At 63.7% G+C, this 52,700-nt stretch carries 31 protein-coding genes and 1 pseudogene (1 of these 32 only partly in view); 16 read left to right on the top strand and 16 right to left on the bottom strand.

The genetic code is table 11. The annotated features are described in order from the left end of the window. Positions 1-564 precede the first annotated feature (564 nt). On the bottom strand, positions 565-711 hold the full coding sequence (locus GA615_RS27635) for a hypothetical protein (protein ID WP_161602517.1): 147 nt from the start codon (positions 709-711) through the stop codon (positions 565-567). A gap of 446 nt (positions 712-1,157) precedes the next feature. Here GA615_RS27635 and GA615_RS23735 point away from each other — a divergent pair, with 446 nt between their 5' ends. From GA615_RS23735 to GA615_RS23720, 4 genes are all read left to right on the top strand, one after another. Next, a complete protein-coding gene (locus tag GA615_RS23735; RefSeq protein ID WP_152053818.1) occupies positions 1,158-3,689 on the top strand; it encodes a DUF1592 domain-containing protein in 2,532 nt (843 codons plus the stop codon). Between the two features lie 138 nt (positions 3,690-3,827). Beyond that, the gene (locus GA615_RS23730; RefSeq protein WP_152053817.1) at positions 3,828-5,090 is read left to right on the top strand and encodes a DUF1552 domain-containing protein; all 1,263 of its coding nucleotides are present in this window, start codon (positions 3,828-3,830) and stop codon (positions 5,088-5,090) included. Positions 5,091-5,558: 468 nt separating this feature from the next. Then, positions 5,559-7,574, top strand: coding sequence for a DUF1592 domain-containing protein (locus GA615_RS23725; RefSeq protein WP_152053816.1), 2,016 nt, complete (start codon positions 5,559-5,561; stop codon positions 7,572-7,574). Between the two features lie 3 nt (positions 7,575-7,577). Next, a complete protein-coding gene (locus tag GA615_RS23720; protein WP_152053815.1) occupies positions 7,578-8,888 on the top strand; it encodes a DUF1552 domain-containing protein in 1,311 nt (436 codons plus the stop codon). Between the two features lie 31 nt (positions 8,889-8,919). Here the strand turns inward: GA615_RS23720 and GA615_RS23715 are convergent, their stop codons facing one another. The 3 genes from GA615_RS23715 to GA615_RS23705 form a co-directional block, all read right to left on the bottom strand. Then, on the bottom strand, positions 8,920-10,020 hold the full coding sequence (locus tag GA615_RS23715; RefSeq protein ID WP_152053814.1) for a leucine-rich repeat domain-containing protein: 1,101 nt from the start codon (positions 10,018-10,020) through the stop codon (positions 8,920-8,922). Between the two features lie 86 nt (positions 10,021-10,106). Then, positions 10,107-12,158, bottom strand: coding sequence for a leucine-rich repeat domain-containing protein (locus GA615_RS23710; RefSeq protein ID WP_152053813.1), 2,052 nt, complete (start codon positions 12,156-12,158; stop codon positions 10,107-10,109). 281 nt (positions 12,159-12,439) lie between these two features. Then, on the bottom strand, positions 12,440-15,418 hold the full coding sequence (locus GA615_RS23705; protein WP_152053812.1) for a PQQ-dependent sugar dehydrogenase: 2,979 nt from the start codon (positions 15,416-15,418) through the stop codon (positions 12,440-12,442). A 1,732-nt stretch (positions 15,419-17,150) separates the two neighbouring features. On the opposite strand from GA615_RS23705, the gene GA615_RS23700 reads away from it, so the two are divergent. Together GA615_RS23700 and GA615_RS23695 are read left to right on the top strand one after the other, a co-directional pair. Further along, positions 17,151-19,112: a DUF1549 and DUF1553 domain-containing protein gene (locus GA615_RS23700; RefSeq protein WP_201750298.1), complete on the top strand. Its 1,962-nt coding sequence runs from the start codon at positions 17,151-17,153 to the stop codon at positions 19,110-19,112. Positions 19,113-19,257: 145 nt separating this feature from the next. After that, positions 19,258-20,628, top strand: coding sequence for a DUF1501 domain-containing protein (locus GA615_RS23695; RefSeq protein ID WP_235905643.1), 1,371 nt, complete (start codon positions 19,258-19,260; stop codon positions 20,626-20,628). A gap of 17 nt (positions 20,629-20,645) precedes the next feature. On the opposite strand, the gene GA615_RS23690 is transcribed toward GA615_RS23695, so the two are convergent. The 6 genes from GA615_RS23690 to GA615_RS23665 form a co-directional block, all read right to left on the bottom strand. Continuing rightward, positions 20,646-21,425: an SDR family NAD(P)-dependent oxidoreductase gene (locus GA615_RS23690; protein ID WP_152053810.1), complete on the bottom strand. Its 780-nt coding sequence runs from the start codon at positions 21,423-21,425 to the stop codon at positions 20,646-20,648. Positions 21,426-21,508: 83 nt separating this feature from the next. Then, on the bottom strand, positions 21,509-23,647 hold the full coding sequence (locus GA615_RS23685; RefSeq protein ID WP_152053809.1) for a DUF1501 domain-containing protein: 2,139 nt from the start codon (positions 23,645-23,647) through the stop codon (positions 21,509-21,511). Positions 23,648-23,803: 156 nt separating this feature from the next. Then, on the bottom strand, positions 23,804-25,141 hold the full coding sequence (locus tag GA615_RS23680) for a DUF1552 domain-containing protein (protein ID WP_161602515.1): 1,338 nt from the start codon (positions 25,139-25,141) through the stop codon (positions 23,804-23,806). A 35-nt stretch (positions 25,142-25,176) separates the two neighbouring features. Further along, a complete protein-coding gene (locus tag GA615_RS23675; protein ID WP_161602514.1) occupies positions 25,177-28,449 on the bottom strand; it encodes a DUF1592 domain-containing protein in 3,273 nt (1,090 codons plus the stop codon). 210 nt (positions 28,450-28,659) lie between these two features. Beyond that, positions 28,660-29,700, bottom strand: coding sequence for a sugar phosphate isomerase/epimerase family protein (locus tag GA615_RS23670; protein ID WP_152053806.1), 1,041 nt, complete (start codon positions 29,698-29,700; stop codon positions 28,660-28,662). Positions 29,701-29,833: 133 nt separating this feature from the next. Beyond that, on the bottom strand, positions 29,834-30,886 hold the full coding sequence (locus tag GA615_RS23665) for an amidohydrolase family protein (RefSeq protein ID WP_152053805.1): 1,053 nt from the start codon (positions 30,884-30,886) through the stop codon (positions 29,834-29,836). 458 nt (positions 30,887-31,344) lie between these two features. Here GA615_RS23665 and GA615_RS23660 point away from each other — a divergent pair, with 458 nt between their 5' ends. After that, positions 31,345-32,751: a DUF1501 domain-containing protein gene (locus tag GA615_RS23660; protein WP_152053804.1), complete on the top strand. Its 1,407-nt coding sequence runs from the start codon at positions 31,345-31,347 to the stop codon at positions 32,749-32,751. Between the two features lie 115 nt (positions 32,752-32,866). On the opposite strand, the gene GA615_RS23655 is transcribed toward GA615_RS23660, so the two are convergent. The 6 genes from GA615_RS23655 to GA615_RS23630 all read right to left on the bottom strand — a co-directional run bounded on the left by GA615_RS23655 (position 32,867) and on the right by GA615_RS23630 (position 43,709). Next, positions 32,867-34,294 carry a DUF1501 domain-containing protein gene (locus GA615_RS23655; RefSeq protein ID WP_152053803.1) on the bottom strand — a complete coding sequence of 476 codons (1,428 nt, stop codon included), beginning with the start codon at positions 34,292-34,294 and terminating at the stop codon, positions 32,867-32,869. 3 nt (positions 34,295-34,297) lie between these two features. Then, on the bottom strand, positions 34,298-37,432 hold the full coding sequence (locus GA615_RS23650) for a PSD1 and planctomycete cytochrome C domain-containing protein (RefSeq protein ID WP_152053802.1): 3,135 nt from the start codon (positions 37,430-37,432) through the stop codon (positions 34,298-34,300). 544 nt (positions 37,433-37,976) lie between these two features. Continuing rightward, complete coding sequence (locus GA615_RS23645) at positions 37,977-39,182, bottom strand: methionine adenosyltransferase (protein ID WP_152053801.1); 1,206 nt, start codon at positions 39,180-39,182, stop codon at positions 37,977-37,979. Between the two features lie 151 nt (positions 39,183-39,333). Further along, complete coding sequence (gene ppsA, locus GA615_RS23640; protein WP_152053800.1) at positions 39,334-41,787, bottom strand: phosphoenolpyruvate synthase; 2,454 nt, start codon at positions 41,785-41,787, stop codon at positions 39,334-39,336. A gap of 241 nt (positions 41,788-42,028) precedes the next feature. After that, the gene (locus GA615_RS23635) at positions 42,029-42,259 is read right to left on the bottom strand and encodes a hypothetical protein (protein ID WP_152053799.1); all 231 of its coding nucleotides are present in this window, start codon (positions 42,257-42,259) and stop codon (positions 42,029-42,031) included. A gap of 421 nt (positions 42,260-42,680) precedes the next feature. Beyond that, the gene (locus GA615_RS23630; RefSeq protein WP_152053798.1) at positions 42,681-43,709 is read right to left on the bottom strand and encodes a zinc-dependent alcohol dehydrogenase family protein; all 1,029 of its coding nucleotides are present in this window, start codon (positions 43,707-43,709) and stop codon (positions 42,681-42,683) included. A gap of 455 nt (positions 43,710-44,164) precedes the next feature. Here GA615_RS23630 and GA615_RS28600 point away from each other — a divergent pair. The 9 genes and pseudogenes from GA615_RS28600 to GA615_RS23580 form a co-directional block, all read left to right on the top strand. Next, positions 44,165-44,758, top strand: a pseudogene (locus tag GA615_RS28600) (Hsp20/alpha crystallin family protein). A 268-nt stretch (positions 44,759-45,026) separates the two neighbouring features. Next, entirely contained in the window at positions 45,027-45,590 is a 564-nt protein-coding gene (locus GA615_RS23615; RefSeq protein WP_152053796.1) for an HPF/RaiA family ribosome-associated protein, read from the top strand. A 94-nt stretch (positions 45,591-45,684) separates the two neighbouring features. Then, complete coding sequence (locus tag GA615_RS23610; protein WP_152053795.1) at positions 45,685-46,152, top strand: Hsp20/alpha crystallin family protein; 468 nt, start codon at positions 45,685-45,687, stop codon at positions 46,150-46,152. Positions 46,153-46,204: 52 nt separating this feature from the next. After that, on the top strand, positions 46,205-48,676 hold the full coding sequence (locus tag GA615_RS23605; protein WP_152053794.1) for a Lon protease family protein: 2,472 nt from the start codon (positions 46,205-46,207) through the stop codon (positions 48,674-48,676). Positions 48,677-48,967: 291 nt separating this feature from the next. Next, a complete protein-coding gene (locus GA615_RS23600; RefSeq protein WP_152053793.1) occupies positions 48,968-49,279 on the top strand; it encodes a hypothetical protein in 312 nt (103 codons plus the stop codon). 50 nt (positions 49,280-49,329) lie between these two features. After that, on the top strand, positions 49,330-49,548 hold the full coding sequence (locus tag GA615_RS23595; protein WP_152053792.1) for a hypothetical protein: 219 nt from the start codon (positions 49,330-49,332) through the stop codon (positions 49,546-49,548). 179 nt (positions 49,549-49,727) lie between these two features. After that, positions 49,728-50,150, top strand: a complete 423-nt coding sequence (locus GA615_RS23590; protein ID WP_161602513.1) for a CBS domain-containing protein — start codon at positions 49,728-49,730, stop codon at positions 50,148-50,150. A gap of 127 nt (positions 50,151-50,277) precedes the next feature. Then, positions 50,278-51,645: an NAD(P)-dependent malic enzyme gene (locus GA615_RS23585; RefSeq protein WP_152053790.1), complete on the top strand. Its 1,368-nt coding sequence runs from the start codon at positions 50,278-50,280 to the stop codon at positions 51,643-51,645. Positions 51,646-51,818: 173 nt separating this feature from the next. After that, positions 51,819-52,700, top strand: partial view of a hydroxymethylglutaryl-CoA reductase gene (locus GA615_RS23580; RefSeq protein WP_152053789.1) — the 5' portion only. The gene runs 390 nt beyond the window's last position; only the first 882 of its 1,272 coding nucleotides appear in the window; the start codon lies at positions 51,819-51,821; its stop codon lies beyond the right edge, outside the window.

Raw genomic sequence — 52,700 nt, 5'->3', positions numbered from 1 at the left:
TGCCGCGTGGTCGCCTCTCCGTCGAAAGGAGGTCGGGAGAACGGCGTGCGTTGACGGCGCCCGGGGCGAGCGGGCCGATTCGAGGACCGCTCGAGCGGTCTGAGCCGGCGAGCGGCGCCGCATCCATGCCCCACGAAGTACGACTTTCCATCGGCATGTCCCTCCAGTAATCGGGGCAATTCGTCCCGGAGCCTCGCCGGCGCCATGGGCGATTCTCGCGAACGGCCCTGGCGTTGGCAAGCGTGCCACGCCGGGCGCGCTTCGCCTGAGCCCTGGAGGAGCCGATTCCTGCGTTCCTCAGAGCAGATCACACCTCAGTTGGCATGTCTGTCCGGCTCAATGACAGATTGAGGCGTGGCAAAGGGCAATCGGAAAGGGGCCACTTTGCTTCACGAGCCCACCGCGGGACCGACCTCAGACGAACTCTGGCAGGCCGCGGATTGCCTCCAGCGAGGCCGGCAGCGAGAGCTCCCAATCGTACCGCGTCGGGGAGAGCTCCTCCTCGGAACCCTGGGCCTGCTCCCAAGTGATCACCTCGTCCGTATACCAGGCCAGAGGTCGAGATCAGGTCTTCCCCGAAATTACCCCTCGGAGCAACGGGTCGATCGTCTCGCTTGCGTTGTTCGTGATCTGGATTGTCTTGGCCGCGCCGACCTTGTCCGGAGCCGGATTAGTGCCCTCTCCGCTCGGGCCGATCGGGACCGCTGGCATCCTTGTTGTTGCTGTCAAATAAATTATGAGTTGAATGATTATTATGGTTTTTTATGAGATTTATGTATTTCTTTCTGCCATCGTGATTCCGTCAGCCTGTTCAATCCTACAGACCTAGAGCGTTCACAAACCTGCTCCTCCCCAGCAATCAACAGCAGGGCTCGTTCGTCGGATCACTCCAGGCTTCACACGGAGCGGCTCCTGCCTGGGGACCCTGGTGGCTCTTGACCTTTCAGGCTTGCGCGCTTCCCGCTTCATCCCCAGAATCACTCTCGGTAGAATACGAATCTTAAGAGAAGCCACATCTAAGGTCACGAGTATCAGGATCGGCCTCTTGCTCTCAAGCTCCCGCGACGCCGCAATCCACCCGGAACCAGGACAGCCCCTCTCTTTGGCTTACTGATTCCCAATCAAGTTTGCTCCGAATGCAAAGGCCAGGCTGAAACATGACTGCCCAGCCCCGATCATCGAGACCGATCCTACCGACTTGCCTGATCCCTCCGCACCCCAGCCGATTGGCTGGCATCCCCCTCCTGATCGCGGCGCTGGTCTTTGTCGGAGGGGGATGGAGCGGGCCCACGACCCTGACATCCGCCGCCCCGACCGACTTTCAGTCGACCGAGCAGCTTCCCGCACAATTCTTCGGGCAATACTGCCAGTCCTGCCACTCTGGCTCGGACTCCAAGGGAGACTTCCGCGTGGAGTCCCTCTCGCTCGACTTTGCCGACAATCAAAACCGCGAGCACTGGCTGAACGTTCTCGACCAGCTCGAAACTGGCACCATGCCACCTCCCGGTAAGCCCCGTCCCGACGCCAACGAGCTGAAAGCCCTGATCGCCTGGATCGACGGTCAGGTTGCCGAGGCGGAAGCCACCCGCCAGGCCCAGCAAGGCCGAGCGATCCTGCGACGGCTGAACCAGGTCCAGTACCAGAACACCGTGCGCGACCTGCTCCACGTCGACCTCGACCTCTCCGACCTGCTCCCTGCCGATTCCGTCGCGGGGGGCTTCGATACCAGTGCCGAAATTCTGAACATGTCCTCCTATCAACTGATGAGCTACCTCTCCGCGGCGGACAGGGTACTCGACGCCGCTATCGCCGGTCATCGCCGACCCGCCCACTTCCAGCGTCGGATCAATCTTCTCGAAGACTCCTCGACTCGCCGCCATGGCGTCTATCGCCACCTCGACGACGGCGTCGCCATTTTCAGCTCCGATCTCGCATCGAACATTCAGATTGTCTTCTGGAACCTCTTCACCCGAGCCCCAGGAAAATACCGAATCCGCCTCTCCGCCTACGCCTATCAGAGCGAGAAGCCCGTCCTCTTCCACATCAACGGCGGGACCGACAACCTCGGAGACCCTCCCTCCCTCATCGGCTACTTCGACGTTCCCCCCGGCGAACCCACCCTCATCGAGTTCGTCGAACAGATGGAGGCGGGTCGAAACATCCGTTTGCTTGTCGATACGAACGTCCGGCCGCGCGACCTCCAGCGCATGGGCGGGGCCGAGCAGTACCAGGGCCCCGGCCTGGTCGTGCAATGGGTCGAAATGGAAGGGCCGCTCCTCGATTCCTGGCCGCCGCCTAGCTATCGCCTCCTCTTCGGCGACAGACCCCAGGCGCGGGTGCCCGACCAGCCTGATCGCCTCGAAGTCGTCTCGGAGCAACCCCTCGCCGATGCCGAGGCGATCCTCCGGGCGTTCCTGCCCCGAGCCTTCCGGCGGGCAGTCACCGAGGACGAGATTCAGCCCTTTCTCAACCGCGTCCGAGCCAGGTTAGACGAGGGCGATTCCTTCGAGCGAGCCCTGCGGGTTGGTCTCAAGGCCGTCCTTGTTTCCCCTCATTTCCTTTTTCACCGCGAGCGCGTGCGGCCCCCGAGCCCTTCCCCATCAAATGACCTCCCTGCCCAGCCGGCTCCGCTCGATGAGTACTCCCTGGCCAATCGCCTCTCCTATTTCCTCTGGAGCTCGATGCCCGACGACGAACTGTTCCAGCTCGCCGAACAGGGGCTCCTCAGCCAGCCAGACACCCTTCGCGAGCAGGTTGAGCGCATGCTGATCGACCCCCGGGCACAGGCCTTCACCGAGAACTTCGCCGGCCAGTGGCTTGGCCTCACGGACATCGACGCCACCCTCCCCGACCGCCAGCTCTATCCCGAGTACGACGACATCCTCCGATCCTCCATGATCAAGGAGGTCTACCTCTTTTTTGACGAAGTCCTCCGCCAGAATCTCAGCATTGCAAACTTCGTCTCCGCCGACTTTACCTTCCTCAACGGCCGACTCGCCGACCATTACGGCATTCCCGGCGTCGAGGGGCTCGCCTTCCGCAAGGTTGACATCCCGCCCGGCAGCCCCCGAGGCGGTGTCATGACCATGGCCGCCATCATGAAGGTGACTGCCAACGGAACGACCACCTCGCCCATCGTCCGGGGCGCCTGGGTCCTCGACAGCATCCTTGGCACTCCTCCTCCCCGGCCCCCTGCCAACATCGAAGCCGTCGAGCCCGACATCCGGGGTGCGACGACCATCCGCGAGCAACTGGCCAAACACCGCGAAGTGGTTTCCTGTGCCTCCTGCCACGTCTCCATCGATCCTCCCGGCTTCGCCCTGGAGAACTTCGACGTCATCGGCGGCTGGCGAGACTCTTACCGCAGCATCGGCGCCGGTGAGCCCGTCACCGTCGCCGGTCGACTCATGCCCTACCGCAACGGCCCTCCCGTCGATCCTTCCGACGTTTTGCCCGATGGCCGCAGCTTTCGCAACATCAACGAATATAAAAAACTCCTCCTCTCCGACTCCGATCAACTGGCCCGTGCTGTGGCCAGCAAACTCCTCACCTACGCGACCGGCGTTCCCCCTACCGTGGCCGACCGCCCCCACCTCGACGCCATCGTCGCCTCTGTCTGTAACCAGAATTACGGCTTCCGCTCCCTCGTACACGAAGTCGTTCAGAGCCCAGTCTTTCGGAACAAATAACCAGAGAGCCTTTGCTCAATAGGGTTGGCCTGTCCCGGCGTGCCGCACACAATCTGCTGCTCCAGCCGAATCATTCCCATGACCATCGCTCGGCACGGCTCCTGAACCCCTCATTCCTCCCTTTCGGGTCCTCGTCCCATGCATCATTCCCGCCGCCAGTTCCTTCGAGCCACTGGGATCTCCGTGGCCCTTCCCTGGCTCGACGCCTTCCTTCCTACCCAGGCTCGGGGCGCCGGCCTCGCCGAGGCCCCTCGGCGAATGATTTGCATCTGTGCCCCCTTGGGCTTCTACCCTGAGAGTTTTTTCCCCAAGCAGGCGGGCCAGCTCGATGAGCTATCCCCCTACCTCGACGTCCTGGGTGAATACCGGAACGAGTTCACCGTCATCTCTGGCCTGACCGGCATCAGTGGCGGCCACCAGGCGATTGACGGCTTCCTCACTGGCATCCCTGGCGCCGGCCAGCCTGGCATCCGCAACGGCATCTCCGTCGATCAGTTCGCTGCCGAGCAGATCGGCGCTCAGACCCGGTTCCCCAGCCTGGCCCTCTCCGGCGAAGGGCTCGGTCTCTCCTGGACCCGCACCGGGGCCCGAGTCCCCGCACATCATTCCCCCTCGAAGCTCTTCGCCGAGATGTTCCTTGAAGGGCAGGAGCACGAGGTCCGGGCCCAGATGCGAAACCTTGAAGACGGCCGCAGCATCCTCGACGACGTTCGCGATCAGGCCCGATCCCTGCTCACCGAACTCGGCTCCGACGATCGCCACAAGCTCGACGACTATCTCACCAGTGTCCGAGAGCTGGAGCAGCGCCTTCTCATCGATGAAAAGTGGTTACGCACTCCCAAGCCCAGGGTCGATGTCGAGCCCCCCCGGGACATCACCGATCGCAGCGACCTCATCGGCCGGACCCGCCTCCTGTTCGACCTCGCCCACTTGGCCGTTCAAACCGATTCCACCCGCCTGATCACCATCATGCTCGCAGGCGCCACCAGCGTTCCTCCCATCCCGGGAGTCACCCAGGGGCATCACGATCTCTCCCACCACGGCAAGGACCCCGGCAAACTTGCTCAGCTCGAACTCATCGAGGTCGAATGCATGAAGGTCCTCTCCGAGCTGGTTGCCAAGCTGAAGCACTCCCAGGAAGGGGGCGATTCCCTCCTCGACCGCACCATGGTCTACCTCGGCAGCAACCTGGGAGACGCCAGCAGCCACTCGAACAAGAACCTGCCCATTCTCCTCGCCGGCGGCGGCTTCCGCCACGGACAGCACCTCGCGTTCGATTCCCAGAACCCCCCTCCCCTCTGCAACCTCTATGTCAGCATGCTCCAGCGCCTCGGCATTGAGGTCGACTCCTTCAACACCGGTCATGGAACCCTCACCGGCCTGGACGTCTCCCGAAGCTAACGCCCTTCTCCATCCCCTCCGCAATCCGGGGACTGACTCTTCAGGAGCCGTCCCCGTATTTTCTGCGCTGAATACAGACTTTGCACCCCAGCTAACACGAACAGTCGAGAAGCACTCATGGCCAGTTGAGGGAAGCGATTCCGGGCTTCAAGCCACATTCCACAAGGTCAATTCTGTCAACAACAAAGTGTATGATGGCCCTTTCGGGATCACGATCGGTCACGAGGACCGAGGTGTTATGCCCGGTCGTGCGGATCGTCGGGAAACATCGAGTGATTTCATGCATGTTTTCCTCTCGAGAATCTTCCAGAAGTCCTGTCAGATGGGGCCGATTGGTGATAGGATGACGCTTCTGAAAGACGGGAGCGCCGGAGCCTCAGGACAAGTGTCCCTTTGGGGATCTGCCGAAGAATTGCCCTCCCTGTTCCCTGTGAGGACGGGGCTCGGGCGAGAGCCGGGAGTCATTCCATGGGAAGGCGGGAGCCGGGGTGGGGAGTGCTTGCCGCGTTCGTAATCGCCGTGGCAGCCACGGGATGCGGCCGGGTTGCCGCGGCAGAGGACACGGTGGTGCGGGATGAGTCGTTCTTCGTCGAGCAGGTCTATCCCATGCTGCACACCGTGCAGTGCGAGCGATGCCACACCGATAATGGTGTGGCCTCCGACACGCTCCTCGAATTTCCGGGCGAGGATCCGAACGAGCTGCAGATTGTGGCGTTTGGGCTCTCGATGATCGATCTGGTTGATCGGGGCGATCCCCGGCAATCGTTGTTGCTGACAAAGCCCACGAGGCGGACGGAACACACCGGTGGCCGGCGGATCAGGCCAGACAGCGAAGACGAGCAACTCTTGCTGAGCTGGGTCAATTACCTGGCTGGGCTCTCAGACGATCAGGTGCGCAAGGCACGCGAGACCATCGCCCGGGCCGAGGTGCGAGAGCTGGAGACGTTGACCGTCCGGCGTCTGACGCATAGTCAGTACAACCACACGGTGCGAGACCTCCTCGGCGACCAGTCTCAACCGGCCAACCGTTTTCCCAAGGAAGACTTCATCAACGGATTCAAGAACCAGCTCGAAGCTCAGGGGATCTCTCCGCTGCAAGCAGAGGCGTATGGCAAGGCGGCAGAGCGTCTGGCCCAGGCGGCCTTTCGGGGAGGGGATCACCAGGGGTTGATCCCTCGCAATCCCGAATCGCCGACCGATGCCGAGGCCGCAGGCGAGTTCGTCCGGCAGTTCGGGCTCAAGGCCTTCCGCCGCCCCCTGACGGCGGACGAAGTGGCCCGCTATTGCGATCTGTTCCTGGAGGAGGCCGGCCGGGTCCAGGAGTTCGAACGGGGCGCCTCGATGGTGATCGAGATCATGCTGCAGTCGCCCTACTTCCTGTTTCGGGTGGAGCGGGGTGCGGACGGCCCGGACGCGGATTACGAGATGGCCAGCCGGCTTTCGTACCTCCTCTGGGATACGATGCCCAGCGATGAGCTGTTCCGGGCCGCCGCAGCGGGCGAGCTGTCGACGCCAGGGCAGGTCGAAGCGGCGGCCCGTCGGATGCTCGACGACCCCCGAGCCCGCAGTGCGCTGGACGAGTTCCTGGCCCAGTGGCTCCGATTCGATCGGGTGCTCGATGCCACGAAGGACCGTCGCCGGTTCCGGCAGTACAACGCCGAGGTCGCCGCGGCGATGGTGGAAGAAACGCGGCGCCTCTTCAACGACCTGGTCTGGAATGATCGGGATTTCCGTGCGATCTTCACGGCCGATTACACCTTCATCAACGCGGACCTCGCCCAGCTCTATGAGCTTCCGATGCCGGAGGAGGAATTCGGCAAGGTGGCCTATCCTGCCGAGTCTGGGCGTTCCGGGGTGCTGGGCCACGGCTCCTTCCTGGTGGCGACGAGCAATCCGGCCGAGACCTCGCCGACGGCCCGAGGCCTGTTCGTCCGCAACCACTTCCTCGGGCAGGAGGTCCCTCCGCCTCCGGCGGGCGTCAGCACGGATTTGCCGGTCGTCACCGAGGCCGCTCCCATGACGAACCGCGAGCGGCTTGCGATTCACCTGAACAGCGAGTCGTGCGCCTCGTGTCATCGCCTGATCGATCCGATCGGCCTGGGTTTCGAGAATTATGACGCGATCGGTGCCTACGAGGAGACCATGAGGCTCCAATTCGGGAGGGGGAGGGGAAACGCCTCCCGGGAGGGTGGTCCGACGTCGATCGAGCTGGAGATTGATCCCTCGGGGTACATCCAGGGGATCGAGAACTCTGAGTTCTCGACGCCGAAGGAGCTGGGGCGGCTGCTCGCCGAGAGCGAGACGAGCCAGCGGGCCATCGTCAAGCAGTTTTTCCGGTACGCGTTCGGTCGGCAGGAGACCGTCAACGATGAGCCGGTCCTCGATGGTCTCTATGAGGCGTTTCGTGACTCCGGGTTCCGTTTCCGAGAGTTGATCGTTGCCTTGATCACCTCAGAACTTTTCCTCCAGAAAGGAACGGAATAGATCATGGCCACGCGAGATCCCCTGTCCCGTCGTGCGTTTTTGAGGGGCGTGGGCCTGTCGGGCGCCGCGATCCACATCGGGTTGCCGACCTTCGAGGCGATGCTGAACTCCAGCGGGACGGCGTATGCCGCCGAGGCGGGCGTGCCGGCCGATCCGATCGAGACGCGGTTCGTCTACTGGTTCAATGGCAACGGCATCATCGAGAAATACTGGATTCCGCGCGAGGATGGGCCGGGCTATGCGATGACCCCCTGCCTCCAGCCGCTCTCGCGGTTCCGGCAGGACATTCATGTGATCAGCGGCGTCGACAACCCGGCCGCCCGCCTGCCCGGGCCGGGCAATGGCCATCACAACTCGATGAGCGGGCTGGTCTCGGGCGAGATGTTCTCGGGGCGAGGGGCAGGCGGACCCTCGATCGATCAGGTCATCGCGCAGGAGATCGGCTCGCAGAGCCGCTTCCGCTCGCTGCAGATCGGAGTCTGTCAGGAATCGTTCGGCGAGAGCATTCAGCGGAACATGAGCTGGGCCGGTCGCGATCGGCCGTTGCCGCCCGAGATGTTGCCGCACCGGCTCTTCGACCGTCTGTTCGGCTCCAAGGAACCGTACTGGATCGAGCGCAAAAAGAGCATCCTGGACGCGGTGAGCGATGAGGCGAAGACGCTGAAAGCGGGCCTCGGGTACAGCGACCAGCAGCGGCTGGACGAGTACCTGACCTCGGTGCGTAGCCTGGAACGCTCGGTGGCGAGCCTCCCGCCGGAATACGCACAGGTCGTCGAGCAGCCGCCGGAGGGGGGAGACCTGAAGGACTGGCCCCGGATCGCGAAGCTGCAGACCGATCTGCTGGTCCACGCCCTGGCGTCGCGACAGACTCGAGTGGCCTCCTACATGCTGTCCAAGTGCCAGGGGCTTTCGCGGTTCCCTTGGCTGGGATACACGTACGAGCGGCACCACGAGTACACGCACGGTCGGGTCGAGTCTCCCGAAGGCCAGCGCATCATGCGCGACATCTGCCGCTGGCACGTCGAGGAGTTCGCCTACTTCCTCGCCAAGCTCAAGTCGATTCCGGAAGGGGACGGCACTTTGCTCGATCACACCTGCGCACTGTTCGTGCACGAGCACGCCGAGGCCAACTCCCACAAGAACGCCGGCCTGGCCATGATCCTCGCCGGCCACGCCGGGAATCTGAAGACCGGGAGGCATACCCGGGTGACGGGTACGGTCGGCGACCTGTACCTGACCCTGGCCGAAGAGGTCGTCGGGGCTCGGATCGGCGACTTCCCGACGGGTGAAACGAAGCTGTCCGAGATTGTCTGAGCGGTCGCTCGGGGATCGAGGGCTTTGGGGCTCAGTCGCCGCGGCGTTCTGGCTCGGGCTGCTCGATCCTCGGCGTCTCCCACCAGCTCACCTGGCATTCGGGCATGGCCTCGCGCAGGGCCTCGACCTGCTCCGGGGCGAGGTCGAGGCCGCCGAGGAAGAGCTGCTTGAGGCTCGTCATCTCGGCCAGTTGCGACACGGCCCGGGCCGAGAGGCGTGTCTCCTGCAATTCGAGGATCTCCAGGCCCTTCAACTGGAGGAGGGCCGGCACGGCGTCGTCGTCGATGCCCGGGGCGTTCCAGAGCTTCAGGTGCCGCAGATTCGGCAGTTCGGCCAGCGCCTCGATTCCCCGGGCGGTGACGCGTGTGCCGCTCAGGTCAAGCGTGCGCAGGTCGCGCAGGCGAGCCAGCTCCGCGACGCCGCGATCCGAGAGGCTCGTCTGCCCGAGGTCGAGCACTTCGAGCGAACCGAGCTCGGCGATGTGGACGATGTTGAAGTCCGTCACCGCGACGCTCCAGAGGCCCGAGTCGGTCCGCTGCCGGCCTGAAACGCTCAGCTCACGGAGCCTGGGAAGGGTTTTGAGGAGAGGGAGAGAGGCGCCACTCATCTTGTTGCCACCAAAGGCGAGGTGTTCGAGCTGATCGAGGCTCACCAGGACGTCGAACAGGTCGTCGTTGACGCGACTCTGGCCGATGTCGAGCCATCGGAGCTCCGTCATGCCGGAAATGTGCTCGAAGACCTCGCTGGTCACCTTCGTCCCGCGGACGTTCAGCGATCGAAGGTTCGTCCAGTGCTTCAGATGCGCGATGCCGACGTCGGTGACGTACTCGGCATAGTACAGATTGAGGTGTTTGACATGCTCCAGCGGAGCCAGGAGTTCGAGGCCAAGGTCGGTGACCTTCGTGTAGGACAGGTCGATGCGCTCGAGTTCCGGCAGGAGGGCGAGCGCCTTTAGGTCGGAGTCGGTGAGCCAGGCGTGGCTCAGATCGACGCTGATGATCGCGCCATCGGCATTGCGGGAACAGCGGGCCCCGAGGTCAGCAAGCTGGACGGCGAGATCGTCGTCGGCCGGGGAGGTCGATGCCCAGAACAAGGGGGCGATGAGGCAAAGGGAATTCAGGAGAATCGTCATCGTTGTGTGCTCTTGGTCCGTTCCCGAGGCGCAAGCGTTGTGAGCATCACCGAACGTTGAGGGAGCCGAGGGGATTCCTGAGGCGGTCAGCTCCGGCGACGTTTGGGGTCGCTTGATCGGGGGTCGAAGATGATCTCGCACTGCGGCACCGCCTCGCGGATCTGCCGGTGCCCGTCCTCGGTGATAAAGGTGTGATAGAGATTTAACGTGATGAGGTCGAGGAACCGGGTCAGGAGCGGGACGCTGGCGTCGGTGACGTGGGTGCTGTCGAGGCTCAGTCGTCGAAGATTCGCCAGGCTGCCGAGGGATTGCAGGCCTTCGTCGCCGACGTCGGTGTAGTCGAGGTTCAGGTCTTCGAGCTGGGAGAGGCCGCCGACGACGGGCATGCTGGCGTCGCCGATCCGGGTCCGGATCAGGCCCAGCTCTCGGAGCTTCAGGAGAGGTTTCAGGTGAGTCATGCCGGCGTCGGTGATCCTCGTGTAGCCGAGTCCCAGGGCGGTGAGTTCCTCCAGGTTTGCCAGGTGACGAAGGCCCCGGTTGCCGATGTCGGTCCCGGCCAGGTCGAGCCGCCGAAGTTCCTGAAGCGTCTCCAGGAGGGCCAGGCCGTCGTCGGTCACATCGGTGAAGGCCAGGACGAGTTCCCGGAGGGTACCAATCTCCGAGAGATTGGCAATTCCTTGATCATCGATGGGGGCGTCGGAGAGGCGCACCTGTACCAGGGCGAGGTCCGTCAGGTCGGCAAACCCACGGCCGGAAAGCTGCGTGTGGGACAGGTCGAGCGTCCGCAAGCGCTTGAGCCCGGCGAGGTGGACGAGGCCCGAGTCGGAGACCATCGTGCCGTTCAGGTCCAGCTCCGCCAGGCCGACCAATCCCGCCAGGTGACGCATGCCCAGGTCGCCGATCTCGGTCGACCGGAGCCGCAGGGTCCGCAGGTGATCCAGACCGTTCAGGTTTTCGAGCAGCTCGTCGGTCACGCTCGTTCCTTCAAGCGAGACCTCGACGAGCCTGTCATCCTCGACGACCGCCCGGCCGCCGATCGAGCGGACCCAGTCGGCCACCGCCGCGTCTCCCGCGCCGGCCACGAGGCGATCGGCACCTTCGGGCAGCTCGGGGCGAATCGTGGAGTCGAAGAACATCGGGGTGCAGCCCGGAATCGCATCGCGGAGCCGTTCGACGCCGGTGCGAGACATCCGGGTGTACCGCAGGTCGACCGTTCGGAGGTTCTCCAGATCCTTGAGCACGTCAACCGCCGCGTTGCTCACGCGGGTGCCGTACAGGTTCAGTTCCTCCAGGCCGATCATCCCTGCCAGGTGGCCGATGCCTTCGTCGGTGAGGTCGCTCCCCTGAAGGTTCAACGTCTTCAGTCGGGTCAATCCACTGAGGTGGGCGATTCCGGCGTCGGTGATCTTCGTCCCGCCCAGGTCGAGCTGCTCGAGGTTGACCAGGCCCGCGAGATTCTGAAGGCCCTCGTCGCTGATGAGGGCGTCTCGCAACAGGAGCGTCCGCAGCCTGGTCATGCCGCGCATTTGCTCCAGGCCCTCATCATCCACGGGACAGTAGACCAGATCGAGCGCCTCAAGGTTCGTGAACGGCGCCAGGTGGCGGCCTCGGACCTGGGTGTCTTCGATGCTCAGGCGCCGGAGGCTGGGGCCGAGGGGGGCGATCTCTTCGATTCCGTCATCGTTGAACTTGATCGATTCGAGATAGGTATAGCTGAAGGTGAGTTCTTCAAGGCTTGAAAGAGCCGCGATGTGGCGCGTTTCTCGGCTGTAATCCATGCGAGCCCCCGCGCTGGGGTTCCACATCGGCCCGGGTAGGTGCAGCGCTTTGAGGCGGGTCAGGCCGGACAGCCGCTGCAAGTCGGGCGGGTCGATATTTGTCCCCACGAGGTCCACCCGCTCCAGGTGGAACGTGTCCGCCGGGAGTTGGATCACCTCCCTGATGCGGCCGGGCCTGCCCTCCAGTTCCACCGAGCCGCCCAGCAGGATCACCCATTCGGCGACCTGCCGGTCCGGGGATTCATCCTGTGCTGGAGAGGCCACGACGGCGGCGGACGGGAAGGACCATACGAGGATTCCCAGGATCGCGCGTCGGATCAAGGAATTGCGAAGACGATCGCTTGCATCTCGCCTCTTCATAGTATGATCGCAGTATGGATATGAGTAAATAAGATTTCGATGAGTTTGCCGGCCGCCTACACCCCCGGTCGATGGGGGGCGGAGGAATATGGACGACTGGCGGGGGGGCTGATCCAGGGCGAGGGTGCCAATTCGTCCGGGTCGTCTCGCATCGTAGCGCCTCGGGATCGTCCAGGCAAGAAAATCTCAGGACATCGGGACATGGGGCTCGTGCCTCGGAGATTGGACGACGCAAGGTTCGAGATGACCGGCTCGCGGCTCTGGGGTGGCGACCGCTTGAATCAAGGGTTTGCGGATTTGAGCGATTCGAGATACGAGAGCAGGTCGGCGGCCTGCTGGGCGGTCAGGTCGGCGATCTGGCCCTCGGGCATCAACGACGTTCGAGACGGCCGGAGTTCGTCCACGTTGTCGGCCGCGAGGACGATCTCGGTGCCCTGGACATCGCGGAGGACGACAGACTCCTCGTCGCGCCTGACCAGGAGCCCGCTCAGCAATCGGCCGTCGGCCGTGGCGACGGCATAGGTGGCGTACTTCGGCTCGATCCGGCGCGAGGGTTCCAGCAAGCTCTCAAGCAGGTCTTCGCGTGATCGAAGCCCCCCGATGCCGGACAGATCCGGGCCGACTGCCGTGCCGCGCTGACCGACGCGGTGACAGGTCCCGCACTGGACCGATTCCGACCAGAAGAGCCCCGCTCCACGACCGGGATCCCCCTCCATCGCCAGGATGGATCGGGGCCGGGGATTGGAGCCGAGAGTCCGAGCACCCCGGACATGGGACGGGAGATAGCCCTCGAACAGTTCGCGGATCGGCCCGCTGGGGATCGTCGCGGCCTCGGCCAGCAAGGCGTCACGATCGGAGGGGGGGAGCGCTCCCTGGCCGAGCTTCCGCGCCAGACGCATCGCAGATTGGGGGGAGGAAATCCACGGGGCTGACGGCTCGACCACGGCGCTCCGGTCCGTTGGATCGGCGTCGGCGCGCATTGAGGTGATCCATCGTGCGACGAGTTCCAGTCCCTCCTCGTCCGGCTGTTCGGAGCCGATGTGCGGCATGCGGTCGCGGCCGAACTTGGCCATGCGGAAGTAAAGGGTGCTGGAGTACGGATCGCCTGGTGTGATGATGCGAGCATCCGGCAACGTCAGATCGCCACGGGTGGGGGGGACATCGACGGCGTTCAGGGCGTTGAGAGGGAGATTGAACTGGAGGCGGAGGGGGACCGACCCCCCTCCGTGATCGGAATGGCAGTGGCCGCAATTGGTGTGCAGGTAGGAGCGGGCCCTCGCTTCGATCGGCTGCCTGTCGTCGACCGGGTCGGCTAACCTTCGTTCGAGTGCGGCCGATGCGTCGTCGAAGGGAGGGAGCGGATCACCTTCGTCGTCGGCCCGGTGGAGGAATCCCGCCTCGGTCAGGGAGACGAGCTGGTTCTTCCCGTCGGGCCCAGGCCGGTTCAACTGCTCGGGGAGGAAGGCCAACGCGTATTCCGATTGATTGCTGTGGCAGGACATGCACTGACCGCGGCTCTGGAACTGCCAGACGCGATCGGGGCCGAGGTCGGGCAATGCGATCTCGGCCCCCTCGGTAGGGACCAGGTCGGCGTCGAGCTGGTCCTCTCGCCAGGCGAAGGTGTAGGCCCGCCATTCCAGGCCATCGTAATGCAGGAGCTGGGTTTCCAGGCGCCTCTCGGCCAGCGAGAGTGTGCGCATCAAGACCGCGTCTTTGGGGAAGTGCATGCGGAAAGCATGCCAGTCGACCAGGCCGGGGATGGGCTTTCCGTTGGCGTAATACGTGGCCGAGGATTGGCCCGGGAAGGCGGCCCAGTGCTCGGCCGTGGCGCCATCGAGCCATTGGCGGCTGTTGACCTCGAAGGGAATGACCCCGTCGGCTGGCTCGTGATGCTCGACCGAGGCGAACAGGCCGGTATCGGACAGGGTGGTTGGGAACGCGACGTTCCGCTCGCCGCCCTGGCTCCGTTCCAACGTGTGGATGGTGCCGGCCTCGTGGTCGAGGAAATAGAGCTCGCCGTCGCGGTTCTCGCAGAAGGCGACGAAGCGGATCGAGGGGCGGGCCAGTTCGGGCATCTCGACGGTGCGTCCCCCCTCGAAGCGGGCGGCCCAGAGGCGGCGGGTCTCCCAGTCGCCGAAGATGTACGCCCCGAACAGCTCGGGGAACTTCTTGCCTCGGTAAACCAGGCCGCCGGTGACGCTACAGGCGATCGCGTGCGGTAGCTCGATCAGCGGGGGGTGGATCGGTGTGGGGCCGACCTGATCCGACTTGATCGGCTGCGGGCCCTCCATCGCGGCCCAGCCGTAGTTGCCCCCTTTCTCGACCCGATACACCATCTCCCAGAGTTCCCAGCCGACGTCTCCGACGAACAGCTCGCCGGTCTGGCGATCGAAGCTCATGCGCCAGGGATTGCGGAAGCCGTAGGCCCAGACCTCGGGGCGGGCCCCCTCGAACGAGACGAACGGGTTGTCGTCGGGGATGGCGTAGTTTCGGCCCTCGTCCTTGCGATCGACGTCGATTCGGAGGATGGAGGAGAGCAGGTCGGAGATATCCTGGCCCGTGTTGAGCGGGTCCGGCGGGTTCGGGCTGGCCGCGTCTCCGGTGGAGATGTAGAGGAAGCCATCGGGTCCGAAGTGGAGGTCGCCCCCGTTGTGTCCGCCTTGGAGGAAGGAGATGACGATCTCCTCGGAAGATGGGTCGATCCTCGGCGGGTCCGTCTGGGAGACCGTGAACCGCGACACGCGGGTTCCGTCCTTGAGATTCGGCTGGCTGCGATCCGACCCCCGCAGGGTGTAGCAGATGAAGCACTGCCGATTGCGCTCGAAGTCTGGGTGGAAGGCCAGGCCGTAGACCGCTTCGACCCCCTCCGCGCCTTCGAGCCGATCGAGGGTTTCCAGTTCCCGAGGGAGGTCGAAGAAGAGTTCGGCCTGGGCGTTCTGGTCATCGGCAAACGAATAGAGAACGCCAGACTGCTCGCCGACGATGAGGCGGCCTGACCGGGGCACTCGGGCGATGAGCAAGGGGTTGGTGAACTTCAAGTTCGGGAACACTCGGACGACGTCGAACGGGGGAGGCGGATCGGGAGATCCGACAACCCGGGAGGAGGTCCAGGGAGTGCGGTCGGGGAGCGGAGACGCGGCGGTCCCGGGCGTGCTTCCCTTGATTCCGGCCGGGCCCGACCACGCCACGAAGATCCCCAGCAGCAGCAGGATCAGAATCATCGGAACGGGACGGTTGGCGGTGATCGCGGATGATGACATGAGCGGCACTCCGAACGGCGGACCCGGCGAACAAAGCCATGAGAAGGGCGCATGATATCCTATTGTCTTCCAGCTCTGTGATGGCTGGCGAAAATAATGTAGCACTGGCCGGTGACCGTCGGTTGGTCAGAAAACGAAGCCCCCACGGTTTGCTTCGTAGCGACTGGGTCGGGATTGAGGCTGGCTCCACCCCATCTCCGATCCGACGCCGCGAGCTCTATGGGTGTTCACCGACTATGGGGCGGGCCACGTAATCCCAACAGACTTCGCTGGGCACCCGACCGAAGAACTCGAAGGCGATTTGCCGGGCGATCTGCCGGATGGACATGCCATCGCGTCGCGCCCGCCGAATCGAACCAGACTCATCCACCGTGAGCACGTCCTCAGCCTCCGGCTGGTGACGCGATTCCTGTGGCTCGATCCGTTCGTGAGGACGGGGAAGTCAATCCGGCTGGGAGGTCTGGTCGATCGGCGGTGCTGGGGTGTCCTCGTTCGATCGACCCATCTTTTTCGCTGGGATCGGCCGGGCAAGCCACCACCCAAATGAGCCCATGTCGTGACATGCTTTGACACGCGATCCCACGGAAACAGGACGAATACTCGTTGTGTTTCGCCCCGATCTGGAATGGGAAAGATCGCTGTAATGTGTGTTCTTTAGGGGGTTACGTTGATTTTGGTGTCAGAATTGATAATCCTGGTGTCGCCGGTTCGATCCCGGCTCTGCCCACTCCCGACGCAATGCGACCCGGGGCGTTTCAACACGTCTCGGGTTTCTCTTTGCGCTCATCCAACGCGGCGGACAGTTCATCAGTCATTCCGCTCGTTTTCGGCGTGATTCGACCTGGCACGACTCCTGGGCGCTGCCCATGCGCTCCCAGGATGGGGCCGTTGGTCCCCGTTGCAGCGAAGCCCGGAGATTGCATGCCCAGCTTTCCTTCGGAAACACGCGATGGCTATACGATTTTGTCGGGTTTGAGGTCGCATGATCCGAACTCTTCAAGTGCAAGGTTCCCGCTGTGACAGGGCGACCCAGGCATGCAATTTCCGGGTCAGTAGGCCCTTCGTCTTGGCGACTGGAAGAGGGTTCGCACTGGGTTGATTCACGCGGCAATTCTCTGAGCGTCGAACAGTGCAATCCTGGGTCCGCCCCTGGCGAATGGCACGAGAGTCTCCGGCGAACACCCCGAACTCGTCAGCCGGATCGATCGATTCATGTTCGAGGCTCGAGACCGGTCGGCACGCTTTCCGATCACGGTCCTCGATGCTCTGGAGATCGATCCCCATCTCCAGTGACCCGCGGGTGGGTTGCCCCGTCCGGTGGGGGAATTCGTCAAGGCGATCGAATCGGCCGGGGAATTGTCCGAGATCGCCGAGTCTCCGGAGCTTCTCCGACGGAAGAATTCAGTTCCTGGACGGCCTGTCTCCTCATTGCTAGAATCTTTGTTTAACCTCCAGAGGGCATGACCATCGTATCAAAGCAACCCGATTCTGTTGAACCAACGCGGGGCGAGCTAGGCCAACGGAAGGCCTTGAGGTGAGCCCGCCAACTCCCGCGAGGTCTTCCCCGGGCGAGAGGATCATGGTCTTCGTATTCCCTGGCCAGCGTCGTTCCTTGCGGATGATTCGGGGCATCCCCGTCGTCCTCGGGTTGGTTCTGTTGGCGGCCGTTCCATCGCTGGTCGCGGGAGAGGACAGCGCGGATTGGCCTTGGTTACCTCCTGAGCGGCCTGCCGTGCCCGAGCCGGTCAGGGCCGACTGGATTGAGAATCCGATCGATGCCTTTGTCCTGAGGGGGATGGAGGAGTTCGGACTGGAGCCTGCACCGCCCGCTGATCGAGCAACGCTTTTGCGTCGCGTGACGTTTGATCTGACAGGGCTGCCCCCGTCCCCCGAAGACGTTGAGGCGTTCCTGGCCGACACGGAACCGGGGGCGTTCGAACGGGTTGTCGACCGCCTTCTTGACTCTCCGCATTACGGAGAGCGATGGGGCAGGCACTGGCTTGATGTGGTCCGATACGCGGACAGTGATGGATACGAGTATGATGATGCTCGCCCCCATGCCTGGCGATACCGCGACTGGGTGATCGACGCCCTGAACGCTGACATGCCCTACGACCGTTTCGTCCGTGAGCAAGTTGCCGGCGATGAGCTTTCGCCAGACGATCCGGAGGCGCTTGTTGCCACCGGCTTGCATCGGCTCGGGCCGCTCCGCCTGAACGCCGGTAATCAGGACGAGGAAAAGAACCGTCAGGAAGTTCTGACCGAGATGACCGACATGATCGGTTCGGCCTTCCTCGGCCTGACGATCGGCTGCGCCCGCTGCCACGACCACAAGTTCGACCCCATCCCTCAGGCCGACTACTTCCGGCTCCAGGCGTTCTTCGCCGGCACCGAGTCTCGCGACCTGTCGATCGCATCGGAGCCGGAGCAGCGGGAATACGAAGAGAGAATGGACCGCTGGAAGGCGACGAGCGATCGGCTTCGGAAAGAACTGCGGGCGCTGGATGAATCGGGATCTGGAGAAGACCCGGCTCGCCGCGATCTCCTGGTCGCCGAGATCGACGCCCACAATGCGATCAAGCCCGAGCCTCCAGCGGGAATCATGACCGTCTCGGAAGTCGAATCGCCGGCCCCGGCCACGTTTATCCTGTTTCAGGGCGAACCGGGCCGTCATCTCGACGAGGTTGCTCCTCAGTTTCCGGGAGCGATTCATGGTCCGGCTCTTGTTCCGATTTCAGCGACTTCGGAGCGGCCGGGGACTGCCGGGCGGCGCGCCTCGCTGGCAAGGTGGCTGGGCGACCCGTCACACCCGCTGACGGCTCGCGTCATGGTCAACCGCCTCTGGCAGCACCACTTCGGCCGGGGACTGGTGGCCACCCCCAATAATTTCGGCATCATGGGCGACCCGCCGACTCATCCGGAATTGCTCGACTGGCTCGCCGTCGAGTTCGCAGAGGGCGGCTTCCGATTGAAGGCAATGCACCGGTTGATGGTCACCTCAGCGACCTATCGCCAGTCATCGAGGGCTTCGGATCAAAGCCTGGAGGAAGACCCGGACAATCTCTTGCTCAGCCGGATGCCTCGGCGACGGTTGGAGGCGGAGGTCTTGCGAGACGGGGTTCTCGCAGTGGCCGGCACCCTGAACCGGACCCGCGGAGGGCCGGGCGTCCGGTTGCCCCTGGAACCCGAGGTCGCGAGCCAGGTCTACAAGGGGAACTGGGAGCCGACCCCGGACCCGGACGAATACACCAGACGAAGCATCTACCTCTTCGTCAAGCGCAACATTCCGCTGCCCTTCATGGAAGCGTTTGATGCGCCGGATACCCTGGTCTCGTGCGGTGAGAGGAACATCAGCATCCACGCCGGCCAGGCGCTGGCCTTGTTGAACAGTGCGCTCCTGGACGAACAGTCGCGGAACTTCGCGGGGCGATTGCTCGCCGAGGTCGGGCCCGACCCGGACCGTCTGGCCGGCAGAGCGATAGAGGTCGCACTGTCCCGCCCGCCTCGGCCGGAGGAACGGGAGCGAGCCCATCTGTTCCTTGAAGGCCAGGCCGCGCTGCTGGAGGTCGAAGGGGTGTCGTGGGACACCGAAGGATCGCCATTGCCCGAAGGGGTGACTCCGGCCCTCGCCGCAGCACTCTCCGACCTGTGCCTGGTCCTGATGAATCTCGACGAATTTCTTTATGTGGATTGATCGGCTCGATCGTCCTCAGTCTTTCAGCCCCAGGGGTGATCTCATGCCAAGCAACCAGGCGTCGCACCCTGAGTCCTGCCCGGGGGCCTCGATCGCGCGGAGTCGCCGGGATTTTCTCTCCCGGAGTGCTCTCGGATTTGGGTCGATGGCCGCTGCCTCGCTGCTCGCCCAGGACGGTCTTCTGCCCCAGGCTCTGGGAGATGACGAACGCCTGACCGATCCGCTCGGGGCCCGCGCCCCGCACTTCGAGCCGAGGGCCACGTCGGTCATCTTCCTGTTTCTGACCGGCGGGCCAAGCCAGATGGAGACGTTTGACCCGAAGCCGTTGCTCAACCGGCTTCACGGTCAGCGCACGCCGGAGAGCTTCGGGAAGGTCACCTTCCAGCAAACGAGCGACGAATCGCTGCTGCTCGGCTCGAAGCGGACGTTCCGGCAGTGTGGAGAGAGCGGCCTGGTGATGTCGGATCTTTTTCCGCATCTGGCAACCTGTGCCGATGACCTGGCGGTGATCCGATCCTGCCACGCCGACAGCATCACCCACGCGCCGGCGATGTATCAGATGAACACGGGTCGGGAGTTGATGGGCCACCCGAGCCTTGGCTCCTGGGCGGTCTATGGCCTGGGGAACGGGACCGAGAACCTCCCGGCCTTCGTGGTGATGCTTGATCCGGACGGCCCCTTGACGGGCGGCCCGCCCTGCTGGGGATCAGGCTATCTGCCGCCGGTCTATCAGGGGATGCCCTTCCGATCGGGTGAGACGCCGCTCTTGAACCTCCGACCCTCGGGGGGCCGGAGCCGGGATCGACAGCGGGCTGCGCTTGATCTGCTGCGCGACCTGAACCACGCCGGAGATCGCGAAGCGGACGACCCGGTCCTGGGGGCCAGGCTCGCGTCGTACGAGCTGGCCTTTCGGATGCAGTCGCATGCCGTCGAGGCCGTTGATGTCGGTGGCGAGACGGAGGAGACTCAATCACTCTACGGGCTCGACCGTCCCGAAACCGAGGAGTTCGGCCGTCGCTGCCTGCTGGCTCGGCGGCTGGTCGAGCGAGGGGTTCGGTTCGTCCAGCTTTATCACGGCGGCGGACCGGGGAACATGACCTGGGACGCTCATGGGGATATCGAGGAGAACCACCAGCGGATGGCCGGCGAGGCAGACAAGCCGATCGCCGGGCTCCTGACCGACCTGAAGCGCCGGGGCTTGCTCGACTCGACGCTCGTGGTCTGCGGCGGTGAATTCGGCCGCACGCCGATGTCGCAGGGGAGCACCGGCCGCGACCACAACCCCTTCGGCTTCAGCATGTGGCTGGCGGGAGGCGGGGTGAAGGGAGGCGTGACGGTCGGCGCGACGGACGAGATCGGCCTCCGCGCCGTCGAGTCGCCCAAGCACGTCCGCGACCTGCACGCGACGATTCTGCACTTGCTCGGGCTCGACCAGTACGAGCTGACCGTGATCCACGACGGCCGCGAGGAAAAGCTCACCGATACCGGCGGTCGCGTGATCTCAGAGATTCTCTGATTCGATCTGGTCCCGGTTTACCAGAGCGTGTACCCGCCATCGATGACCAGGGTCGAACCGGTCATGTACGATGAAGCGTCACTGGCCAGGTAGAGGGCCAGGCCGGCCAGTTCGTGAGGCTGGCCGAGCCGCCCCATCGGGACCATCGATTCCATCGTCGTGCGCAGCTCGGGGCGTTCCGAGAACCATCGGACGTTCGGATCGGTCAGAAAGCCACCGGGGGCAATTGCGTTGACCGTCACGCCGCGATCGGCCCAGTCGGCTGCCAGGGCTCGGGTGAACTGGATCATGGCCGCCTTGGAGGTCTCGTAGCTCCGGCCACCGATCCCCCTGGTGGCGATCAGGCCGCTGATCGAGGCAATATTGATGATCCGGCCCCAACCTCGGGGAAGCATCGCGCCGCCGAGGAGCTTCGACCAGAGGAAGCAACTGGTCAGGTTCAGGTCGATGATCCGCTGCCAATCGCTCAGTTCTAGTTCCTCGGTGGGTGTCGGGATGCGGCGCCCGCCGACGTTGTTGACGAGGATGTCGATCGGGCCGAACTCGCTGAGGACCCGGCGGGCGGCCGCCTCGCTCGATCCGGGGTCGCCCACGTCGGCGGGGAGGATATCGATCCGTCGGCCCGTTGCCGAGAGTTCCTCCTTCGCCGTGGCGAGCGCCTCAGGTTCCCGGCCGATCAGGACGAGGTCGGCCCCGGCTTCGGCGAGCCCCCGGGAGACCGCCAACCCCAGTCCCCGGCTTCCCCCGGTGATGCAGGCCCTTCGGCCCTCGAGTCGAAATTGATCCAGAATGGACATCAAGGTTCCCTTTTCTTCTCGATCCGGATTGCCCGCCGTTCCTCCCCACTGGATCGGATCAGAGGACGTTCGGCAGCATTGAATTAAAGCATGTTTTCATGGCGAGGCCGAGCGCTGAAGCTCAGCGAGACATGATGGATCCGCAACTCCGCGGGCGGGCCTTCCTGATCGCCCAAGCGATCGATTGCCTGTCCGGTCGCATTCTGGACAACCACCGCCACGCCAAGCCCCTGGCCGATCGGGAAGTTCACGTTTCCGGCCGTCGAACCAAGGTAGCGCTGGAGGGTGAAGGAGCGGGGCTCGCCAAAGGTCGGCCGGAAGTCTACCGATGCCAGTTCCTGGGCCTCTCTCGGGTTCTTCGAGGCGTCCGCGAAGCGGAACAGGATCAGTCGGCAAGAGAATCGACCGAGGAACTCCTCGTCGAACTGCTCGGGAGAGCCACCGCTGCCGCTTGCGGTCACGCTGAAGGTGTATTCGCCTCCCCGAGCAGACCGGATCTCCTGCGCCAGGATTGCACTGGCTCCTGGAGCGACGGTGGGATTGGGGGCGAAACCGAGGGCGATCTGGCGATCGGGAGTCTCCACAGGCCGGACGATCAGTCCGTTCGGCTCGGGTTCGGAACCAATCGGCCAGGCTCTCCAGCCTTTGTCTCGGGTTGGAGGAGTTACCGCGATGAGCGGACGACCCGACGCAAAATCAACATCGAGTAACTTGCTGTCGTCGTACGGTGGGACGAACGCCGGGTCGCCTCCAGGTTCGCAACGATCGGTCGTCGCCGGGGAGTCGCCGAGGATCGAGTACAAGGGCTCGCCGCGAGTGATCGGTTGTGGGCGGCCGAGCTTATCGGGAAACATGCCGTGATGATCGATCCCGAGCAGGTGGAAGATGGTGGCCGTCAGGTCGTGCGGCCGGATTGGGTCGGAGGCCGGCAAGGCGCCGTCGCGGTCGCTCGAACCGAAGACCTGGCCCCCGGAGATGCCGGCCCCGGCCATCACGAAGCTGAAGACATTGCCCCAGTGATCGCGTCCTCCCTGCGCGTTGATCCGAGGCGTCCGACCAAACTCACCGATGGCCACGACCAGGGTTTCGTCGAGCAACCCTCGCGATTCGAGGTCCTCCAGCAAGGCGGTGAAGGTCACGTCGAACTGCGGGCAAAGGACGTCCTGAAGGCGGTCGGCGTTCTGGGCGTGGGTGTCCCACATCGGATTATCGACGGCGGAATCGCCGGGTTCTCGAGTCCAGTTCACATGGACAAGCCGCACGCCGGCCTCAATGAGCCGACGGGCCAGCAAGACGGTCTGACCCCACGAGTCGCGCCCGTAGCGATCACGGACCTTCTCGGGTTCCTGGCTCAGGTCGAACGCGGCCCGAGCTTGACCGGACGAGACAAGGTCGTACGCGTGCTGGGCGTAGCGGTCCCAGCCGTCGAGGACGCCCCCCTGCTCGACCGCCCGAAGGTGCCCATCAAGTTGACCGAGCAAGGCTCGGCGACGATCGACCCTGACCCGAGGAAGTTCCGGGGGCAACTCCAGACCTTCGATGTGATAGCCCGGTGCGGCCGGGTCGCCGACGAACCGCTCGGGCTCCCAGGCACGGCCAAGGAATCCGGCGGTCTGACCGGCGGGGGTCACGCTGTCGTTCAGGCGCATCAGGTCGGGGATCCAGACGGTCGAGAGGGCCGGCATCGTCTCGCTCGGCCGGAGCATCTTGACGATCGAGCCGAAGTAGGGCCAGTCGGTCGGCTTGATCTGCCGGGCGCTGCCGGGTCCGTAGGGGTAGCCGGTGAGGACCCAGTAACCGCTGACATCGTGGTTCGGGTCGTCGGTGGCGATCGACCGGACGACGGCCAGCTTGTCCGCCATGCGAGCGGTGCGCGGGAGCAGCTCGCAGAACTGGATGCCGGGCACGTTGGTGGCGATGGGGCGGAAGGGGCCTCGAATCTCGACGGGGGCGTCGGGCTTGGGATCGAAGGTTTCGTGCTGAGGGGGGCCGCCCTGGAGCCACAGGTAGATGACGTTCTTCGCCCGACCGAACATCACGCCATCGAGCCCCTGGCCGAGCGGAGAGGCCATCGGAGCGGCCATCGCCGGATTTGGGACGGCTCCGGCCCGCAACAGGTCGCCCAGGCCGAGGCCGAGCACGCTCAGGCCGCCGATACGGAGCCATTCACGGCGGCTCTGACCGTCGCAGAGCCTCGTCGGTCGATCGTCGAGTCCGAACATCCGTCCCCTCCCCAGGTGGATTCAAATGCCCTCGAATGGCCGCTTCAACGTATCGATCGAATCGACGGCTTGCAATCTCATCGCGCTGCCAGGCTCCTCCATCGGGAGCCGACGACGTCTCGGTTTCACCACAGAAACGATCGGGGCTCGGCGCCGTCAGAGGTCCGCAAGGGGTCGATCGGCGTCGCCGAACCGGGTCAAGGAGACACCCATCCGGTCCATCAGAGACAGGTAGAGGCTACATGCGCGGCGGTCGCTGTCGTCGCGGTCGAGGTAGTCAAGGACGCGCCCGGTCGACAATCCCCCGCCCGCCCTGCCTGCCAGGAGGATCGGCATCTCGTCGGCCTGGTGCCGATCACCGTCAAAGAGGTTCGAGCAACACATGAGCAGCGAGTGATCGAGCATCGTGCCGTCGCCTTCGGGAATCTGCTTCAGCCGATCGAGCAGATAGGCGAATTGAGCGACATGGAACTGGTTCGTCTTCAGGTACATCGCTTCCAATTCCGGCTCGCGTCCGTTGTGGGTGAGGTCGAGGTGGAGGCTGCCGGTCACGCCTTCGAGGAAACCGAAGTTCATCTGCGAGAGGTCGTTGTTGAGCATGCAGGTGACGATGCGGGTTTTGTCCATCTGGAAGGCCAGGACGATGAGGTCCATCATCAGCCGCATGTGGTCGGGAATGTCCTGCGGCAAGTGATCTGCGGGGCGTGGTAGATCGGGAGTTTCAAGCGTCGGTCGCCAGCCCTCCAGCCGACCGTCCTTCGAGGCGTGATCGATGCGGCGCTCGACGTCTCGAATCGATTCCAGATACTCGTCCAGCTTCCGGCGGTCGTCGAGGCCGACTCGGCCTTTCAGGTCGTGGGCATCGGCCAGCACATGATCAAGAATGGAGCGATCGAGGCGTCGGCCCTCGGGGTCTCCCACGAGCAGGTCATAGACCCGTGAAGGATAGATCTCCTTCGTCGCCGGCTTCGTGTCGCTGGCCCAGGAGATGCTTGAGCCGTAGATCATCGAGAGGCCGTCCTCGAGCCGGAGCTCCGTCGGCTCGATACCGAGGACGAGGCTTGGGACTACGGTCCGTCCGCCGATCTGTCGGGCGAGGACCTGGTCCATCGTCTGGCCGACGCGGATCTCTCCCTGATCGGTGCTGACCCAGGCTCCTGACAGCAGGTTCGGCATCCGACCGAGGTGGGCGCTTGCGTGCCGGACGGCCTGCTCGTTAAACAGACCGCGAAGAAAGACCATGTCCTCCCGGAAGGGGCGCATCGGTTCCAGGCCGGGACCGATCTCCATCGCCGCGCCGCGGCCCTTGGCCCACCAGTGCTCTGGCTCGACACCGTTGGAGAAATAGATGCAGGCGAACCGGACAGGAGGCCGGGACTGGCCGGTCGCGGGGGCGCGCTTGCCGGTGTCCTCGGCTCGGACCGGCAGCGAATCCAGCCAGGGCAAGGTCAGGGCCAGGCCGCCGCTGCCGCGGAGGAAGCCTCTTCGACTCATCGGGCGATCGCTCGCCGGATTCCCAGGATCGGTCATCATTCCCCTCCTACCTCCCCCCGATCGGGGGGAAGGATCGCGTCGGTGCGACGATTGCGGAACTGCTCGCTGGAGACGATCTGGACGATCAGATCGGAGATACGGCCGCCGTGTTCGAGGGTGTCTGTCATGCGTTCGATCAGCGGGCGATCGGAGGCCAGCTCGGCTCGTCCGAGCGCATAGCCCAGGAGCTTGGTGCTGAAGTTCCGATGGAACTGGGAACGTTCGCGACGAAGGTAGGCCCGCAGTCCGTCCGGTCCAGAGACGAATGTGCCGTCGGCCAGCGTGCCGGAGGGGTCGATGGGCTGGCCGTCTCGATACGAGTCGCGCCAGCGCCCCAGCGGGTCAAACTGCTCCAGGGCGAAGCCAAGCGGATCGATCCGAGCATGGCAGTTGATGCAGGAGGCGTCGGAACGGTGGGCCTCCAGACGCTGCCGGACGGTCAGGCCGTCGCCTCGAACGTCGTCGGCCGGGATCGAGCCGACGTCGGCGGGAGGCGGGGGGACCGGCGTGCCCACCACGCGTCTCAGGACCCAATCGCCCCGCTTGACGGCGCTGGTCCTTAAGGGTGCGGAGGTCGCCGTCAGCACGGCCCCGAGGCCGAACAGGCCTCCTCGATGCTGGCGATCCAGGTGATCGACGCGGGAGAAGGTGTCGTCCGAACGTGATCCGACTTCGACTCCGTAGTGTTCGGCGAGCCGACGGTCGAGGAACGAGTAATCCGCGAACAGGATCTCATCAACCGGCCGGTCCTCACGAACGAGATGCTCGAAGAAGGAGATGGCCTCCTCATACATCGAGGCCCGGAGCAGCTCGCTGAATTCGGGGAAACGGTCAGTGTCGATCCCTTGATAGCGGTCGAACCGATAGAAGCCAAGCCATTGACCGAAGAATTCGGTCGCGAGTCGGCGAGCCCTGGGGTCGCGGAGCATGCGGCGGGCCTGTCGATCCAGTTCGGCCGGGTCCTTCAACCGGCCCTCGGCCGCCGATTGCAGAAGCTCCTCGTCCGGGATCGAGGACCAGAGAAAATAACTGAGCCGATTGGCCAGCTCCCCCTCGGAGAGCGCGACGACGCCTGGCTGATCGGAAGGCACGGACTCGACCCGGTACAGGAATGCCGGTGCGACGAGAATTCGTGCCAGCAGAGTGCGGATGGCCCGATCGTGATCGAGTTCTCCCTCCGAGCGCAGATCGGAGTAGAAGCCTCGCAGGCGTTGCCGATCGTCCGGGGTGAGGGGACGCCGCCAGGCACGTTCGGCGAATCGCAGAGCGTCCTCAACATGGCCCGGTTCGGCATCGCGGAGGGCCTGCTGCATCATGGTGAATTCGTCAGTAAGGCGACGGACGAACTCGGCGGGCTCGGGGGCCAAGCGGTCGATCTCCTTCCGATCAAGTTCACTGATGGAGGAGACATCAAGATTAAGTGAAAACTTCTGGATTGCAAAGAGAAGGTTCCGGTCGTAGTAATCAAACGAGGTGAGCAGGTCAGCCCAGGCCTCGTCCAGCCGACGCCGGGTTTCATCGTCAGCAATGTGATTGACGAAAAAATGGTCATCACGATGGTATTTGATGGCTGTGTGAAAGTGATTGCGCTCGGGAGTGTTGTAAGCGTTGTCGAACGGCTCGGGAATCGGATCGCGATCGGACGGAGCCGGCTCGCGGTGCGAGATGCTCGGGAGCACGCGGGCGAACGCCGAGGCACCGTTTTGCCATTCGTCAACCGCGGGATCTTCGGGGACCGCCAGCAGTGCCGACGTGCCGGAAACCTCGGCGGAGATCGCTCCTCCGTGGTCCCAGTCGGCGATCCGGCATCGGACGACCCCTGCCGAGTTGCCGGTGTCAAGCAGGGCAACATCGACCATCAGTCGAGCCGAGTCCGCTCCCGTAGGGATTTGAAGATCGACCGGGATCGTGGCCCCGGCCGGGATTGCAAAATCGTTGTCGCCGATCGAGCCGCCGGACGGTGTCTGGCCGAAGGCGAGTCGTTGGGACGTCTCGGGCGTGACGGAGTTCCGAAGCGGCTGGGGAAGTCCTCTCCGACGCTCGCGACTCCGGAACTGGACCCGAGGGTTTTTCCAGACGACGATCCCGTGCTCGGCCGGTGGGTCGCTGACGGTCGAAACCGACACTTCCAATCGGGCAATTCGAGATTTCTCGGGCCACTGGATCGGGACGAGGAACGAGTACTCACGATCGAGTTGAACCTCGCCAGCCGACAGCACGGCGGCTTCTTCCACGTCCCCGGTCGCTTCAGCAAGCGTGTGTTGCCACTCGCGAAGGTCCTCCGCGATCTCGTCGATGAGCGCTCTGGTCTCCTCGGTGTTCCGATCCAACGGAGACGGCAAGGATTGCCAGCGGTTGATGATCTCCGAGAGTGGTGATGGCATTCCTTCACGATTGAGAATGTCCCAGAGGTGCTCGCAAAGACGGACGCTCTGGCCCTCGCGTCGCGCAAGCTCCGGCAACTCGAACGCGCCAAGGCCCAGTTCGTCGCGGAATCGGTATTGCCAGGCGACAACCATCGCCGCGGGGTAGCGGTCCTGACCGAACGGCTCGGCCCCCTCCCCTGCTCCGGCACGGAAGCCGTGATCGCGGTAGAGCTGTTGGAGCCGAGTGATGGCGGAGAGCTCACGGCCGGTCTGGCCAGGGTCTCTGAAGAAGGTGAGCGGCCCAGCACCGATGACCGCATGATCAGAAACAATCTTGGCCGCTTCGAGGTAACGCTCCAGAGTGGAGTCTTGCATGAACTGAGCTCCCCCGGCATTGGTGAACCCTTCGCCAGAGACGGCGTCGCTCACGAAACGGTCGGCGACATTCAGATCGAGCCCTGTCAGGTCGCGAATCGTATAGGCGTACTCGGCACTGGTGAGGCGCCGCATCGCGACGGGGCCGGGGTCACCGGCGTTCTGCTCGACGTAACGATCGAGGCCTTCCGTGATGGTTCGGAGGATGGTCTCTGTTCGCAAGGTGCCGGGCTGCGGCATGTACTCGGGCGGCATCTTGCCCTCAAGGAGGACACGGGCAACCTTTTCCCACTCCTTGAAGGTTGGACCGAAGTCTGGCTTCGCGGCCATTGCTTCGAGATTGACATGCGCCTCGGTGATCTCGTGGCCGTGACATTCCACGCAATACCGTTGCAAAAACGTCGCTAACTGAGGGAGTGGCTCGTCACCTGCCGCATGGGCCGAGCCGATGCTCGCGAGCAGGCTGGCTAAGAGTCCGGCAGAGAGAACGAACCGATCCAGGCCCTCGGTGTTCGAGGGGATTCTCATGTGAGCCTCCACGACGACCACGAGCGAGGGACCCCAGATCGCCCCGCCCTCCACTGAGGTGAGTCGGCAATGATTTTGACGATAGCCGCGTGGCGGTTCGAATCCAAGGAAATTAGATGCGAATTCGATCCATCTCTCGGAGCATCCGCCGCCTTGAAGGATGTTCTGGGCGGACGTTGCAGGGGCCGAAACCATGGCGTTGAGGAAGACTCAAGGCACCGTGAGATGCGCTCGCGCAAAGTCAAGGCACACACGAACATTCTCGTCTTCGAGCGCGATCTGGCGTTCTGGCGAGAGACTGCTCACCTGGGAAAGGTTCTCGGTGCAATTCTGACGAACCAGACGGAGCGTCTTGGCCAGTCGGCGTCCTGAAGCCTGAGAGGAGTGCCAGTAGGACTCCTGAAGGCAAGGGACAAGGAGGGGATCGCGGGTGATCATTTCCAGTGTCAGATTGAGCCGGGGATTCTCACGAAGCAAGACCCGGACCAGGGCCGGGACGTCGATCATCCCGAGGCCAAGGGGGGCATCGTCGAGCAGGAAGCCATCGGAAGCCTCCGCGAGCCGGGCATCCTTCAGATGGGTCGAGACGGCAAAGGGTGCGAGCAGACGGACCGTCTCCTCGGGGTTCATGAGCAGGGCGAGATCGTTGCCGATGTCCACGGTGGCGCCGATCGCTTCACTGCTGATCTCGGTCAACAGGTCAGCCAGCTCCCTGGCATCGCGGTCCTTGTGGTTCTCGACGGCCAGGCGAATCCCTTCGGTTCTCGCGATCGGCTCGGCACGCTGAAGCGATCGACGCGAGGTGTCGAGAAACGTTCGGTAGGCCTCGCCCGAGGCGAAGGCCTCGTACCGTCTCCCGGTATGGCAGACGGTCCGAGCGATCGTGCCGCCGCAATCTCGAACGCAGCGCAGCTCGGCTCTGAAGCGGTCGAGATCGTCCTTGTCTGTCGGCAGGCGAACCGACCCTTCAACGTACATCTCCCATTGCTCGGCCTGACGACGGACCTGATGGGCCTCGGAACGATCAAGGACTCCCAGCGGAGCCTGGATACCCGCCGCGCCTCGGTCTCGGCAAAAGGCCAGAAATCGGAACGGGTCGAGGAACTCTTTTCCCTTCCGGCGCGTTTGGATCGCATACGAGGCTGCTCCGATCCCAATCGGTGCTCGGGCGTCTCGATCGCTCGCTCCCATTGCCAACGAGGCCGGGATCAGCGCGATCCTGGCAAGGAAGGTGCGTCGGTTCATCGCCATCGATCATTCCTTCCTGCCGCATGGTGGTGGAGTGAGCTCTGGGCCTTCGTCTTATCAGCGTTTCAATGTGTTCGGGAAACGTAATGGATGAGTGTCCTCTCCGAATTCGCTGATCATCAAATCTTGCGATCGATCAGGAATTCAGCGTGGGTAACCATCGCAGCGCGTTCTCTCGAAAAATCTTTCGAAGGATTGGCTCGGGGAGTCCAAGACCCAGGGTTGGCTGTCCTTCATAATCCATCGGCCCCTCGCTCGCGAAGAATGTCCAGTCGAGTTCGTGACGGGCGTTCATGGAGCGGACGGCGGCGTTCTCGTCTCCTCCCCGGAACGAAAAATCGGTGCCATAAAGGACCCGATCCTGGTAGCGTTCCAGGAATGCTTTCACCTGTTCATGATTTCCGCGGGCGAAGTACCGCACGCGTGCCGCCGTGTCGACCGCGAACTGGGGAAATGCGTCGAGCCGTTTCGAGAGGGCGTCGAGGTTCTCCTCATGACTGCCGAGATGGCAACCGATGACGCGGAGATCCGGAAATTGAGCCAGGACGCGGTCCCTTGCGGCCAGGATCTCCTCCTTCGAGGGGGCTCCGGCCTTCCCGAGCATGTGCCATTGCGGATTCCTGGAATAGTAAGGGTATTCGGGGTTGTTTTCATCCAGGGGGAGCCAGGCTCCATCAGGCTCGGCGAGGTGGGCGAGGAGTGTCCGATCGGCGTTTTGGATGGCCTCGTAGATCGGCAACAGCCTGGGATCGTCGGGCAAGAGGTAGGCCCCGGATTTCGACTGGATCGCCATGCCGATGGTCTTCCAGATCTTGACCGCAATCGCGCCTTCGTCGAACGTACGCTGGAGGTGGGCGATGGTCCGCTCGACGAACTCCGGGTTCTCGAAGTCGCGAGCGTCGAAGGTCGAGGCCCAGGCGAGCGTCCCCTGACCTTGCAGCACGACGTCCCGCGTCGCGGCCAGCTTCGCGTCGAGGTCGAACGGTTCGTTACCAACTGCCGGGCAGACGACAATGTCGAGCCCCTGCCAGCCTGTCGTTTCCAGGGCACTGAGCAACGCTGGTGCTTCTTGATGAATATGAATATGTGAGTCGAATCTGGTGAACTCCGAAGCGGTCGCCCCCCGACTGTTGGCCTGGAGAAAGGCAGAGGCAGGCAAGAGTCGGAGCAAATCTCGGCGGTTGAGCATGGGAAACTCATCCTTCAGATGTTCGAGGTTCGATTCTTGTCACGTTAAGGGGGGCGACGTCGGAGGATGTCAACATCTTGGGGGAAAATCGTTCAGTGACCTGCACGAGATGGGACTTGGGCTCATCCCCCCTTTTCGTCTCCAGTGTTCAGCCAGGGCTTCGTGTTCAATATTCGGGGGTGAACATTTCTTTTGAACGATTCTTTTGAGCATTCTCTGCGAACGACTGGTGGAGGTGTCGAGGATCCTCGATCCTGGATGAGTCTCCACTATCTCGGCGATCGGTCTTTTCCGCAACAGATTGGGGATCGTTCCCGGAGAGTGGAACTCCAGACGGCTCGGGCTGGGTGATTGACCAGGCCCATGCAAGCCGTTTCAATCGTGAATCGAGTCTCTCGTTGCCCGAACCCCATCATAACGCTGCCCGGAGACCTCCGGGCCTGGCCGGAGGGTTTGCCATGCTCACCTTCTTCGATCGCGACCCGGCAGGAAGCCGACGCGAATTCTTGCGAGTGGGAGGTTCGGTTGCCATTGGGGCGGCGGGATTGACCTTGGGCCAGCTTGCAACCCTTCAAGCACATGCCGCAGTCGAGACGCTGCCCGGCCTGCTCACAGGAAAGTCCGTCATCTTCCTGTTTCTGCACGGCGGGCCGAGCCAGTTCGAGACTTTCGATCCCAAGATGGACCGCCCCGAGGGTATCCGAAGTGCGACGGGAGAACTCAGCACCAGCCTCCCAGGTGTGACCTTCGGCAGCTCATTCCCGAAGCTTGCCGAACGAGCCCATCGGCTGAACATCATCCGGTCATTCGTCCCCGGCGATGCCAATCATAACCTTAAGCCTCTTGTGGGTCGTGACACATTCGAGACCAACCTCGGATGTGTCTACGCCCGGGTCGCTGGCGCGAACCACCCGGAGTCGGGCCTTCCGACCAACGTCGTGCTCTTCCCCCGAGCGGTCGACGATTCCACGCGCCCCGGCACGTCTTCCTTCGGACGATTCGACGCCACCGGGCCGCTGTCGTCGGCCGATGCCCCGTTCGACCCGGCCGAGGCAGCGCCTGGGACCGGTGAGTTTTCAATGGCGATCCCTCGCGAGCGACTGAACGATCGACGCCGGTTACTCGACAAGCTCGATGGGCTTGTCAGGGGGCTTGAGCAGGCGCCAGCGATCGAAGGGGTGGATCGGATGCGTGAGCAGGCCTATCGGCTGATCGATGGTGGTCTGGCCGAAGCGTTCCATCTGGATGGCGAAGACCCCCGTGTCGTCGAGCGATACGATACAGCCCCCTTGGTTCGTGCCGAGTCGATCCGCACTGTCTGGAACAACCACAAGAATTACCTCGACAACGCGAAATCGCTGGGCAAGCTCCTCTTGCTGGCCCGTCGCCTCTGTGAGCGCGGAGCCGGTTTCGTTACGGTGACGACCAATTTCGTCTGGGACATGCACGCCGACGTCAACAACGCGACGATGGTCGAGGGGATGAGCTACATGGGCCCACCGCTCGATCACGCACTCTCCGCGTTCGTCGACGACCTGTACGCCCGAGGACTCGACGAGAAAATTCTCCTCGTTGCCTGCGGAGAGATGGGTCGGACCCCCCGGATCAATGCCAAGGGAGGCCGCGACCACTGGGGATCGCTCGGCCCGCTCTTGCTGGTCGGCGGCGGACTTCCCGGAGGTCAGGTCATCGGCCAGTCGAGCCGAGACGGCGCCGAGCCTCAGACCGAGGCCATTACTGGACAACATCTTTCGTCGACCGTCTTGCACACGCTGTTTGACGTTGGACAGCTTCGACTGGTCCCGGACCTTCCCCGAGAGTTTGCTCAAACGATGGCGAGTTGGCCGCCGATCCCGGGGCTCTGAGGGGAAATCATGATCAGGCCCGGGATCGATTCGCAGAGTGAGTGATCGCTCTGGACTCTGGAGTCCGGCGTCCTTAGCTTTCAAAAGACTCAAAATTCTTTTAAAAGAGGTTGGCTCATGCCAGGATGTCTTGAACCACGCTTCCCCCCACGTCGGTCAGGCGGAAGTCGCGGCCCTGAAATCGGTAGGTGAGTTTCGTGTGATCGATGCCGAGAAGATAAAGCATCGTTGCGTGGAGATCGTTGATGTGAACGCGATTTTCGACGGCGTGATAGCCTAGCTCGTCCGTCGCGCCGAAGTGGATGCCGGGCTTGATGCCGCCGCCGGCTAACCACATGCTGAATCCGGCCAGGTGATGATCACGGCCATTCCCCTGGGCCATTGGGGTTCGTCCGAACTCGCTTCCGAAAACAATCAAGGTGTCGTCGAGCATTCCGCGTTGCTTCAGGTCGCTCACGAGTGCGGCCACGCCTCGATCGACCTCGGCAGCCGTTCCGGCGACGTGGTCTTTGATCGCGCCATGATGGTCCCAGTCGCGGTGATAGAGCTGGATGAACTTCACGCCGCGTTCGGCCAGGCGTCGGGCCAGGAGGCAGTTCGATGCGAAGGTGCCGTCACCTCCCTCGGTGCCATAGAGTTCTCGAATATGGGCCGGCTCGTCCGAAAAATTGACAAGGTCGGGGACGCTTGTTTGCATCTGGAATGCCAGTTCATACTGGCTGATCCGCGCGGCGATTTCAGGGTCGTCCACCGCCTCAGCTTCGATCGCGTTGAGGGCCTCGACGGCTTCGACCACGTCGCGCTGGCGATCTGGGGTGACGCCTTGCGGGCTCTTCACGTACATCACCGGGTCGCCCTGGCCTCGAAACTGGACCCCCTGGAACTCGCTCGGGAGGAAGCCAGAGTGCCACTGCCTCGCGGCGATCGGCTGCGACTGGCCGTACTTGCCGGTCGAGACCATCACCACATAGCCCGGAAGGTTGTCGATCTCATTTCCCAGGCCGTAGAGCAGCCACGAACCCATGCTCGGCCGTCCCGAGATCATCGATCCGGTGTTCATCAAGGTGTGGGCCGGGTCGTGATTGATCGCGTCGGTGTGCATTGATCGAAGAATGCAAATGTCGTCCGCGATCGTTTCTCCGATCCGTGGGAAGATCGTACTGATTTCCTGGCCGGATTCGCCGTATCGCTGAAACGGGTGCTGTGGCGCGAAGCAGTTGAGCGTTTGCCCCTGGAGTTGCGCGATTTGCTGGCCCGCAGTGATCGATTCCGGCATCGGCTGGCCGTGGAGTTCGGCGAGCTTCGGCTTGGGGTCCCACGTTTCCAGGTGGCTCATGCCGCCGGCCATGTAGAGCCAGATGACTCGCTTTGCCTTGATCGGGTAATGAGGTTGCGCGAGAATTCCCGTTCTTCGATCGATGGCCCCCGCGCGACCTTGGAGCAATCCGGCCAGTGCCAGACTCCCGACCCCGCAGGCTGCACGGCCCAGGAATCCCCGACGGGTCTGGAGAAGATTTCGTCGACGGAAGAGTGAGTGGTCCATGACTCAGTTCCTGGTGATGGTGGCGTGCAGGTTCAAGAGGGTACGGGCCACATTCGTCCACGCTGCCAGTTCCGCCGGATCGAACTCGTCCGGGATGGGCCGCGAGCCGATCGAGAGCAGGGCTGTTGCTGACTCGTGATCGGCCTGGTATTCCGCAAGGTGCTTCTCAAGCAAGGAACGGAGGACCTCGCGCTCCGCCGGCCTTGGCGACCGCGAGAGTGCCCGCTGAAATGCCCAGTCCAACCGATCCCCCGAGGTCGATCCCCCATCACGAAGAATCAGTTCCGCAAAGGCCCGAGCGGCCTCGACATAGGCCGGATCGTTCAGGAGCACGAGGGCCTGGAGCGGTGTATTGGAACGGACGCGCTCGGCCGTGCATTCCTCGCGGCTCGGGGCGTCGAAGGCGAGCAGGCTCGGGTAGAGATATTGCCGCTGCCAGTGGGTGTAGAGTCCGCGTCGATAGAGTTGCAAGCCCGTGTCGTTCTGCCACTCCCGAGTCGGAAAGTTCAGGAAGGACCAGTAACCCGGCGGCTGGTACGGCTTCACGCTCGGCCCTCCGATTTCCTTGGTCAGAAGGCCGGCGATGGAAAGCGCCGTGTCTCGCACAAGTTCCGCATCAAGCCGAAACCGAGACTGTCTCGCCAGGAAACGGTTGTACGCATCCTTGTCTTGGAGGTCATTCGAAGCATAGGACGATTGCCGATACGTTCCGGAAGTCACAATGGTCCGGACGAGATCCTTCACGTCCCAACCCGAATCGATCAGGCGAGCGGCAAGCCAGTCGAGGAGTTCCGGATGGCTCGGCCATTCTCCCTGGCTTCCCAGGTCGTCCATCGTGCGAGAAAGCCCCTCGCCGAAAGAGAGTTTCCAGAGCCGGTTGGCCAAAGCCCGCGCGGTGAGCGGGTTCTCGGGCGAGACGATCCATTGCGCCAGATCAAGGCGATTCAGCCGCTCCGTGTCGCCTGCAGTTTCCGGACCTGGCAAGACCTCGGGCGTGCCCGGCAAGACCACCTCGCCAGAGTCGTCCATCCAGTTCCCGCGAGGCAGCACTCGGATCGTCCGAGGTGGGACCGACACCGTTGCCAGCATCGTCGTCACCTGGCCATTCAAGGTGTCACGTTCCTCTTGTAGTGTCGCCAACTTCGCTCGATGCGGTTCCAGCATCGGGGCGATTGACCGATAGTGTGCGGCAAGAATCGCCTTCTGATCCTCATCTCGCCGGTTGGGTTCCACGATCAGTGCATCCCTCACCGGCCTTGGCTGCCCGATCCCCGGCGCCTTCACCGGCCGAGGCGCAGCGGCAACCGAGAGCCGGAACCGTCCCAGCGTGTGGTGAGGATTTTCGTGGTTCTGAGCCAGGGTGACGGTCAGCACCGCATCTTCATCGATGGTCAGGTCGATTGCCGTTTCAAAGATCGCATGGTTCGGCAACCCAGCCTCTCCCAGGATTGCCCAGCCGAGGCTGGCCCCCTGGGTATCCTGGTCGATTGCAGCAGACGCAGCCCAGGCCTTGTACGGGTTGTTCTCGGCTCCTTGCGTTTGCTCAAACGTAGCCGTTGCACGTTCGAACACCAGCGGTTGAGGAATCGAATCCAGGGATCGTTGCAGGTCTACACTCAATTCGGTCAGGACGAAGTTTCCGTTCTCGGCACGTCCTGGCCCCTTTGCCGGCAAGGAGTCGTCTGGCAGGGCTTCGACCCGCAACGCCACGACACCACTCAAGGAATCCGGAGCCCTTAACCGAACGGTATAGATGTCCTGAGGCGAAGAGGCTCCCGTCGCCAGGATCGACCCATCCTCAAGCACCTGAAGCTCTGATCCGTTCGTCGATCGCGCCTCAATGGGTGTCAATGTCATCCATGCCAAGGTGGGCGCGACCGCCGCCTCCCAATCGGCCTGAGCTGCTTGAAGCTCGGGGGTCGGGGTGTCGAGGATTGCATTGATCTCCGCGATCTTCGCATCGAGATCCGCGAGTTTCTTTGCCTGTTCGCCCGTCGGCACGGGCATGGAGGGGCCAAAGTCACTCCCGCTGTACAGTCCCCGTTCCTGGATGTCGGCAAAGAATGCTTCCATGCGGTAGAAGTCTCGCGTCGTCCATGGGTCAAACTTGTGGTCGTGACATTCCGCACAACCGATGGTCACGCCCAACCACGCGCCGGACACGTTGCGGACCCGTTCGGCTGCGTATTTTGCCAGGTATTCCTTCGGCTGGACTCCACCTTCTGCGCTCATCATGCCGAGTCGATGATATCCCGACGCAATCTTCTGCTCGAGTGTTGCATCTGGCAAAAGGTCACCGGCAAGTTGCTCGATCGTAAATTGATCAAATCGCTTATTTTCATTAAAAGACTTGATTACATAATCTCGAAACGGAGACACCGACACCGGTTGGTCGCCGTGATACCCGACGCTGTCCGCATAACGGACCAGATCGAGCCAGAACATGGCCATCCGCTCGCCATAGTGCGGAGACGCCAGCATGCGGTCGACCAGTCGCTCATACGCCCTCGGTCCCGAGTCGTTCACAAAACGGTCCACCTCCTCGGTCGATGGCGGCAGCCCCAGGAGATCAAAGCTGAGCCGACGGATCAACGTGACTCGATCGGCTTCTGCCGAGGGCGCCAGGCCGTTGGCTCGATGGGCTTCAAGGATGAAGCGATCGATCGGGTTGCGCACGAACCCGGGTTCGTCTACCTCCGGAGGCTCCTGTCTCCTGATCGGCGCGAGGGACCAGTGCGGTTCCCACTCCGCCCCTTCGGAGATCCAGCGCTCCAGCAGAGCCACTTGCTCGGTGGTCAGCGATTTTCCCGTCGCAGGCGGTGGCATGCGTTCGTCTGGGGCATCCGAGATGACACGGTAGAGCAACTCGCTCTCGTCGAGGTTGCCAGGAACGACTGCGTACCCTTCGCTTGGAAGCCTGGCCTTAGCCCCTTCCTCTTCGTCCAGACGAAGTCCAGCCTTCCGGTTCCGAGTGTCGGGACCGTGACAGGCAAAGCAGTTCTCCGACAGGATCGGTCGGATGTCACGATTGAACTCGATCGCGGTTGGTTCATCAGCAATTACGAATGAGGGCGTGTTGAAGAGAAAAACAATCAGAGCGAGTCCAGGCCCCATGCGGGGTCCGTGTGGATGGCTCATGCGTAGGCCCTCGGGCAGGGAGAGTTCAATCGAGAGAAGGAACGCGACGGGATGCGCCCAAACCCTCCCCCATTCTTCACGAACGACACCGGCTTGAGAAGGCTCTGGGCAGAAAGAGACGCGCTGAAGTCTCCGCTTTCGGCAGGTGTCTTTCGGCCGGGTGTGGACCAGGACGCGGAGGCTGACCCGAGCTGTTCGCTCGTCACATCGTCGACGCATGACCGTTTGACGCCACACTCCGGGCAGGGTTTCTCCACGTCGGGCTGGTCGCGCAAGACTTCAACGCGAGGCGGGTTCACTGGAGCGTGATGACGCTCGTGCCCGGTTCGAGCTCGGGGTGCGGCTAAAGCCGGTGGGGACGGGGGCGTGCTTGGCTCGCCGTCGAAGAGCAAACGCTGGTTGGGGATTTCCTTCTCGTTGGAGGGGGCGAAGGTGCGTCGGATCAGGCGATCGCGGCGCCCCTGCATCCGTTCGATCACCGCCTGTTGCTGGCGGATCAGGCGATGATCGGGATCGCTTGCCGGGGCCTTGTCGTTCCCCAGGCTCAAGCGACGGGCAGCTCGCCCTGTACCAGGCGATCGACGAATGGGCCGATCCCTGCAAGCTCCTCTCGGACCAGGTCGCGGATCGGATCGGCGACGTCCTCGGCGGAGACACCCGTCGCCAGGGAGACACGGATCGAGGAGCACCAGGGCTGGTCCAGAGGCTGGCCAATCCGGCTGCAGAGCCAGACCGTCGCCTCCTCGACCGGTTTAATCGAGTCGAACACTCGCCCTGCGATCCGATGAGCCAGGAGGTGATAGATCTTGCCCACGTGTCGGGTGGGGTTTTTTCCGGCAGCGGCCTCCAGAGTCATCGGTCGGCCCAGACTGATGAGCCCGTTGACCCGATTGCCCCGACCGACTTCGCCGCCGTCGCCGCACTCGGCCGACGTCCCCAGCACCGTCAGGTACATTCCTCCCACCCCCCGGCCCGGCTCGTCGAGCGCATTGATCCGAACCGCGACACCATCGAGCCTTTCGAGCCGAGCGGCCAGGTGGCCCTGCAATTCAGTCTCAAGGTCTGCCTTACGCCCGAAGTAGGTGGCCTCGTCGGTGACAAACCGATCGACGAATGCGACAGCGACTGTCAGCTCCAGCGTCCGACCACGCCGAACGCCCATGACCTTGACATCCTCGCCGGCCTCCGGCCAGGTCTGCTTGGTGGCCGGGTCGTTCAGCCACCGCTCGGCCTCCAGCACCAGCCGCTCGACCTCCGACAGTGGGGCGAAGCCGACGCCGACTGAAGTGTCGTTGGCTGTGGGCACTGCCCCCTCGAACAGGCCTTGCAACTCGGCCGACCCGGGCCGGATCTCGGGCTGGAAGGTGACATGGCGGTCGGGGTCGACGAAGCGCAGGTGCTCGCGGAGCCAGGTTCGGGCCGTTGCGACCGCCAGCTCGTCGACCGGCAGCGACCGGCCCGCCCAGACCTTCACCGCTCGGTCGCCGAGGACAATCCGCATCGGCGCCTCGACCACTCCACCGCCGGGCCGGGGTGCCGTCTGGCCAGCGATCAACAACCCCTTATCGACGTTGTGGTGCAAGACGCGGCCCGCCTCCTGGCGGTACAGACGGCACAGCGCGACGGAAACGGCCTCCATGACGTGGTCGCAGATCGAGTCGGGGTGACCCAGCCCTTTGCGCTCGACAAACTCGACCGGGCGTTGGCCCATGGGGGGATCGTGCGTTTGCTCCAGAAGAATCTCGTCCATCGCACTTGCCTCCCCTCAGGTCCGGAGGGATTGGGTTCAGTCGGCGAGTCGGCGGGGGCGTGATGGTCGCGGCCTCAAAACGGGGCTCGATCAGTCGAAATCTTCCCCAGCGCTCTTCGATTGGGTGGCGGCCCGTGACCAAGGTGACCGATCAGGGGGCGCTGGCCGCCGGCAGTCGATCAACCTGTGCACGATCGGCCAGTTCCGCTTCGGCCTCCAGGATGGTGACGGTTGTTTTCAGGACCGCGTCGGGGTTGAGCGAGATACTGTCGATCCCCTGCTCGACGAGGAAGCGGGCGAACTCGGGATAGTCGCTTGGTGCCTGACCGCAGATGCCGATCTTGCGCCTCGCGGCTCTGGCGGCCTGGATCACCCGGGCGATCATCGTCGTAACGGCCTGGTTGCGCTCGTCGAAGAGGTGGGCGATGATTTCCGAGTCGCGGTCGACACCCAGCACCAGTTGCGTCAGGTCATTCGAACCGATCGAGAAGCCGTCGAAAACCTCGGCAAACTGCTCGGCCAGGATTACATTGCTGGGGATCTCGCACATCACATAGACCTCCAGCCCGTTCTCACCCTGGACCAAACCGTGTCGGGCCATCTCGGCGATGACCTTGCGTCCCTCCTCGACGGTCCGGCAGAAGGGAATCATGAGCTTGAGGTTGGTCAGGCCCATCTCGTCCCGGACCTTTTTCATCGCCCGGCACTCCAGGGCGAAGCCGTCACGATAGCGCGGGTCGTAGTAGCGAGAGGCCCCTCGGAAGCCGAGCATCGGGTTTTCCTCACTCGGCTCGTAGGCTCGTCCACCGATCAGATCGGCATACTCGTTGGTCTTAAAGTCACTCAGTCGTACGATCACATCCTTCGGAGCGAAGGCCGCCGTGATCATCGCCACGCCCTGTGCCAGCCGGTCGACAAAGTACTGTGGCTTGTCGCCGTATCCGACGGTCAGGCGATCGATTTCGGCCCGTACGGCCGGTTCCTGTTGTTCGTATTCCAGCAGGGCGACGGGGTGGATCTTGATGGCGTTGGCGATGATAAACTCCAGGCGAGCCAGGCCGACCCCATCATTCGGGATCATCGAGAGGCGGAGGGCTTCCTCCGGGTTCCCGACGTTCATCATGACCCGGGTTCGGGGCCGCTGCAGCTCCTCCAGGTCGATGCGCTGCACCTGGAAGGGCAACACGCCTTCGTAGACGCGGCCGACTTCCCCCTCGGCGCAGGAGACGGTAATCTCCTGGGCGTCATGGACCACCTCCGTGCCGTTGCCCGTGCCGACGATCGCCGGCAGGCCCAGTTCTCGACTGACGATCGCCGCGTGGCAGGTGCGACCGCCCCGGTTGGTGACGATGGCCGCGGCCATCTTCATCGTCGGCTCCCAGTCGGGGTCGGTCTTGTCGGTGACCAGCACCTCCCCTTCGCGGAACTGGTGCAGTTGGTGCGCATCCTTGACGACACGAACCGGCCCCTGGCCGATTTTCTCACCAACGCTCCGGCCGGTCGCAAGGACCCGGCTCTGACCGCCAAGCCGGTAGACCTCCAGCGCATCGGCCCGCTTCTGCGACTGGACCGTTTCGGGACGAGCCTGGACGATGAAGAGTTCGCCGGTGCGTCCGTCCTTGGCCCATTCCATGTCCATCGGCGTCGGGCGACCGCGCTTGTCCGAATAGTGGTCCTCAATGATGCAGGCCCACTGGGCCAAGGTCAGGATGTCGTCGTCGTCGATGGCGAACCGCGCACGGTCTTCGGGCGGAACGGGGACGTTTCGGGTCATCCGCGTGCCGCCGACATCGTAGACCAGCTTGAACTCCTTCGAGCCGAGCGTCTTCTGAAGGATTGGCCGAAATCCTTGCTTGAGCGTGGGCTTGAAGACGGAGTACTCGTCCGGGTTGACCGAGCCCTGCACGACGTTCTCACCGAGCCCGTAGGAGGCGTTGATGAGCACAACGTCGGGAAAGCCGGTCTCGGTGTCGATCGAGAACATGACGCCCGAGGCGGCCAGGTCAGACCGAACCATGCGCTGCACGCCCACCGAAAGGGCGACGTTCTCGTGGGTGAATCCCTTGTCGACGCGATAGGAGATGGCGCGATCGGTGTAGAGGGACGCGAAGCAGCGCTTGCAGGCCTCAAGCAGGGCGCGGTGCCCCTGGACGTTCAGGAACGTCTCCTGCTGGCCGGCGAAGCTGGCGTCGGGCAGGTCCTCGGCGGTGGCGCTGCTGCGGACGGCCACGTCGGGCGGGGGGCCGTTCGGGTCGGCCAGTTGGCCGTACGCCTCGACCAGCGCACGCTCCAGGTCTCCGGGCAAGTCGCTCGCGAGGATCGCGTGGCGGATGGCGTGGCCGCGGCGACGGAGGTCCTCCAGGTCATTCGTATCGAGTCCGCTCAGTTGCTCGGCGATCTGCCCCTCAAGGTGTCCGTGCGTGAGGAAGGCCCGGTAGGCCTCGGCCGTCACGGCGAACCCGTTCGGGATTCGCACTCCCTGAGGGACCAACGCTCGGTACATTTCGCCGAGCGAGGCGTTCTTGCCCCCGACCAGAGGCACGTCGTCGATCCCCAGCTCCTCGAACCAGCGGATGTGCGGATAACGATCGGTGTCGCGCGTCATCGGAGTCCTCCTGTGTCAGAGTTGTGCCGATCCGCGGGTGGAGCAGGCGGGGAGGAAACCCAGGCGGCTTGGGCCGAGGAGGAGACGAGGAAACCTCGATCACCCGATCGCCCCGGCCAACCGCCCAGAGATGGAAGTCGTTTCAATCCAGGGACGGAATGGCGACGTCGGCACCATGCTCGCGACAGTCTCCGCCGATGCCAGGTGCCCGAGCGTCGCGCACCTCAGGGCGTTCCCTCCATCAGGGTATCCCGGCGCTCCGAGCGATCTCTCCCCCGCGACGATCGACCTCGTCGGCAAGCTCGGCGGTCAACGTCTGGTTGGGATAGACGATGACACGCTCGTGGGCCAGTTCGAGCGCCTCCTCGGCGTCATCAGCCTCAAGCTCGGCGACCCGCATTGAATAGGTAACGCCTTCACGCTTCGGCTGGTTCTCGTCGTTATATCCGTGGCGGTAAATGTAATACCTCATTGCTCGGCTCCTCACGATCGGAACGGCTCCCCGCCCCCGGCATTCCTATCGCCCCGAGGGGCAGGCAAGTTGGGGCGGTGCTCGTGGGGTTCCCGGCCGTCCGGTCCCGTCGACTCGGGGCGGCGGAGGGGTCTCCTTCGCCGTGGGCCGAGTCCGAACCAGCGGCCCCTGTGGAAGGGTTGGTGCGGTTTCCGAGACCCGAAAGCGTCATTCCCCCCGTTTCCTCATCGAAAAAAAATGCCCCGCAAGGGCGAATGGATTCACCCGGCGGGGCCGCCATAGCCCATGATGCCACCCTTCGCGAGTGCCACCGTTCAATCTTATCGGAGAGGCGAAGGCAAAACAAGGATCTGCTGATGAGTCAGACTCGCCTGCGCAAGGACGATCAGTCCTATCTCGGATCGCCAGGAGCCCTGGGTCGTCAGGTGATCCGCAGGACCTTGGCCCCTCGGATTTTCTTGGCCTTCAGCTCGACAAGCGCCCGGTTGGCCTCCTCCAGCGGGTATTCCTCAACCTCGGGCCTGATCGGGATCTCGGCGGCCATGCGGAGGAACTCGCGGACGTCACGTCGCGTAACATTGGCTACGCTCTTGATTTCCTTCTCAAGCCAGAGGTCGGCCGGGTAGTCGATGCCGAGCAAAGCTTCCTTGTCCACGTCTTCCTTGCGGATGGCGTTGATGACCAGTCGTCCGCCCGGCGCAAGTCGGTGGAGAGCCGCCACGACCAGGGTCCAGACGGGGGTGGTGTCGATGATCGCATCGAGCGGTGCCGGAGGGAGGTCGAGCGTGTCGCCAGCCCAGGCAGCCCCGAGCTCTCGAGCGAACGATCGTTCCAGCTCGGTGCGGGCAAAGACAAAGACCTCCGAGCCCGGGAACGCGTGCCGGGTCAACTTCAGCACCAGGTGGCCCGAGGCGCCGAAGCCGGTCAGCCCCAGTCGCTGACCATCGTGGAGGCTGGTCAGTCGGAGCGAGCGGTAACCGATCGCCCCGGCACAGAGCAGCGGGGCGGCCTCGGCATCGGAGAAGCCGTCGGGGATTGGATGGACAAACGCCTCGGGAACGGTCATCAGCTCGGCGTAGCCGCCGGGGACGTCGCGCCCGGTAGCTCGGAAGTCGTCGCACAGGTTTTCGTTGCCTTGCCGGCAGTACGAGCAGGTGCCGCAGGCGGAATGGATCCAGGCGACACCGACGCGGTCGCCTGCCCGAGCAGTGGACACGCCCGGCCCGATGGCCTCGATCCGCCCCACCGCCTCGTGGCCGAGAATCATCGGTAACCGGGACGGTGGAGTTCTTCCCTCAATCTCGTCCAGCTCGGTGTGACAGACGCCGCAGGTCGTAACCCGGACGAGGACCTCTCCCGGCCCAGGAACGGGTTCGGGAACCTCGGCCGCTCGGAGGGGCGTGGGGTTCTCCGCCAGGGGGCCGACCGCATCAAGGACCATCGCACGCATGATCATTTCCCCAGGTTGATCTGCCGTCGACGGACGTTCTTCGGGCCAACGGATCATTCTACCGGCCACATCACGGATCACCCGGAACAATCCGTCCCCGACGGCATCAACATGAGCCCCTGAATAGGCGGACCGATTCGATGATGAATCCAGATCTCTTGGATTGACCTTGAACAGTCGTTCTGCTAAACCAGTAACTGTCGATCGCTCATGAGGGGTGATGCGGACATGGCGAAGATGGCCCCGCTCTGCGAATTGTCGCGGAGTCGGGGTTTCTTCTTTTTTTGGCCACGGGCACCTCGCCTCGTCCGTTTCTGGAAATCTCCCAATGGGCTTCGGCCTCGGTCGCACGATCAACAAGCGACCGGAAATTGGCTTGCCCCTTTCGGGGCGGCCGATTCGTGCACCCTCGCGTTATGAGCATCTGAGACCCCGCAACGCGGGAGGAGGGAGCCATGGCGGAAGTCAAAGCGGCACCCAGTCCGAAGGCCGCTACCCCTGCAAGCTCGGGCTCAGCAACAGAGGTCGAAGGCCGTCCGGCGACGACCCCAGGCGCTTGGTACGAGAATCCGTCTGCCTTCATGCGACGGATCGGCGACGAGATGGACCGAGCCTTCGACCGCTTCTTCGAGGAGTCCGGCGTGCGCGTGCCTCGGTTCCTGGGCCGGGGACGCGAACTGCTGCGACGCGAGGCGGGCCTCATCCCGGCCGAGTGGTCACCTCGGATCGATATGCTGCAACGTGAGGGAAATTTGATTATCCGCGCCGATGTCCCCGGTCTGTCCAGGGATGACATCAAGGTCGAGTTGACCGGCGATCTGCTCACCATCCAGGGAGAACGCAAGCACGAATAGGAGGAAGAACGGAAAGGCTATTTTTACAGAGAGTGCCACAGCGGAACATTCTATCGCGCCATCCCGCTGCCAGAAGGGGTCGATACCTCACAGGCATCCGCAACCTTCCGGGATGGCGTTCTGGAAGTGTCCATGCCCGCGCCGAAGCCTCCGGAGCAGAAAGCCCGGCAGCTTGAGATCCGAGATGGGAGTTAAGCAGTGGCCAAGGGGTGCCGCGCGTTCTGTACCCGCACCTGAGTGTCGTGCGTTCTCTGTCCGGACTGGGCACGATTGCCTCACCTTTCTCCACGGTTCTCCTCGTCCTGTCATGAGACCTGGGTGGCAAGCCGACCATCAAAGATGCCGCCCAGGTCGAGAGTCGGTTGACGAGTTCGAACCGCACCAGAACGGAAGTGTACGTGGGGCAGCAGACACGAAAGTGAGTATGTGACCGCAAGTCGATCCTTGAGATGAGGGTACGATCATGAGGCTGCCATTGCAAATCGCCTTCCACAATCTGCCCCATTCGGCCGAGGTCGAAGCCAAGATCCGGACTGAGGCCGAGCGGCTGGATGACTTCTACGACCGGATCATGAGCGGCCGGATCGTCGTCGATGTGCCGCATCATCATCACCAACAGGGCAACCTCTATCAGGTCCGGATTGACCTGAAAGTCCCCGGTGGTGAGATCGTGGTGCGTCGTGACCCGGCCAAGCATGCCGAATATGCCGACCTCGACCTTGCGATCCGCGACGCCTTCGACGACGCTCGCCGCCAGCTCGAGGATCACTCCCGGATCGAACGGGGTCGGGTGAAGGCCCACGAGGCGATGCCGCATGCCAGGGTCGCTCGGCTCTTTCCCGAGGGTGGATACGGCTTCCTCGAGACCCCCGAAGGCCGGGAGATCTACTTCCACGAACACAGCGTCCTGGACGGTGGGTTCGGTATCCTGGAGGTGGGATCAGAGGTCCGTTTTGCCGAGGAGCAGGGCGAGGAAGGGCCTCAGGCCAGTACCGTCTCTCCGGTCGGTCGCCACGGCGGCATCTGACCCGAGCAGCGCGACGTACCGAGGCCGTTTCCGAACGGACCACAAGCCGTTGAGTTGTGCTTGAGCCCGGATCAATCCAACGAAGGACTTCACCGTGTCCGGTCCCTGGACGACCCCTTTTCCCGACCTCCATCAGCGGATGGACGAGCTCTTCGACGAGCTGATCTTCCGGCGATGGTCCATCCCCGGCATGTCCGGATGGCGTCCTCCGGTCGACCTCCATGAGACCCGAGACGCCTACCTCGTGGTGATTGACCTCCCGGATGTTCCCCCGGATCGGGTCGAGATCCGGGTCACCGATTGCGAGGTGGTCATCGCCGGGGATCGCCCCGATTCGGCCCCAGCCGACACCCTCCAGAGTCACCGCGAGCGGCGCTGCGGCCCGTTTCGGAGGGGGTTGGCACTGGCTGAGCCGATCGATCCCGAGGTGGCCCGCGCCGAGTACCAGAACGGCACCTGTCGCCTTCGGTTGCCCAAGCGGAGGCTGGGCGAGCGTTTCCCCGTCGAGCCGGCCCGAAGCGAGTCGACGGTCGCCCGGACTCTCCGCATCTTGATACATTGAACGGTCCCGTCAGGGCGGGCGTTTCCGCGCCCGGAACGCCAGGACATCCCCGATGACCTCGACACCCGCCGGCGATCGGTTCGAGTTGACCCCGGCCGACCTCGCCCCGCAGCTTTCACCCGATCGGCTCGGCTTCCAGACGACCGCTGAGCTCGACCCCCTCGACGACGTGGTCGGCCAGGATCGCGCGTTGAAGGCCCTGGAGCTTGGACTGTCGATCCGACACCGGGGATACAACGTCTTTGCCTCCGGCCTGAGCGGAACAGACACCAAAGAGCTGATTCGACGGCTGTTGGAGGTGCGGGCTCGCCTCGAGCCCACGCCGGACGATTGGGCCTATGTCCACAACTTCGACGAGCCCGATCGTCCGCTCGCGCTACGCCTGCCCGGTGGTCACGGGGTCCGGCTCCGCGACGCCCTGGAGCAGCTTCTGGATCGGCTCCGTCATGACCTGCCCGAGGCCCTCAAGGCCAAGGACTTCTCCGCCGAGCGCGACCGCCTGGGCGCGTCCTTCGGCCAGCGGAGCGAGGCGTTGTTCGACGACCTGCTCGACCAGGCAAAACGGCTGAACCTGAACGTCCAGCGGCTCCCCAACGGTGTGCTGAACATCATCCCGCTCAAGGATGGTCGGCCGATGGAGGCCCGAGACTTCGAGCAGCTTGGCGAGTCGGAGCGGGCCGACGTCGAGCGGCGCCAGAAGGAGATGGGCGAACACGTCGCCGCGACCATGGCCCGGCAGCAGGAGCTGATGGCCGAGCTGCACGAGGCGATCGAGGAGATCGTCCGTGGTTTCGCCCGCCGCATCCTCGACCCGCTTTTCGATCGGGTCAAGGCCGACTTCCCCGCCGCGCCTCTGGCCACCTGGCTCGACCGCCTGCGGGACCATCTGCTCGACCACCTGGATCGGCTCAAGCAGGAGGATGAGCCCCCACCCGGCGACCTGAACGCCCAAATCCGGCGAGCGGACCCCTGGCTTGCTTGCCGTGTCAACGTCGTTGCCGATCACTCCCATGCCGAGGGGGCACCCCTCGTCGTGGAGCTTGCCCCCAGCTACAAGAATCTCTTTGGCACCGTCGAGCACGACGTCAACCTCTTCGGCCGTGTCACCACCGACTTCACCCGGATCAAGCCGGGCAGCCTGCTGCGCGCCAGCGGGGGCTATCTGGTCCTCGATCTGGAGGACGCGCTGACTGAGCCGCTGGTCTGGAAGCAGCTCAAGCGGGCGCTCCGTTCCGGCCAACTGCTGACCGAGGCCTACGATCCCCTGTCCCTTTTCTCTGCGGCGGCCCTCCGACCGCAGCCAATCCCGATCGACACCAAGGTTGTCGCCCTCGGCCCGGTTCAGCTTTACTACCTCCTCCGTGAGGTCGATGAGGAGTTCGCCGCCCTGTTCAAGATCCGGGCCGACTTTGGAGACGAGACCCCTCGCGACGAGCAGGGCGAGCACGCCTACGCTCGCTTCGTCGCTCGGGTGGCTCGCAAGGAGGGGCTGCCGCCCTTCACCGCCGCCGCCGTCGCCGAGGTAATCTGCTTCGGCGCTCGCGCCGCCGGGCATCGGGAGAAGCTCTCGGTCGAGTTCGGCGAGGTGGCCGACCTGGTCCGTGAAGCCGGTTACTGGGCCCGAGCCGACGGCAAGACGTCCGTCAGCGGCGAGCACGTCCGACGGGCGCTGGACGAGCGGGTCTATCGCGGCGATCGGATCGCCGCCAAGATCCGGGAGCTGATTCGCGAGGGGACCCTGCGCATCGCGCTGCGAGGCCAACGCGTCGGCCAGATCAATGGGCTGCCGCTGCTGCAAATGGGCGAGCTGCGCTTCGGCTGGCCGAGCCGGATCACGGCCGCGGCGGGAATCGGACAGGAAGGGGTGGTGAGCATCGAACGCGAGGTCGAGCTCAGCGGAGACATCCACAACAAGGGCGTGCTGATTCTCGGGGGGTATCTGCTTCACCGCTACGCCCGGCAGCACCCGCTGGCCTTGTCCGCCAGCCTGACCTTTGAGCAATCCTACGGCTGGATTGAGGGAGACAGCGCCTCGTCGGCCGAGTTGTATTGCCTCCTCAGCGCTCTGGCCGACGTGCCGCTCCGGCAGGACATCGCCGTCACCGGATCGGTGAACCAGCATGGCGAGGTCCAGGTTGTCGGCGGGATTAACGAGAAGATCGAGGGATTCTTCGACGCCTGCCGGCTCACCGGCTTGACTGGAACTCAGGGCGTATGCATTCCCAGGGGGAACGTCTCCAACCTGGTTCTCCGGCCCGATGTGATCCGAGCAGTCTCCGAGGGCCGCTTCCACGTCTGGGCCGTCGACACCATCGACGAGGGAATCGAGTTGTTGACGGGGCTGCCGGCGGGCGATCTCGATCAGGAGGAGACGTTTCACTACCGGCTTGACCGTCGGCAACAGGAAATCTTGAGCCTTCTCGAATCGCAACCGACTCCGGCAGTCGTTCCCCATGTGCGGCAGGCCGTCGTGGGGGGAACTCCCGCCCCTGCTCCTCCCCCGTTGCCCGGCGAGCGAGGATGACCGGTCCACCGCCACCCCTCCTTCCAACGGAGGCCGGTTCGACGTCTGGTGATATTCAGAAGTTCTTGAAGTTCCTGCTTCCATTTCCTTGAAAGTTCAGCTAGAATGAGGGTCGTGTTGTGACGCTCATGAAGGGCGGAACCACGATGGCTATGGTGGCCCCGACCTGCGCTCAACCGCAGGGGCGGGGTTTTTTTATGCGGAGCGGGCAGGCTAGCCAATCGGTGGCACGAAGGTTGACTCCGAGTCCACTTGAGCGAAGCCGACCCCAATGAAAGAGAGGAGGTGATCATGTTAACTGATTCAACCTCCATGATTGTGAAGATTAGTAAACTGGAGGTTTGCCCGTCGGTCTATGCCCTGTTCGCTCACCATCGCGACTTTCCCGAGATCCGGAGCGAGGGTGAGACCGCCGAACAGGCGATCGGCGAATTGCTCCACCATCTGACCGCCGCCCTCGACTCCGTCGGGAGCGACCGTCATCGAGAGCTTGTTCAGCGGGCGATCGTTGACGTGCGAAATGCCTTGGCCAATCTAGCGGAAGGATCGGTTCGCACGGTGGGTGAGTCATCGTCTCGTTCAGAGCCCGGAAACGAATCCTGAGTTTGAAGATGCGGGCATCAGTGGTCCGGTGAGAACCGGAGGAGGCCACAATGAGCGGCACAAGCAAGTTTAAGTTTGTCGACCTGATTCCCAGGCCGCTCCGGATGGGAGGCAGGAAGGGCAAGCCCCAGGACACTGCCCAGACCGTTGCTGAACAAACCCGAGAGGTCGCGGAAAACCAGCAAGCGCGCGGTTCGGTGCCGTCGCGCCGTGAGCGAATGGTCGACATCGGCCGTGGTGGTCAGCAAGCCGGGCGACAGGGGGAATGATCCCCTCTCTCCGATGACGGCTTGGCCGTTGTGACCGACGCCTCGTGCAAGGATGGTGTCCCGATGCCGAATTCCGGTCCGATCCGGAGCGTTCCGATGAGGACGGAACGGCCTCGGGGTCCGATGTGCCAGGCATGATCATCGCCAGAGATTCTCGCTTGCGAGGAGGGACTGCCATCATGTCGGTAGGAAGGATCTGCACACGGATCGTCGAACTGGCCGACCCCGATGAGTCCGTCCGTTCCGTTGCCAGCAGGATGGTCGGGCGTAGGGTCGGTACCCTCGTTGTTGCCGATGCGTCCCGGCGTCCGATCGGCGTGGTGACGGATCGGGACCTCGTCGCCCGAGTCCTGGCCGAGGGGAAGTCGGGCGACGAGACAACCGTGATCGAGGTGATGACCAGAGCCCCGTCCACGGTCGATGAGGAGACTCCCATCGAGCGCGCTCTCGCACTGATGCGCACCCATGCCGTCCGCCGCCTGCCAGTGGTGGGGAGCGACGGCGTTCTGATTGGCCTGGTCAGCCTGGATGACATCCTCAGCTTGCTGGCCGAAGAGTTCCGGGAGATCGGCACGCTCATCGAGAAGGAGATGCCGAAGTAAAGGACCTGGGCAAACCTTCGGAGCCGATCGAGCCTGGCCTCACCCACCTGGAACGGCCCGCTGCCCCGTCCTCTGTCGGACCACCCAACGTCGGCCAGCCCTTGTCGACCCCAAAGGAGGTCCACCAATGGCCGAGGTGAAGCATCGGGAACACGATCCCATGAGTGAGGCGGTGCGGCTCCACGCCCGCCACCGAGGAACGGTCCAGATGATGCCGAAGTGCCCGATTCGGGGCTTCGGCGACTTCGCCATCTGGTACACCCCCGGCGTGGCGGCCTCGTGCCGCGCCATCGCCTCCGATCCCGATCGGGTGTTCGAACAGACCAATCGTGGCAATACCGTGGCGATCGTCTCGGACGGGTCGCGGGTCCTCGGTCTTGGCAACATCGGGCCGGCCGCGGGCCTGCCGGTCATGGAAGGCAAGGCGTTGCTTTTCAAGTACCTGGGCGGCGTCGATGCCGTACCCCTGTGCCTCTCGGTGGCCGATGCCGACGCCCTGATCGACGTGGTCCACGCTCTGGAACCGACCTTCGGCGGGATCAATCTGGAGGACATCGCTCAGCCCAAATGCTTCCGCATCCTGGACACGCTCCGAGACGCGATGGACATTCCCGTCTGGCACGACGACCAGCAAGGGACAGCCACGGCCTTACTCGCCGGGCTGACCAACGCATTGGAAGTGGTCGGGAAGTCGATCGCCGGCCTGAAGGTCGCGATGATCGGCATGGGGGCGGCGAACGTGGCGTCCTATCGCCTCCTGACGGCCTGGGGCCTCGATCCAGCCGGAGTGATCGCCTGCGACTCGACCGGAATCCTCCACCCCGGGCGCTCCGACATCGAGGCCCGCTGCTCCGAGTTCGTGGACAAGTGGCGTATCTGCCGAGAGTCGAACACCGAGGCGGTTGTCGGCGGGATCGCCGAGGCGATGCGCGGCGCAGACGTCTGCATTGCCTTCGCGACCCCGGGGCCCGAGGTGATCCGGCCCGAGTGGGTCCAGTCCATGGCCCGCGATGCCGTCATCTTTGCCTGTGCCAACCCCGTCCCCGAGATCTGGCCCGATCTCGCGAAAAGGGCCGGAGCCCGAATCGTCGCGACTGGCCGGAGCGACTTCCCCAATCAGGTCAACAATTCCCTCGTCTTTCCCGGTCTCTTCCGCGGGGTGCTTGACGTCCGGGCTCGTCGAATCAGCGACGAGATGGCGTTCGCTGCGGCACGGGCATTGGCCCAATGCGGCCGGGCGAGGGGCCTCTCCCCCGAGGCAATCGTCCCTCGGATGGACGATCCCGAGGTCGCCCCGAAAATCGCTGCCGCGGTTGCCGCAGTCGCCGTTCAGCAAGGGCTGGCGCGGAATCCCATCACTTCTGAGGAAGTCGAGCGACAAGCCACCGAACGAATTCGGCTCACTCGCCAGGCAACCGAGATGCTCCTGAGAGATCGCCTGATCCCCGATCCGAACGATACCGAGACGGACGAGCCCGGAGGCTTGCCGTCGTGATCGGAACACGTTCCCCTCGACTCGAACCCTCTTCGTTCGAAGAACGTTTGGTCTTGGAGACGATCTGACCGATTGCCCCCCCCAGCAGCTCCGATTGACCCTGATCGACGCGAGGAGTTTGCTCCAGGTCGAGGCGAGTCCCATTCAACCGCCCATCGGGTAGCGAGGCCGTGATGGCAATCGAACAGGAACGTGCCAGACGCTATGCCGAACGCCTCCTCCACGACCACACCGAGAGCGAGTGGAACCAGCGGCTTGAGCCGAAGCCAGGCTCTGCCGCTCCCAAAATCCGGAACTCCGCCCGGATGACCGATCGCGCCATCAATCGGCGTTGGGAAATCCTTGGGACCAGCCAGGAGTGTCGCTCGGAGCTGCTCGACGATCGCTCGAACGAGTATCGTGAGCGCTACCGGAGAAACATTGAGAACTTTGTGGGCACGGTCAAAGTCCCGGTTGGCATTGCGGGGCCGCTCCGCATGAACGGCCTTTTCGCTCAGGGGGACTATTACATCCCGCTGGCGACCTCGGAAGCCGCGCTCGTTGCGTCCTACAGCCGGGGGGCCCAGGTCATCAGCGCGGCTGGCGGCTGCTCGGCAATGCTGCTCAACGAGGGGCTCACGCGCGCTCCGGGATTCGTTTTCCGCGACCTCCGGGAGTGCGGCCGGTTCCTCGTCTGGGTGACAGGCCAGATGGAGGCGTTCCGCCAATGCGCCGAGGCAACGACGAGGCACGGTCGACTCATTGACATGCGGATCACGGTCGAGGGGAACCACGTCTATCTGATCTTCGAGTACCTCACCGGCGACGCCTCGGGCCAGAACCTCGCGACGTTCGCCACGCAGGCGATCCACGATTACATCCTTGCGCATTCTCCGATCCGCCCGCGACGATCGTATGTCGAGGCCAATCTCTCCGGTGACAAGAAGGCGTCGGCCCAGTCGTACCTTTTCGTCCGAGGAAAGAAGGTGACGGCGGAATTCCTCCTCGCCCCGTCCCTTGTCGAATTAAAGCTCCGGGCCTCTCCCCAGGAGATCTTCGAGTGCTGGGGCATGGGA

It is taken from the genome of Tautonia marina (assembly GCF_009177065.1).
Classification (GTDB): Bacteria; Planctomycetota; Planctomycetia; order Isosphaerales; family Isosphaeraceae; genus Tautonia; species Tautonia marina.
The sequence above is the reverse complement of the archived record's forward strand: the minus strand, read 5'-3'. Positions and strand labels throughout refer to the sequence as shown.

What these genes read in the sequence shown, in the direction of transcription:
- GA615_RS27635 (WP_161602517.1), bottom strand. Translation starts at nt 711, where the DNA reads ATGCCAGCGGTCCCGATCGGCCCGAGCGGAGAGGGCACTAATCCGGCT.
- GA615_RS23735 (WP_152053818.1), top strand. Translation starts at nt 1,158, where the DNA reads ATGACTGCCCAGCCCCGATCATCGAGACCGATCCTACCGACTTGCCTG.
- GA615_RS23730 (WP_152053817.1), top strand. Translation starts at nt 3,828, where the DNA reads ATGCATCATTCCCGCCGCCAGTTCCTTCGAGCCACTGGGATCTCCGTG.
- GA615_RS23725 (WP_152053816.1), top strand. Translation starts at nt 5,559, where the DNA reads ATGGGAAGGCGGGAGCCGGGGTGGGGAGTGCTTGCCGCGTTCGTAATC.
- GA615_RS23720 (WP_152053815.1), top strand. Translation starts at nt 7,578, where the DNA reads ATGGCCACGCGAGATCCCCTGTCCCGTCGTGCGTTTTTGAGGGGCGTG.
- GA615_RS23715 (WP_152053814.1), bottom strand. Translation starts at nt 10,020, where the DNA reads ATGACGATTCTCCTGAATTCCCTTTGCCTCATCGCCCCCTTGTTCTGG.
- GA615_RS23710 (WP_152053813.1), bottom strand. Translation starts at nt 12,158, where the DNA reads ATGAAGAGGCGAGATGCAAGCGATCGTCTTCGCAATTCCTTGATCCGA.
- GA615_RS23705 (WP_152053812.1), bottom strand. Translation starts at nt 15,418, where the DNA reads ATGTCATCATCCGCGATCACCGCCAACCGTCCCGTTCCGATGATTCTG.
- GA615_RS23695 (WP_235905643.1), top strand. Translation starts at nt 19,258, where the DNA reads ATGGCCGCTGCCTCGCTGCTCGCCCAGGACGGTCTTCTGCCCCAGGCT.
- GA615_RS23690 (WP_152053810.1), bottom strand. Translation starts at nt 21,425, where the DNA reads ATGTCCATTCTGGATCAATTTCGACTCGAGGGCCGAAGGGCCTGCATC.
- GA615_RS23685 (WP_152053809.1), bottom strand. Translation starts at nt 23,647, where the DNA reads ATGTTCGGACTCGACGATCGACCGACGAGGCTCTGCGACGGTCAGAGC.
- GA615_RS23680 (WP_161602515.1), bottom strand. Translation starts at nt 25,141, where the DNA reads ATGAGTCGAAGAGGCTTCCTCCGCGGCAGCGGCGGCCTGGCCCTGACC.
- GA615_RS23675 (WP_161602514.1), bottom strand. Translation starts at nt 28,449, where the DNA reads ATGAGAATCCCCTCGAACACCGAGGGCCTGGATCGGTTCGTTCTCTCT.
- GA615_RS23670 (WP_152053806.1), bottom strand. Translation starts at nt 29,700, where the DNA reads ATGGCGATGAACCGACGCACCTTCCTTGCCAGGATCGCGCTGATCCCG.
- GA615_RS23665 (WP_152053805.1), bottom strand. Translation starts at nt 30,886, where the DNA reads ATGCTCAACCGCCGAGATTTGCTCCGACTCTTGCCTGCCTCTGCCTTT.
- GA615_RS23660 (WP_152053804.1), top strand. Translation starts at nt 31,345, where the DNA reads ATGCTCACCTTCTTCGATCGCGACCCGGCAGGAAGCCGACGCGAATTC.
- GA615_RS23655 (WP_152053803.1), bottom strand. Translation starts at nt 34,294, where the DNA reads ATGGACCACTCACTCTTCCGTCGACGAAATCTTCTCCAGACCCGTCGG.
- GA615_RS23650 (WP_152053802.1), bottom strand. Translation starts at nt 37,432, where the DNA reads ATGAGCCATCCACACGGACCCCGCATGGGGCCTGGACTCGCTCTGATT.
- GA615_RS23645 (WP_152053801.1), bottom strand. Translation starts at nt 39,182, where the DNA reads ATGGACGAGATTCTTCTGGAGCAAACGCACGATCCCCCCATGGGCCAA.
- ppsA (WP_152053800.1), bottom strand. Translation starts at nt 41,787, where the DNA reads ATGACGCGCGACACCGATCGTTATCCGCACATCCGCTGGTTCGAGGAG.
- GA615_RS23635 (WP_152053799.1), bottom strand. Translation starts at nt 42,259, where the DNA reads ATGAGGTATTACATTTACCGCCACGGATATAACGACGAGAACCAGCCG.
- GA615_RS23630 (WP_152053798.1), bottom strand. Translation starts at nt 43,709, where the DNA reads ATGCGTGCGATGGTCCTTGATGCGGTCGGCCCCCTGGCGGAGAACCCC.
- GA615_RS23615 (WP_152053796.1), top strand. Translation starts at nt 45,027, where the DNA reads ATGAGGCTGCCATTGCAAATCGCCTTCCACAATCTGCCCCATTCGGCC.
- GA615_RS23605 (WP_152053794.1), top strand. Translation starts at nt 46,205, where the DNA reads ATGACCTCGACACCCGCCGGCGATCGGTTCGAGTTGACCCCGGCCGAC.
- GA615_RS23600 (WP_152053793.1), top strand. Translation starts at nt 48,968, where the DNA reads ATGTTAACTGATTCAACCTCCATGATTGTGAAGATTAGTAAACTGGAG.
- GA615_RS23595 (WP_152053792.1), top strand. Translation starts at nt 49,330, where the DNA reads ATGAGCGGCACAAGCAAGTTTAAGTTTGTCGACCTGATTCCCAGGCCG.
- GA615_RS23590 (WP_161602513.1), top strand. Translation starts at nt 49,728, where the DNA reads ATGTCGGTAGGAAGGATCTGCACACGGATCGTCGAACTGGCCGACCCC.
- GA615_RS23585 (WP_152053790.1), top strand. Translation starts at nt 50,278, where the DNA reads ATGGCCGAGGTGAAGCATCGGGAACACGATCCCATGAGTGAGGCGGTG.